Annotated in this window: 45 protein-coding genes and 2 pseudogenes (1 of these 47 running past the window's edge); 25 read left to right on the plus strand and 22 right to left on the minus strand. The window is 72.7% G+C overall.

Annotated elements, in window-relative coordinates; all coding sequences use genetic code 11:
- Window positions 1-438: 438 nt before the first annotated feature.
- The 4 genes from ACIQV3_RS27140 (at window position 439) to ACIQV3_RS27155 (ending at window position 4329) form a co-directional block, all read left to right on the plus strand.
- Window positions 439-561 (plus strand): hypothetical protein, encoded by a 123-nt coding sequence (locus ACIQV3_RS27140; protein WP_403716208.1) that lies wholly within the window; start codon window positions 439-441, stop codon window positions 559-561.
- A complete protein-coding gene (locus ACIQV3_RS27145; RefSeq protein ID WP_403716210.1) occupies window positions 562-1152 on the plus strand; it encodes a GNAT family N-acetyltransferase in 591 nt (196 codons plus the stop codon).
- 175 nt (window positions 1153-1327) lie between these two features.
- Window positions 1328-1777, plus strand: a complete 450-nt coding sequence (locus ACIQV3_RS27150) for an SRPBCC family protein (RefSeq protein ID WP_403716212.1) — start codon at window positions 1328-1330, stop codon at window positions 1775-1777.
- 164 nt (window positions 1778-1941) lie between these two features.
- Entirely contained in the window at window positions 1942-4329 is a 2388-nt protein-coding gene (locus ACIQV3_RS27155) for an ABC transporter substrate-binding protein (protein ID WP_403716214.1), read from the plus strand.
- A 115-nt stretch (window positions 4330-4444) separates the two neighbouring features.
- Here the strand turns inward: ACIQV3_RS27155 and ACIQV3_RS27160 are convergent, their stop codons facing one another.
- Both ACIQV3_RS27160 and ACIQV3_RS27165 read right to left on the minus strand, forming a co-directional pair.
- On the minus strand, window positions 4445-5809 hold the full coding sequence (locus ACIQV3_RS27160; protein WP_403716216.1) for a carbohydrate-binding protein: 1365 nt from the start codon (window positions 5807-5809) through the stop codon (window positions 4445-4447).
- A 419-nt stretch (window positions 5810-6228) separates the two neighbouring features.
- Complete coding sequence (locus ACIQV3_RS27165; protein WP_403716219.1) at window positions 6229-7170, minus strand: LysR family transcriptional regulator; 942 nt, start codon at window positions 7168-7170, stop codon at window positions 6229-6231.
- Between the two features lie 153 nt (window positions 7171-7323).
- Between ACIQV3_RS27165 and ACIQV3_RS27170 the strand changes: the two genes are divergently transcribed.
- Together ACIQV3_RS27170 and ACIQV3_RS27175 are read left to right on the plus strand one after the other, a co-directional pair.
- On the plus strand, window positions 7324-7485 hold the full coding sequence (locus ACIQV3_RS27170; protein ID WP_403716221.1) for a carbohydrate-binding protein: 162 nt from the start codon (window positions 7324-7326) through the stop codon (window positions 7483-7485).
- 193 nt (window positions 7486-7678) lie between these two features.
- Complete coding sequence (locus ACIQV3_RS27175) at window positions 7679-8716, plus strand: LacI family DNA-binding transcriptional regulator (protein WP_403716223.1); 1038 nt, start codon at window positions 7679-7681, stop codon at window positions 8714-8716.
- 99 nt (window positions 8717-8815) lie between these two features.
- Here ACIQV3_RS27175 and ACIQV3_RS27180 read toward each other — a convergent pair whose 3' ends face one another.
- Window positions 8816-11596 (minus strand): glycosyl hydrolase, encoded by a 2781-nt coding sequence (locus tag ACIQV3_RS27180; protein WP_403716225.1) that lies wholly within the window; start codon window positions 11594-11596, stop codon window positions 8816-8818.
- 268 nt (window positions 11597-11864) lie between these two features.
- On the opposite strand from ACIQV3_RS27180, the gene ACIQV3_RS27185 reads away from it, so the two are divergent.
- The 6 genes from ACIQV3_RS27185 to ACIQV3_RS27210 all read left to right on the plus strand — a co-directional run bounded on the left by ACIQV3_RS27185 (window position 11865) and on the right by ACIQV3_RS27210 (window position 18341).
- Window positions 11865-13169, plus strand: coding sequence for an ABC transporter substrate-binding protein (locus ACIQV3_RS27185; protein WP_403716227.1), 1305 nt, complete (start codon window positions 11865-11867; stop codon window positions 13167-13169).
- Between the two features lie 75 nt (window positions 13170-13244).
- Window positions 13245-14234 (plus strand): carbohydrate ABC transporter permease, encoded by a 990-nt coding sequence (locus ACIQV3_RS27190; protein WP_403716229.1) that lies wholly within the window; start codon window positions 13245-13247, stop codon window positions 14232-14234.
- Entirely contained in the window at window positions 14231-15151 is a 921-nt protein-coding gene (locus ACIQV3_RS27195; RefSeq protein ID WP_403716231.1) for a carbohydrate ABC transporter permease, read from the plus strand. The genes ACIQV3_RS27190 and ACIQV3_RS27195 overlap by 4 nt, the downstream gene beginning before the upstream one ends.
- A gap of 112 nt (window positions 15152-15263) precedes the next feature.
- On the plus strand, window positions 15264-16691 hold the full coding sequence (locus tag ACIQV3_RS27200; RefSeq protein WP_403716234.1) for a GH1 family beta-glucosidase: 1428 nt from the start codon (window positions 15264-15266) through the stop codon (window positions 16689-16691).
- Between the two features lie 56 nt (window positions 16692-16747).
- Window positions 16748-17074 carry a hypothetical protein gene (locus tag ACIQV3_RS27205; protein WP_403716236.1) on the plus strand — a complete coding sequence of 109 codons (327 nt, stop codon included), beginning with the start codon at window positions 16748-16750 and terminating at the stop codon, window positions 17072-17074.
- Window positions 17075-17189: 115 nt separating this feature from the next.
- Entirely contained in the window at window positions 17190-18341 is a 1152-nt protein-coding gene (locus tag ACIQV3_RS27210) for a PucR family transcriptional regulator (protein ID WP_403716238.1), read from the plus strand.
- 23 nt (window positions 18342-18364) lie between these two features.
- On the opposite strand, the gene ACIQV3_RS27215 is transcribed toward ACIQV3_RS27210, so the two are convergent.
- The gene (locus ACIQV3_RS27215) at window positions 18365-19768 is read right to left on the minus strand and encodes a carboxylesterase/lipase family protein (protein ID WP_403716240.1); all 1404 of its coding nucleotides are present in this window, start codon (window positions 19766-19768) and stop codon (window positions 18365-18367) included.
- Between the two features lie 40 nt (window positions 19769-19808).
- Window positions 19809-20651: an alpha/beta hydrolase family protein gene (locus ACIQV3_RS27220; protein WP_403716242.1), complete on the minus strand. Its 843-nt coding sequence runs from the start codon at window positions 20649-20651 to the stop codon at window positions 19809-19811.
- Between the two features lie 535 nt (window positions 20652-21186).
- On the opposite strand from ACIQV3_RS27220, the gene ACIQV3_RS27225 reads away from it, so the two are divergent.
- The gene (locus tag ACIQV3_RS27225; protein WP_403716244.1) at window positions 21187-21618 is read left to right on the plus strand and encodes a VOC family protein; all 432 of its coding nucleotides are present in this window, start codon (window positions 21187-21189) and stop codon (window positions 21616-21618) included.
- A gap of 92 nt (window positions 21619-21710) precedes the next feature.
- Here ACIQV3_RS27225 and ACIQV3_RS27230 read toward each other — a convergent pair whose 3' ends face one another.
- A complete protein-coding gene (locus ACIQV3_RS27230) occupies window positions 21711-22997 on the minus strand; it encodes a saccharopine dehydrogenase C-terminal domain-containing protein (RefSeq protein ID WP_403716246.1) in 1287 nt (428 codons plus the stop codon).
- A 140-nt stretch (window positions 22998-23137) separates the two neighbouring features.
- Here ACIQV3_RS27230 and ACIQV3_RS27235 point away from each other — a divergent pair, with 140 nt between their 5' ends.
- A complete protein-coding gene (locus ACIQV3_RS27235) occupies window positions 23138-23866 on the plus strand; it encodes a TetR/AcrR family transcriptional regulator (RefSeq protein WP_403716248.1) in 729 nt (242 codons plus the stop codon).
- Window positions 23867-23942: 76 nt separating this feature from the next.
- On the opposite strand, the gene ACIQV3_RS27240 is transcribed toward ACIQV3_RS27235, so the two are convergent.
- Window positions 23943-24947 (minus strand): ArsR/SmtB family transcription factor, encoded by a 1005-nt coding sequence (locus tag ACIQV3_RS27240; protein WP_403716250.1) that lies wholly within the window; start codon window positions 24945-24947, stop codon window positions 23943-23945.
- Between the two features lie 518 nt (window positions 24948-25465).
- Here ACIQV3_RS27240 and ACIQV3_RS27245 point away from each other — a divergent pair.
- Entirely contained in the window at window positions 25466-26668 is a 1203-nt protein-coding gene (locus tag ACIQV3_RS27245; RefSeq protein WP_403716253.1) for an acyltransferase family protein, read from the plus strand.
- An 11-nt stretch (window positions 26669-26679) separates the two neighbouring features.
- On the opposite strand, the gene ACIQV3_RS27250 is transcribed toward ACIQV3_RS27245, so the two are convergent.
- Window positions 26680-30681, minus strand: coding sequence for a DNA-binding protein (locus ACIQV3_RS27250; RefSeq protein ID WP_403716255.1), 4002 nt, complete (start codon window positions 30679-30681; stop codon window positions 26680-26682).
- A 347-nt stretch (window positions 30682-31028) separates the two neighbouring features.
- On the opposite strand from ACIQV3_RS27250, the gene ACIQV3_RS27255 reads away from it, so the two are divergent.
- Window positions 31029-34415 carry a S8 family serine peptidase gene (locus ACIQV3_RS27255; RefSeq protein ID WP_403716256.1) on the plus strand — a complete coding sequence of 1129 codons (3387 nt, stop codon included), beginning with the start codon at window positions 31029-31031 and terminating at the stop codon, window positions 34413-34415.
- A 130-nt stretch (window positions 34416-34545) separates the two neighbouring features.
- Here the strand turns inward: ACIQV3_RS27255 and ACIQV3_RS27260 are convergent, their stop codons facing one another.
- The gene (locus tag ACIQV3_RS27260; RefSeq protein ID WP_403716258.1) at window positions 34546-35574 is read right to left on the minus strand and encodes a GlxA family transcriptional regulator; all 1029 of its coding nucleotides are present in this window, start codon (window positions 35572-35574) and stop codon (window positions 34546-34548) included.
- Window positions 35575-35644: 70 nt separating this feature from the next.
- Between ACIQV3_RS27260 and ACIQV3_RS27265 the strand changes: the two genes are divergently transcribed.
- The 6 genes from ACIQV3_RS27265 (at window position 35645) to ACIQV3_RS27290 (ending at window position 42774) form a co-directional block, all read left to right on the plus strand.
- Window positions 35645-36976, plus strand: coding sequence for an MFS transporter (locus ACIQV3_RS27265; protein WP_403716260.1), 1332 nt, complete (start codon window positions 35645-35647; stop codon window positions 36974-36976).
- A 264-nt stretch (window positions 36977-37240) separates the two neighbouring features.
- Window positions 37241-40186 (plus strand): discoidin domain-containing protein, encoded by a 2946-nt coding sequence (locus tag ACIQV3_RS27270; RefSeq protein WP_403716262.1) that lies wholly within the window; start codon window positions 37241-37243, stop codon window positions 40184-40186.
- A 196-nt stretch (window positions 40187-40382) separates the two neighbouring features.
- A complete protein-coding gene (locus tag ACIQV3_RS27275) occupies window positions 40383-40925 on the plus strand; it encodes a sugar O-acetyltransferase (protein ID WP_403716264.1) in 543 nt (180 codons plus the stop codon).
- 109 nt (window positions 40926-41034) lie between these two features.
- Window positions 41035-41526, plus strand: coding sequence for a LuxR C-terminal-related transcriptional regulator (locus tag ACIQV3_RS27280; RefSeq protein WP_403716266.1), 492 nt, complete (start codon window positions 41035-41037; stop codon window positions 41524-41526).
- Between the two features lie 8 nt (window positions 41527-41534).
- Window positions 41535-41879 (plus strand): hypothetical protein, encoded by a 345-nt coding sequence (locus tag ACIQV3_RS27285; RefSeq protein WP_403716269.1) that lies wholly within the window; start codon window positions 41535-41537, stop codon window positions 41877-41879.
- Between the two features lie 181 nt (window positions 41880-42060).
- A complete protein-coding gene (locus tag ACIQV3_RS27290; RefSeq protein WP_403716273.1) occupies window positions 42061-42774 on the plus strand; it encodes a hypothetical protein in 714 nt (237 codons plus the stop codon).
- On the opposite strand, the gene ACIQV3_RS27295 is transcribed toward ACIQV3_RS27290, so the two are convergent.
- From ACIQV3_RS27295 to ACIQV3_RS27330, 8 genes are all read right to left on the minus strand, one after another.
- Window positions 42771-43871: a hypothetical protein gene (locus ACIQV3_RS27295; RefSeq protein WP_403716277.1), complete on the minus strand. Its 1101-nt coding sequence runs from the start codon at window positions 43869-43871 to the stop codon at window positions 42771-42773. The genes ACIQV3_RS27290 and ACIQV3_RS27295 overlap by 4 nt on opposite strands.
- A 139-nt stretch (window positions 43872-44010) precedes the next feature.
- On the minus strand, window positions 44011-44436 hold the full coding sequence (locus tag ACIQV3_RS27300) for a hypothetical protein (RefSeq protein WP_403716279.1): 426 nt from the start codon (window positions 44434-44436) through the stop codon (window positions 44011-44013).
- Window positions 44433-44756, minus strand: coding sequence for a hypothetical protein (locus ACIQV3_RS27305; RefSeq protein WP_403716281.1), 324 nt, complete (start codon window positions 44754-44756; stop codon window positions 44433-44435). Before ACIQV3_RS27305 ends, ACIQV3_RS27300 begins: the two co-directional genes overlap by 4 nt.
- Window positions 44753-45826 carry a GTPase family protein gene (locus tag ACIQV3_RS27310; RefSeq protein WP_403716283.1) on the minus strand — a complete coding sequence of 358 codons (1074 nt, stop codon included), beginning with the start codon at window positions 45824-45826 and terminating at the stop codon, window positions 44753-44755. Before ACIQV3_RS27310 ends, ACIQV3_RS27305 begins: the two co-directional genes overlap by 4 nt.
- Before the next feature lie 142 nt (window positions 45827-45968).
- On the minus strand, window positions 45969-48224 hold the full coding sequence (locus ACIQV3_RS27315) for an ATP-binding protein (RefSeq protein ID WP_403716285.1): 2256 nt from the start codon (window positions 48222-48224) through the stop codon (window positions 45969-45971).
- The gene (locus ACIQV3_RS27320) at window positions 48221-48910 is read right to left on the minus strand and encodes a response regulator (RefSeq protein WP_403716287.1); all 690 of its coding nucleotides are present in this window, start codon (window positions 48908-48910) and stop codon (window positions 48221-48223) included. Before ACIQV3_RS27320 ends, ACIQV3_RS27315 begins: the two co-directional genes overlap by 4 nt.
- 105 nt (window positions 48911-49015) lie before the next feature.
- Window positions 49016-50116, minus strand: coding sequence for a hypothetical protein (locus tag ACIQV3_RS27325; RefSeq protein WP_403716288.1), 1101 nt, complete (start codon window positions 50114-50116; stop codon window positions 49016-49018).
- A 178-nt stretch (window positions 50117-50294) separates the two neighbouring features.
- Entirely contained in the window at window positions 50295-50735 is a 441-nt protein-coding gene (locus ACIQV3_RS27330; RefSeq protein ID WP_403716290.1) for a hypothetical protein, read from the minus strand.
- Between the two features lie 295 nt (window positions 50736-51030).
- Between ACIQV3_RS27330 and ACIQV3_RS27335 the strand changes: the two are divergent.
- Both ACIQV3_RS27335 and ACIQV3_RS27340 read left to right on the plus strand, forming a co-directional pair.
- Window positions 51031-51260 (plus strand): annotated as a pseudogene (locus tag ACIQV3_RS27335) (transcriptional regulator); the annotation flags it as partial.
- A 25-nt stretch (window positions 51261-51285) separates the two neighbouring features.
- Window positions 51286-51351, plus strand: a pseudogene (locus tag ACIQV3_RS27340) (hypothetical protein); the annotation flags it as partial.
- 135 nt (window positions 51352-51486) lie between these two features.
- Here the strand turns inward: ACIQV3_RS27340 and ACIQV3_RS27345 are convergent.
- From ACIQV3_RS27345 to ACIQV3_RS27365, 5 genes are all read right to left on the minus strand, one after another.
- Window positions 51487-51882: a hypothetical protein gene (locus ACIQV3_RS27345; RefSeq protein ID WP_403716292.1), complete on the minus strand. Its 396-nt coding sequence runs from the start codon at window positions 51880-51882 to the stop codon at window positions 51487-51489.
- 28 nt (window positions 51883-51910) lie between these two features.
- The gene (locus ACIQV3_RS27350) at window positions 51911-52813 is read right to left on the minus strand and encodes an oxygenase MpaB family protein (protein WP_403716294.1); all 903 of its coding nucleotides are present in this window, start codon (window positions 52811-52813) and stop codon (window positions 51911-51913) included.
- A 64-nt stretch (window positions 52814-52877) separates the two neighbouring features.
- On the minus strand, window positions 52878-55079 hold the full coding sequence (locus tag ACIQV3_RS27355; protein WP_403716296.1) for an MMPL family transporter: 2202 nt from the start codon (window positions 55077-55079) through the stop codon (window positions 52878-52880).
- Between the two features lie 338 nt (window positions 55080-55417).
- Window positions 55418-55972, minus strand: a complete 555-nt coding sequence (locus tag ACIQV3_RS27360) for a hypothetical protein (RefSeq protein WP_403716298.1) — start codon at window positions 55970-55972, stop codon at window positions 55418-55420.
- Window positions 55973-56369: 397 nt separating this feature from the next.
- A complete protein-coding gene (locus ACIQV3_RS27365; RefSeq protein ID WP_403716301.1) occupies window positions 56370-56747 on the minus strand; it encodes a hypothetical protein in 378 nt (125 codons plus the stop codon).
- Between the two features lie 177 nt (window positions 56748-56924).
- Here ACIQV3_RS27365 and ACIQV3_RS27370 point away from each other — a divergent pair, with 177 nt between their 5' ends.
- Window positions 56925-57671: the 5' portion of an FAD-dependent oxidoreductase gene (locus ACIQV3_RS27370; protein WP_403716303.1), read on the plus strand. The gene runs 585 nt beyond the window's last position; only the first 747 of its 1332 coding nucleotides appear in the window; its start codon is at window positions 56925-56927; the stop codon falls past the right edge of the window.

The following is a 57671-nucleotide window of genomic DNA, read 5'->3' on the forward strand; positions in this document are numbered from 1 at the left end:
ACTCATCCAGTTCTACGGGGGTCCCGGGCCCCTGGCAACGACCCCTCTTACTAGTGGCCCTCGCAGCCGGGGCGCAACGACCCCCCGAGGCGCGGACGGGTATCCGCGCAGGTGGGGGCGGGTGTGTGGGGGTGGGCATGGGACGTTCAAGGACTACTATCCCGCCTCGTATGTGACCTAGGTCCTGTGGGGCGGGTCACCGCCCAACCACCCCGAACTCACCCTCCGTGGCCGACCGTACCCCTTTCAGGGGAAGGCGAGCGGGCTTTTCAGCCCCCGGATCGAAGGCCACAGGACCAGCGAAGGCTGCCGTTCACGCGGTCCGCGCCCGCGGCCACGGGGCCGGTGGCGGGGAACGGTGGCGTCGCCGGGTGGTTCGTGCGGCGTGTCCGTCGTGCACGACCGCGGAAGCCCCGGACCGCTGCCTAGCGTGGGCCCATGAGCACCCGCACGCCACCGCCCAGCGCCGGGTACGGCATCCGGTTCGCCCGGTCCTCCGAGTCCGGGGCGGTCGCCGCCCTGCTGGCCCGCGCCTTCTCCGACGACCCGGTCATGGCTTGAATGCTCCCCGCCCCGGCCGACCGGGAACGCCGGATCGCCCGCTACTTCGAGCTCGCCCAGCGCCAGGTAAGACCCCGCGCGGGCGGGGTCCGGGTCGCCGCGACCGGCGACGGGCGGTTGCTGGCGGCCGCGCTGTGGTCGGGGCCCGGGCGCTGGAAGACCTCCGCACTGGGAGAGCTGGCGGCGCTCCCCCACTACGTACGCGTCTTCGGTCTCCGTGGGATGTCGCGAGCCGGTGAGGTCCAGAACCTCCTGCACGGTGCCCATCCGGACGCGCCCCACTGGTACCTGCCGTCCGTGGGAACGGACCCGGGGCTCCAGGGGACGGGAGTCGGAACGGCTCTGCTGCGCCAGCAGCTGGCCGACTGCGACAGGATCGGGCAACCCGCCTACCTGGAATCGAGCAAGGCCGCCCATGTCCCCTTCTACGGACGGCTGGGCTTCCGCGTCACCTCCGAACTCCGTCTCCCGCAGGACGGACCCACCCTCTGGCCCATGTGGCGCGAACCCTCGTCAGCGCCGGCCGGCTCGGCGGCAGGTGGTTCGGGTCGCGCCGGATCCCGAGGACCACGCCGCCGGAGCCTGCGGTGACGAGGGTCAGTTCCCCGGCCCCGGCCGCCGGTCCGCGGGTCTTCGGTGTGCGGGTCTTCGGTGTGCGCGGGCCGCGCATGGGCCCGTCGAGCTCGGGTAGTCGCGCCTCCAGACGTCCTGACGGACGACCCACACCTGCGGGTGCGGGCTGCTGACGACACGGAAAGGGGTGCGCATGTCGCACGTCGAGGAGTATGTCGAGGTCAACGTCCCGGTACGCACGGCCTACAACCAGTGGACGCAGTTCGAGGAGTTCCCCGCCTTCATGGAGGGGGTCGAACGGATCGTCCAGCGCACGGACACGCTCACCCACTGGGTGACGAACGTGAACGGTGTGCAGCGCGAGTTCGACGCGCAGATCACCGAGCAGCTCCCGGACCGGCGCGTCGCGTGGATGACCGTCGACGGTGAGGCCCGGCAAGCCGGGCTCGTCACCTTCCAGCCGATCGACGCGACCACCACCAAGGTCGTCCTGCACATGAACTGGGCACCGGACGGCCTGGCCGAGGCGGCCGCGGACAAGCTCGGCTTCGTCAAGCGTCAGGTGGCGGGTGATCTGAAGCGGTTCAAGCTCTTCATCGAATCGCGTGGGGTCGCGACGGGTGCCTGGCGGGGCGAGATCTGAACCGTGGCGGCCTTCCCCGTGGCGACCTTCCCGCCGGGCGGCGGGCGCTCCGGGGACCAACAGTGCGCGATGTGACGGCGGATCGGGTGGCGGACCGGGCCGGGGTACGGGATCAGGCCATGGTTCCGTCACCCGACCGGTCCAACAGGTCTTAGAGTGTGCGCGTGACCGAGCAGAAACCCGAACTCATCGCCGGCCGGTACCAACTGGTCGAACCCATCGGCCAGGGGGGCATGGGCCGGGTCTGGCGCGGCGTCGACCAGCAGCTCTTCGGACGCGAGGTCGCCATCAAGGAGATCCTCTTCCCGGCGGGGATGGACGACGGCGACCGTGCCACGCTGCTCAGGCGTTTCACCGGCGAGGCCCGCGCGGCGGTCACTCTCAGCCATCCCGGGATCATCACCATCCACGACGTCGTCGAGCACAACGGCTCCCCCGTCATCGTCATGGAGTTCATCCGGGGGCAGTCCCTCGCCGCGGCCATCCACCGGCAGGGCCGGCTGCCCGTGCGGCGTGTGGCGGAGATAGGGGCCGCCCTGCTCGGCGCGCTCACCGAAGCGCACGGCGCACGGATCATCCACCGTGACATCAAGCCGGACAACGTGCTCCTGACCAAGGACCGCGTCGTCCTCACCGACTTCGGCATCGCCCACCTCGCGGACGCCACGACCAAGCTCAGCCGGAGCGGGACCGTCATCGGCACCCCGCACTACATGCCCCCGGAACAGCTGGAGGGCAAGCGCCCGACCCCCGCGAACGACTTGTGGGCCCTTGGTGCCACCCTGTACCACGCCATCGAGGGACGCCCGCCGTTCGAGGCCGACGGGCTCCACGCCCTCGCCGTGGCCGTCTTCACCCGCCCCCACCGGCCGCCGGCCCACGCCGGCCCGCTGGCGCCCGTACTGGACGCGCTCCTCACGAAGGACCCGGCGCGACGCGTCGGCGCGGCCGAGGCCGCCGAGCTTCTGGCGTCGGCGCTGCGGTCCTCCCGGTCCCGGGCGGACACGGCCTCGCAGCCCGCCCCGCGCGAGCCGGAAGCTGCGCCCGTCCCGGAAACGAAGCCCTTCCCGGAGGCGGCGACCGAGCATGCCCCGACCCCGACCGCGCGGGAATCGGAACCGGCTTCACCGCTGCCGACGCCCACGGCCGAGGAACCGGCGCACAGGCCCGACACCTTCCCTCAGCCCCTACCGGAGCGGCCGACCACCCCGCCCGTTGCCGTCCCTCCGGCCGAGGACGTGATCTCGCTCGGCCGGCCGGACCAGCAGGGGCGGGAGGAGGGGGCTTCCGCCCGTCGGCGCGCCCTCACGCGGCGCTCCGCCGTTCTGGGAGCGGCCATGGTCACGCTCGCGGCCGGGTCCGTTCTGACCTGGAAGCTGACCGGTGACACCTCGCACGGCGGCGGGGGTTCCGGCGGCGGCTCCACAGCCTCCACCGTCACGGTGGTCATCGGGGTGGACGCGCCGCTCAGCGGCGGCCTGTCGGCCATGGGCGTCGGCATGAAGAACTCCGCCGACCTGGCGGTCAGAACGTCCAACCGGACCGGGCACGTACCCGGCGTGACATTCGAGATCAAGGCTCTGGACGACGAGGCCGCTCCCGCCAAGGGAGGTCCCAACGCCGCTCGGTTCATCGGAGACGCGAAGGTGCTCGGTGTGGTGGGGCCACTCACCTCGTCGGTCGCCAAGACCATGGCGGAGCCGCTCGGACGGGCGAACCTCGTCAACGTGTCACCGTCCAACACCGACCCCGTGCTGACGCTGGGCCCCGACTGGGCCAAGGGCTCCAAGTCCCGCCCGTACGACACCTACTTCCGGACCGTCGCCACCGACGTCGATCAGGGGCCGTTCGCCGCCCGGTACCTGCACGGCGAGGCCGGGAAGCGGAAGCTCTACGTCATCGGCGACGGCAGCGCCTACGGCACCGGTCTCGCTTCCGGGGTCGGGGCCGCGTTCACGAAGCTCGGCGGAACCGTCGTGGGTACGGACCAGATCGATCCCGCGCAGGACGACTTCTCCTACCTGGCCGCCCAGATTCGCTCCTCCGGCGCCGACGCCTTGTACTTCGGCGGCTACTACGACGCCGCCGGACCGCTCTCCCAGCAGCTCAAGCAGGCGGGCGTGACCATCCCCCTGATGGGCGGCGACGGCATCTTCGACCAGCAGTTCCTGACGAAGAACACGAAGGCCGAGGGTGACCTCGCCACGGGCATCGGCGTCCCTGCCGAGGACCTGGAAAAGGGACCGGACTTCCTCGCGCAGTACCAGGAGGCGGGGTACCAGGAGGCGGCCGGTTCCTACGGCCCCTACGCGTACGACGCGACCTGGGCCGTCATCGAGGCCGTGAAGGCCGTGGTGGAGGCCAACGGCGGAGCCCTCCCCGCTGACGCCCGGGCGAAGATGCCGCAGGCCGTGTCGGGGCTGGCGTTCGACGGCGTCACCGGTCGGGTGGCCTTCGACGAGTACGGCGACACGCTCAACCGCCGGCTGACGGTGTACGCGGTGAAGGGCGGCAGCTGGACGACCGTGAAGAGCGGCCCCGGCACCCCCTGAGCCGTCCCGGACACGCCGGAAGCCGTCCCGGACACGCCGGAAGCCGTCCCGGACGCGCCGGAGGCGCCGTGGCTCCCCCCTTGGCAGCCACGGCGCCTCCTGTCCGTCGAGCGACCTACAGCCGCTGCCAGAGCGCCGGGACCACCGGCGGCTCCCAGCCCGTCTGGGCCTGGTGCCCCTGGATACAGCGGTAGCTCGCGCCGCCGTAGGTGACGGTGGCGCCGGCCGCGTAGACGGAGCCGGCCTTCCAGGTGCCGCCCGGCTGGGGGTCACCGGGGCCGGGGCCCGGGTCGGTTCCGGTGACCTTGAGGGTCAGGCCGTAGGAGGACAGGATCGGGTTCAGCGGCTGGAAGAAGGTGGTCCCGCCGCTGGAGCAGTTGCCGGAGCCGCCCGAGGTCACGCCCTGGGCCTGGCTGCCGGAGATGTAGGAGCCGCCGGAGTCACCGGGCTCGGCGCAGACGGTCGTACGGGTGACGCCGGAAATGGTGCCCTCGGGGTAGGTGACGCTGGTGTTGTGCTGCTGGATGGTTCCGCAGTGCCAGCCGGTGGTCGATCCGGAGCGGCACACCGAAGCTCCGACGGGTTGCAGCACCGAGCCGGTGACCTGCACGTTCGCCCCGCCGCTGCCCTTGACGAAGGAGGTGGCGGTCCAGTTGGCGTTCGCCGCCACCCAGGCCATGTCGTTGCCCGGGAAGACGGAGGCCTGGAACGAGCCCTGGGCGACCTGGTTGAAGCCGCTGGTGGTGGTTCCGGCCCGCCCGCAGTGTCCGGCGGTGGCGAAGCCGTTCACCGTTCCCTTGGTGATCGGGAAGCCCACCGAGCAGCGGCCGCTGCCGTTCATGTAGTACGCGTCCCCGCCGCGCAGGTCGTACAGCAGGCGCGGGGCCTCGGCGGTACGGACCACCGTGACCAGTGCCGCGTCCGTCCCGGTGGCCGCCAGCAGGGCGGCCGCTGCCCCGGGCCGGGTCTCCTCCACGACCAGGGTGTTGCCGCGCGGGTCGACGTAGCGGACCGGGGTCCCGGCGGTGGCGGCCCGGTCCAGCGCGGCCTTCGCGGTGTCCAGGTCGGCCAGGGAGCGGCCGACCAGCTTCGCCCGGGCACCGGTGGCCCGTATGGACGCGGTGTCGGCGGCCCGGGTGGTGGCCACGGTCAGGGTCCCCGCGTCGCCGCCGTCCAGCCAGGCTCCGGCGAAGGCCGCGCCGAGCCGGTCCCGCAGTCGGGCGGCGGTGGCTCCCGCCTCGGCCTCGTGGGCCAGGCGGGCCTTGGCCTGTGTGGGGGTCAGGCCGAGGTCGCGACGCATGGCGGCGAGCAGCTCGGGAGGAGCGTCGGCGGTGTGCAGGGTGGCGGAGGCGGACTTCTGCGGGCGCCCGGTGCCGGCGGAATCCGCGGGGGCGGCCGTGGCAGCGGCGCCGGTGGCGGCGAGCAGCAGCCCGGCGGCGGCCAGGGCGGTACACGCCGCGCGGGCGTGTCGCTTGAGCATGGGGGATCTCCTCGGTTCGGTGGGGGGTCAGCGACACCGTAGGAATCCGAACGCCGCGGCGGGAGATGCCGGTTGGCCCCTACCCCGGTGCTATGGCCGCGGTACGCGGCCGGGGGGCGGAGCGTCCTGGTCGCCGGGGACGGCCCTCCGGCGGCGGTTGCGGTGCGCGCGGGCACAGCCGGAGCGTGGCCGAAGCTCAGCCGGCGTGCGGCCCTGGCACAGCCGGGGTGCCGCCGGGATGAGACCGGGGCGCGGCCGGGGCGCGGCCGGGGCGCGGCCATGGTGCGGCCGGGACGCGGCCGGGGCGCGGCCGGGATGAGACCGGGGCGCGGCCGGGGCGCGGCCATGGTGCGGCCGGGGCGCGGCCGGGGCCCCTTCGAGGCCGCGGCCCGTCGCTTCGCGCGTGGCCCCCGTCCCGCCTACGCCCGTTCGGCCAGGGTCGTGGCGACCGCGGCCGCCGACGAGCGGGCCAGCGCCTCCGTGTGCGCGGCCCGCGCGTGCTCCAGCACCGCCGCCGCGTGGGCCGCGGCCCGCCCCGCCGGATGCCAGCCGAGCAGGTGCCTCCACACCAGCGGGCTCCCGGCGAGCGGCCGGGCCACCACCCCGGGGGTCACGGGGAAGGTCGCCCGGCACAGCCCCACGGCCCGCCCGACCTGGACGAGGTGCACGCACGAAGCCGTGTCCGTCTCGTACACGCACGCCGGGGTGAAACCGGCGCGCACGCACGCCGTCGCGAAGCAGTCCCCGAAGCACCCGTCGCCCGGTACGTCGGTCCAGGCCTCGGCGGCCAGTTCCGCCAGCTCGATCCACGGCCGCTGTGCCAGGGGGTGGTCCTCGGCCAGCATCACGTGCACCGGGTCCCGTGCGACCTCCCTCCACGCGAGCCGTCCCGGCCCCGGCGGGGCGCTCTCCCCGCACACCCCGACCAGGGCGAAGTCCAGCCTGCCGGCGGCCACGCCCCCGGCCACCTCGCGTTCCGACCACGAGGTGTACGTGGTCACCGGCACGCCGGGCTCCTGCCGGACGATCCGGTCGACGAGCCCGCCCAGGAGCGGCCCGTGCGTCCCCCCGAGCCGGTAGCCGACCGCGCCCTGCCGGGCGAAGCGCACCGCCTCCTCCTGAAGCTCGCACACGGCCGGCAGCACCACGCGGGCCCGTTCCAGCACCAGCTCCCCGAGCGCGGTGGCCCGTACGCCCTCCCGCCCCCGGAAGAAGAGCGGCCCGTCCAGCGCCCGCTCGATCCGCTTGAGCTGGGTGCTCAGCGCGGGCTGGGTGAGCCCCAGGGCGGTGGCCGCGCGGGTCAGGCTCCCGGCGTCGGCGACCGCTCTGACGATCTTGAGGTGCCTCAACTCCAGATCCATGCACTGAGCTTGGTCCAGACCTGTGCACATGCGCTACGGGTCTACCGCATCCGGAATCGGGCCGGCCGAGGACATCGGGTGTCCGCCCTGCTCAGGAGGGTGCGATGCTTCATGCACGCCGGCAAAGCGCCGGCTCGATGAAAGGTGACTCCCATGGCGGCAGGATTCTCGGAGTGGAAGGTCAACCGGCAGTACTCGGAGAACGACCGTGTCGTTCATTTCGGCAGGCAGTACCGGTGCCTGGTGACGCACAAGTCCAATTCCGCGAGCAATCCGGCGACGACCGTCAAGATGTGGCAGCCCTACGCCGGTTGAGCGGCCCCGCTTTCAGGCCGCACTGCCGGATCGGCGCCGGCGGCGACCACCCCGCGGCACATCGGGCGACGAGCAATTGGAAGCGCTCTCATTCCTCCGTCCGCCCCGGCGCTAGGCTGTAGCCGATCCGGCGACGGCGCAGGTCCGCACCACCTCGCGCGTCGCCGCCCCCCGTCGACGAGGAGCGAGCGCCTTGCCCGAGCAGTCCCCGGGGTCCCGCCCCACCCTGGAAGCCGTCGCGGCGCGTGCCGGGGTCTCCCGGGCCACCGCCTCCCGGGTCGTCAACGGGGGCGACGGGGTCCGCAAACCGCTGGTGGACAAGGTGCTCCGGGCGGTCGACGAGCTCGGCTACGTCCCCAACCACGCGGCCCGGACTCTGGTGACACGGCGGACGGGCGCGGTGGCCGTCGTCATCGCGGAGCCGGAGGTGCGGATCTTCTCGGACCCCTTCTTCTCCCAGCAGATCCGGGGCATCAGCAAGGAGCTGACCGCCCATGACACCCAGCTCGTACTGCTGCTGGTGGAGGGGCCCGGCGACTTCGACCGGATCACCCGATACCTGTCCGGCGGGCACGTGGACGGCGCGCTCGCCTTCTCGCTGCACACGGACGACCCGCTGCCCGCGATCACCCGGCGGGCGGGGATTCCGACCGTGTTCGGGGGTCGGCCCGGCTGGACCGCCGGACCCGGCGAACGGACCGTTCCCTACGTCGACGCCGACAACCGGGGTGGGGCCCGGGTCGCCGTGCAGTACCTGCGGGACCTCGGGCGCGAGCGCATCGCGCACATCGCCGGGCCGCCCGACCAGACCTCGGCGACGGACCGCCTCGACGGCTACCGGGACGTGCTGCTGGACCTGGATCCGACACTCGTCGCTGAGGGCGCCTTCACCGTCGAGAGCGGGGCGCGGGCGATGGCGGAGCTGCTGGACCGGCGGCCCGACCTGGACGCGGTGTTCGTCGCGAACGATCTGATGGCCTCGGGGGCGCTACGGGTCCTGCGCGAGCGCGGGATCGCGGTGCCCGGGCAGGTGGCCGTCGTCGGGTTCGACGACATGGATCCGGTGGCCAAGGAGACCGACCCGCCGCTGACCACCGTCCGGCAGGACATCGAGGGCCAGGGGCGGCTGATGGCACGGCTGCTGCTGCGCGGCCTCGACCGTACGGGGAACGGCGCGGGACCGGACTCGGTGATCACGCCGACCATGCTGGTCCGGCGGGACTCCGCCTGAACCCCGGCGCACGCCGCGTACGGCGGGTCTCCGCCCCGAGGAGCCGGAGACCCGCCGCACGGGATCGTGCCCGTAGGTCTGGTTCATCCACGCGGTGGACTACGCGTACGGGATCCTCAGCACCGCCGCGTCCGTGCCCGTCTGCACCTGCGACGTGCCGTTGCCCAGCGCACTCCAGATCTCCAGGCGGACGGTGCCGTTCTTGAGTTCGCCCAGGCTCCCGGTGACGGACTGCGCGCCGACCGCCTGCGTGTACTCCTCCCAGCCCGCGACCGGGTCGGTCGCGAAGTAGCGGAAGGTTTCGGTGCGGTCGAAGGTGCCGTCACCGGTCAGGTCGTAGCTGACCCGGACCTGCGGGGCGAGCCCGACCTTGGCGCCGGCGTCCACCCGGAGGCGGAACGCGGTGGCGGCCCCGGCGGAGACCTTGCCGGTGACCTGCTTCGCCTCGTAGACGGTCGGCCGGTACGGGGTACCGTCCCGGTTCACGCCGTCGGCGGAGGCCAGGGTGTCCGCGCCGGCCGGGTCGGTGGTGGCGGTGGTGAGGACGCCGCCGCTCTTGAGGCGGAAGGTGTTGCCGGTGGACGGGCCGGGCTCCTCCGGGTCCGGGTCTCCGCCGCCGGGGCCGGTGCCGACGGCCGACGCACGGGCCGGCACGGAAAGGGTTTTGCCGTCCGAGAAGGTCACCGTACGGGCGGTGGAACCGTGGTTGTGCGCGGCGTAGGTGCGGATGCCGTTCTTGGTGAAGACCGCGGAGGTGGGCAGGTCCGCGCTCACCGTCATGTCCGGTGCGCCGAGTGCGCCGAGGGTGTTGATCCAGTGGTAGGTGTGCGCCTTGGACTCGCCTTGCTCGGGTGTGTAATTGCCGTTCGCCCCGTCCCACTTGGCCTTCGCCGACGCCGGATCGGTCAGCGCCTCGAACTCCCAGAGCAGGTCGCGCCACTCCTGGGCCGGGCCGCCGTTCTCGCGCTCCATCTCGGCGATGTTCCGCGTGATGGCGGCCTTCTCACGGGCCAGGTGCAGTGAACCTCCGGTCACGGGAAGGACGTTGATTCCGTGGATCTCCTCCGGGTTGGCGGTCCACCAGGTGGAGTAGGCGGCGCCGCTCCCCCAGACCATGCCGACCGTGCCGTACTTGTAGGAGGCGGGGAAGACCTGCTCGTTCGCGTCGAACCAGTACTGGGTGATCGCCTCGGACTCCGTCGTCAGCAGGTAGCTGCCGAGGTCGCGGAGCGAGGTGTCGCCGGTCGCCGCGCCCCAGAGCACCAGACCGGCGCTGAGGTTGATCGACTCCGACGAGGACTCCTGGTTGTTGCCCGCCGCGAAGCCCTGGTGGCCGGAGGCCCAGCTGTGGCCCGCGTACACGTCGAAGCCGCGCAGGAAGGGGTACGCCGCGTCGGTGCGGCTCGGGTTGGCGGTGTCGCGGATCAGGTGCTTGGTCATCGCGCCCCAGGCCGAGTCCGCCGCCCAGGCCGGGTCGTACTGGGCGATGATCGCCGCGGCGTAGACGTAGTAGCTGTAGTGGAAGTGGTGGTCGTTGAGTTCGGTGTCGCTGCCGTACGAGGCCGGGTAGCCGGTGAGGGTCTTCCAGTCCTTGTCGTAGCTGAACTCGCCCGCCCCGCCCGCCGTGAACCACTCCTGGAGCCGGCCCTTCATCAGGCCGAGGAGTTTGTCGCGGATCGCGGTCTGGCCGATCTGGTCCGCCACGGGCACCAGTTGGGCGAGCCGGCCGAGCGCCTTGCCGGTCCAGTAGGTGTCGGTGGCCCCGGAGAACGGGTCGGAGGCGTTGGCGACCTCACTCAGGTAGCCGGTCAGCCGGGCCCGGTCGACGCCGCCGGAGGCGGGCAGGGCGGGCAGCACGCCGCTGTTCTTCTGGCTGGTGGTGAAGGAGGCGGACTCGCGCACCTTCATGGTGCCGCGCGGTGAGACGTACGTGTACGGGGTCAGCGCGTCGGTGGTGTGCAGCCACTGGTGCCGGTAGAGGGCCTGGAGCGCGCCGCGCTCGGTGCCCTCCTTCGCCTCCGTGGTCAGGGTGTAGGTCGCCCGGACGTCGCCGCCTGCGCTCTGCCAGGCCACCTGGGAGCCGGTGACGAAGCTGAAGGCGTACTTGCGGTAGGTCGCGAGCGCGTCCGTGGAGGGCAGGACGGCGAGCGAGAAGTAGTCCTTGCCCGCGAGTCCGGCGGTGATCGTGGTGCCGGAGACGCTCCAGTCGGCGCCGGTCGGGGCGAAGAGGGCGTAGTGGTGACCGGCGACCGTGATGCCCAGGACGTTGCCGTTGTCCGCGAAGACGGTGGGCGTGGAGGCGGTCGTGACGCGGGCGTCGCCGCCGGAGCCCTTGGCGTACACGAAGGGCATGCCGTGGCCGATGGTGGCCCGGAAGGTGCGGGAGCCGTCCGCCCAGTACGGGGTGACCGTCCAGTCCGACCAGGCGTCGGCCTTGGTGTCGGGAGAGTTGAGACCGGTGAGGCCGACGGTGAGGTCGGCCTTGTGGGCGTATTCGTACTGGCGGCCGTCACCGACGATCGCGGGCGCGGTCGGGTAACCGACCTCCAGGCCGGAGGCCTTGGCCTGGTAGGTGAGGGGGTGACCGTACATGGGGGTGGAGTACGGGTTGTCGCCGTAGCGCTGGTAGGCGAGCGAGGTCCACCAGTCGTTGGTCGGGACCGGCTTGTCCCGGGCGGCCGGAGTGAGTTTGGGGATGACGGGGGCGCCGGTGTTCGTCGTGGGTCCTGACGTGCCGGCGGGCCGCGCGTCGGTGTAACTGCCGGACCCCGCCGGGATGCTGGCGGCGACCGCGGGGGAGGCGGCGGGGCCCAGGCCGACGGCAGCCAGGCCGATGGCCAGGAGCGTCGCCGCTGCGGGTCTGGAGAGGGAGGCTCGCACGAAACTGCACCTCGATCACGTGGGGGGAAGAGCGCTTTCGAGAGCGCTCTCAAGTGCCATGGAACGTAAATCTCCTGAAACCTAGGTGTCAAGAGAGCATGCTTGAAGAGCAGTTGGGCGCAACGCCAAGCCGTTATGTGTTCGAGTCTTGACGGGGAGGGGGTGGTGGGGGACGCTCCAGACGCACGAACTGAGAGCGCTCTCAATCGATGCTCTCAACCAGTGCTCTCAAGCGTTCCGTTCATCCCGAAGTCAAGGGAGGCTTCCCATGCCCATCGCCCGAGCCGCCAAGAGAGCCACGGCCCGCCTCGGCGCCGTCGTCCTCGCAGGGGCCCTCCTCGCCGCCTGTGGATCCGGCGCCTCGCCTGACTCCTCCGACGGCGCGGGCGAAGAGGTCACCCTCACGGTCGACCTCTTCGGATCCTTCGGGTTCAAGGAGGCGGGGCTCTACGAGGAGTACCAGAAACTGCACCCCGGGGTGACGATCAAGCAGAGCGACACCCAGGACGAGGCGGACTACTGGAAGTCGTTCCAGACCCGCCTCGCGGGTGGCGGCGGTCTCGCGGACGTGCAGGGCGTCGAGGTGGGCCGGATCGCGTCGGTCACCCAGCAGCAGTCCGACAAGTTCCAGGACCTGAAGGCGTTCGGGGCCGACAAGCTCAAGGATCAGTTCGCCGAGGCCAAGTGGTCGGCGGCGACCACGAAGGACGGCAAGGTCCTCGGCCTCGGCACGGACGTGGGCCCCGAGGCCATGTGCTTCCGCACCGACCTCTTCCAGCAGGCCGGTCTCCCCACCGACCGCGAGGAGCTCGCGAAGAAGTGGTCCACCTGGGACGGCTACCTGGAGCTGGGCAAGGAGTACAAAAAGAAGGCCCCCGCCCAGAGCGCCTGGCTGGACAGCGTCGGATCCCTCTACGGGGTCATGATCGGCCAGGAGAAGGAGCGGTACTACAACGCCGCCGGCGAGATGATCTACGAGACGAACCCGGCGGTCAAGACGGCCTGGGACACCTCCGTGAAGGCGGCCGAGGCCGGCCTGAGCGCCAAGCTCGACCAGTGGTCCCCGCAGTGGAACCAGGCCTTCGCGGCCGGTTCGTTCGCCACCATCCCGTGCCCGGCCTGGATGCTCGGCTACGTCAAGGGCCAGGCCGGTGCCGCGGGCCAGGGCAAGTGGGACGTCGCCAAGCTCCCCGGCGGCGCGGGCAACTGGGGCGGCTCGTACCTCTCCATCCCCCGTGCGGCCAAGCACAAGGAGGAGGCGTACAAACTGATCGAGTGGCTCACCGCGCCCGAGCAGCAGGCGAAGGTCTTCCAGAAGCAGGGCAACTTCCCCTCCTCGACGGGAGCGATCGCGAAGATCGCGGATGCCAAGGACCCGTACTTCTCGGGCGCCCCGATCGGCCGGATCTTCGGTGAAGCGGCCAAGGAGTCCCCGGTCCAGGTCCTGGGCGTGCACGACCAGAACGTGATGCAGCAGCTCACGAACGCGCTGAGCGAGGTCGAGCGCAAGGGAGTCTCGTCGGACAAGGCCTGGGAGACGGCGAAGAAGGGCGTGGCGAACGTGACCGGCTGACGCCGGCCCTCCTGCCCTCGTACCCCCTCCTGCCCTCGTACCCAATCCTGCCCCGATCCACCGAAGGGCCGCTTCGTGTCCCCCACCTCCACGGCGAAGGCCGGACCCCGCCCGGCCGGGGCCGGATCCGGCCCCGGATCCGGCCCGGACCACGGTCCGGCCGCCGCTCTCCGGCGCAGCTGGCGCAAGGCCTCCCCGTACGCCTACATCGCCCCCTTCTTCACCCTGTTCCTCGCCTTCGGCCTCTTCCCGCTCCTCTACACGGCGTTCGTCTCCCTCTACCGCGTCGAGCTCCAGACGAGCGGCGCGATGGAGTGGCGGGGCATCGCCAACTACACCGCGCTCTTCACCGACACGTACTTCTGGACCGCGCTGCGCAACACGTTCACCATCGGCGTGCTGTCCACCGTGCCGCAGCTCGCGATGGCCCTGGGCCTGGCCCACTTGCTCAACTACAAGCTGCGCGCGCGGACGTTCATCAGGACCGCGGTCCTGCTCCCCTACGCGACGTCCGTCGCCGCCGCCACGCTCGTCTTCGCGCAGCTCTTCGGCCGCGACTTCGGGCTGATCAACTACGTGATCGGGCTCATCGGTGTCGGCCCGGTGGACTGGCAGACGGGCACGGTCGCCTCGCAGATCGCCGTGTCGACGATCGTGATCTGGCGCTGGACCGGCTACAACGCGCTGATCTACCTGGCGGGCATGCAGTCGATCCCGCACGAGCTGTACGAGGCCGCGGCGATCGACGGGGCCTCCCGCTGGCGCCAGTTCATCCACGTGACCCTTCCCGGACTGCGGCCGACCATCGTCTTCACGGTGATCGTTTCCACGATCGGAGCGACCCAGCTCTTCGGTGAGCCCCTGCTGTTCGAGGGGTCGATCTCCGGCGGCATCTCGCACCAGTACCAGACCCTGGGCCTGTACATGTACGAGCAGGGCTGGGGCTTCTTCCACCTGGGGCGGGCCGCGGCCATCGCCTGGGTGATGTTCGTCCTGATCGTGGTGCTCGTCGGGGCCAACGCCCTGATCGCGCGCCGCCGCGCACGCAAGGAGGCCGGCCGATGACCGCGCTCGCCCCACCGCCGGCCGCGCCCGGGAAGCCCCGCCCGCCGCTGGAGCGGCCCGGCAGGCCCCCCTGGTTCCGCAAGGGCGGTGGAGCCGGGAAGACGATGACGGGCGGCTGGATCGCTTACCTCATCCTCGGATTCGCACTGCTGGTCTCGGCGTTCCCCTTCTACTGGACGATCGTCGCGGCCAGCCGGTCCAACGCGGACCTGGCACGGGTGCCGCCGAGCCTGCTGCCCGGCCCGAACCTGATGAAGAACTTCGAGGCGGTCCTCGAAGAGGCCGACATCGGCAAGGCGCTGCTGAACTCGCTGATCGTCTCCGGGTCCGTCACCGTGGGCACGGTGCTCTCCTGCACGCTCGCCGGCTTCGCCTTCGCCAAGCTGAGGTTCCGGGGCCGGGGCGCACTGCTGACGCTGACGATCGGGACGATGATGATCCCGCCGCAGCTCGGTGTGATTCCGCTGTTCATGCTGATCGCCGAACTCCAGTGGGTGAACCAGCTCCAGGCGGTGATCCTGCCGGGTCTGGTGTCGGCCTTCGGGGTGTTCTTCATGCGCCAGTACCTGATCCAGTCGTTGCCGGACGAACTGATCGAGGCGGCGCGCGTGGACGGGGCCTCCACGGCACGCGTCTTCTGGTCGATCGTCATCCCGATCGCGCGGCCGGGGATGGCGGTGCTCGGGATGCTCACGTTCATGGCGTCGTGGAACGACTTCTTCTGGCCGGTCGTCGCGCTGTCCTCACAGGAGCCGACCGTGCAGGTCGCGCTGCGGCAGCTCGGCGGCGGCTACGTCAACGACCAGTCGGTCATCATGGCCGGCACCCTGCTCGGCACCCTGCCGGTGCTGCTCGTCTTCGGCCTGCTGGGCCGGCAGATCGTCGGCGGCATCATGCAGGGAGCGGTGAAGGGCTGACGCGTCCCTGCGTTCCGGTGCCCGGTGCCCGGTGAGAGCCCGGCCCCAGCACGGCCCCCAGCACGGCCCATCCGATCGTCCCCCGCCTCCTACTTCCTGGAGTGTCCGTCTCATGACCGCTGTCGATGCCCGCCCGGCGACCTCCACGGGCACCCGCCCCGGGCCCGGGACGGGGCTCCGTTTCCCCACCGGATTCCGTTGGGGCACGGCCACCGCCGCCTACCAGATCGAGGGAGCCGCGACCGAGGACGGCCGGACGCCCTCCATCTGGGACACCTTCAGCCGCACGCCCGGCAAGGTCCGCAACGGTGACACTGGTGACATCGCCGCCGACCACCTGCACCGGATGCCCGACGACGTGAAACTGATGAAGGAGCTGGGCGTCACGGACTACCGCTTCTCCGTCTCCTGGCCCCGGGTCCAGCCGACGGGGCGCGGCCCGGCCGTGGAGCGCGGCCTGGATTTCTACCGCCGCTTGGTGGACGAACTGCTGGCGAACGGGATCAGGCCGGTCGCGACGCTCTACCACTGGGACCTTCCGCAGGAGCTGGAGGACGCGGGCGGCTGGCCGGAGCGGGACACCGCACACCGGTTCGCCCAGTACGCGGATCTGGTGGCCCGGGCGCTGGGCGACCGGGTGACGACGTGGACCACGCTGAACGAGCCCTGGTGCGGGGCGTTCCTCGGGTACGGAAACGGGGTCCATGCCCCCGGCCGCAGCAGCAACCTCGCCGCGCTGCGAGCCGCCCACCACTTCAACCTGGCGCACGGCGGCGCGGCCCGCGTCCTGCGGGACCGCCTCCCGTCCACCGCCGAGATCTCCCTGACGCTGAACCTCCATGCCCTGCGCCCGTTGACGGACACCCCGGCGGATCGTGACGCGGTGCGCCGGATTGACGCGGTGGCGAACCGGATCTTCATGGACCCGGTCTTCCACGGGCGCCTGCCCCGGGACCTGGTGGAGGATACGGCGGGGGTGACGGACTGGTCGTTCGTCCGGGACGGTGACCTGGAGGTCACGTCCACGCCGATCGACTCGCTGGGCATCAACTACTACTCCCCCAGCGTGGTTTCGGCGGGCTCATCGGCTTCCCCCGCTCCCTGGGCGGGCGCCGAGGAGCACGTGGCGTTCACCCCGGCGGCGGGCCCGCGCACGGCGATGGACTGGCCGGTGGACGCGAACGGCCTGTACGAGTTGCTGACCCGGCTGCGGGACGAACTCCCGCACCTGCCCCTGCTGGTGACGGAGAACGGGGCGGCGTACGACGACTACGCGGACCCGGAGGGGCAGGTCCACGACCCGGAGCGGGTGGAGTACCTGGACGCGCACCTGACGGCCGTGCACCGGGCGATCCAGGACGGCGTGGACGTACGCGGCTACTTCCTGTGGAGCCTGCTCGACAACTTCGAGTGGGCGTACGGGTACAGCAAGCGCTTCGGCATCGTCCACGTGGACTTCGCGTCCCAGCGCCGGACGGTGAAGGACAGTGCGCGATGGTACGCGGAGGTGATCGCGCGGGGTGGGCTGGCGCGGGGCTGAGTGTGGTCTCTCCTGCTCGCGGCCCTGGGCGGATCCCGGGGCCGTAGGCTCGGGCGGTGCACGAAAACGAGATCAAACTCAAGGCCATCGCCGCACTCACCGCTCTGCGCGCGGACGTCGGCGAAGGCATCGCCTCCGACCTGCTCGCGGAAGTGACCCCCGGTCACTTCCTGGTGCCGGAGGGGGCCGGCCCCGAGGAGGTCGGCGGCGCCGTACTCGACCAGCTCTCGGCGCCGCTGAGCGCTCTGGTCAACGGTTTCATCGCCGCCTTCGCGGCGGTCGCCTACGCGTACGACGAAACCGGGGCGGAGCCCGGTACCGACGCGATCCTGCAGGAACTCGCGCTGCGCCTCGCCCGCGAGGACGGCCCCCGGTCGCCCTGACCGGGTGGGGCCGTCTTCGTCAGCGGAGCCCGGTTCTGTGCGGCCGACCGGGAAGACCACGGCTGACCTCGCACGCCGGTTGACGCCGCGGTCGGGGCGGTGTGACGATGCGCCGATGTCGGAGCTGCACGCACGGATGGCCGCCCGGGTCGGTGACCTCACCGGCGTCGTGGTCGCGCGCTGCGTGGCCGAAGCCCCGTTCTACGGGGGACTCCCCCGCCGTACCCTCGAGGGCGAGGTGGCCCGGTCCATCGCGGCCGTGCACGCGCTGTTGCTGAGGGCGCTGCGCGACCGCGCCGCGGGGGCTCCCCTGAGTCCGGGTGACCTGACCCAGCTCATCGAGTGGTCGGCGCGCCGGGCCGAGGAGCGCGTCCCCCTCGAGGCGGTGATCGCCGCGTACCTGATCGGCGCCGAGGTCTGGTGGCAGACGCTGACCGAGGTCGCGGAGCCCGGTGAGCTGGCCGGAGCGGGCGGCAAGCTGCTCGCCTGCCTGCACGCGGCTCTGCCCGCGGTCGTCCTCGCCCACCAGAATGCCCAGGAGGACATCCACAGCGAGGACAAGCGCGTACGGAGGGCCCTGCTCGGCGCTCTGCTCGCCGGACGTCCGTACGAGGAACTGGCGGACCTGGCACGGGTGCCCGTGGAGGGTGAGCACGAGGTGGTCGCCTTCTCCTTCGGGTCCGACCCGCCTACGAGGCTGGTGCAGTCCTCGCTCGACGCCTTCACCGGGATTCCCGTGCTGATGGACCACGTCGCCCGCATCGCCTTGTTGCCGGGCAGGCCCGACGTTCCCGGCCTGGTGGCCCGGCTGGAGGGGGACGTGGGACGGACCGTGCTCGCAGCCGCCGCTCGCTCCTGCGCACCGACGGCCGTCCCGGCGGCGGCGCAGGAGGCCGGCCGCGTGCTGGATCTCGTACGGCGCCTGGGACGCCCGCCCGGCTGCTACCGCCTCGACGACGTGCTGCTCGAGCACCAGATCGCGCGCCCCGGGGACGGCCTCATGCTGCTCGCGGCCAAACTCGACCCCCTGGAAGACCATCCTTTCCTGCTCGAGACGCTGCGCGTGTTCGTGGAGCGGGGGCTCAACCGCCGCCGGACGGCACTGGAGCTGTGCGTGCACCGCAACACCCTGGACTACCGCCTGCAGCGGGTGAGCGCGCTGACCGGACTCGACCTCGCGGTTCCCGCGCAGGCGCGGCTGATCCAGGCGGCGCTCGTCGCCAGGGACCTGGCGGGGCCCGCGGATCACCGCGGTTCCACCGGATGACGGGCGTTCGGCCCGTCATCCGGTCAGAGCCAGAGGCGCAGTTCCTCGTGCCGGGGCGCGAGGACCGGGCCGACGCCGGGGTGGCCGAAGACCATCACGGGCCGATCCGTGTTCCAGCCGGGCCAGCCCGGGTGACCCGTAGCGGCGAAGGCGACCCAGGCCCGGTGCATGGCGTCGGCCAGTGGCTGGGGCGCGCCGGGCCCGGTCAGGTCCTCGGCGGCGCGCAGGTTGTCGAAGACGAAGCCGATTTCCAGCGCATGGCACGCGCCGAGCCCCATCACGGGCGAGCGCCAGGCGAACTCGTAGACGAAGGTGCGGGCGGGCCGGGAGTCGGCGAGGCGGTTGAGCGGTCCCCGTAGCAGCAGGTCGGTGGCGACCTCTCCGAGGATCTCGCCGGGTTTGGCGTGCGGCCGGGTGGCTCGGTACAGCCGCACCACCCTTTGCGGGACACGGAACTTCAGCAGTGCCAGCCGCAGGGTGAACCGGCTGACGCGGTCCACGGCCCCGCCCGGTACGAACCACAGGCGGTACTCCTCCCGGTTGCAGCCCAGCAACAGGTCGGCCTCGGGAAGGGGCGGGGCGGCGGGCACCACGTCTCCGTCGGCCACGATGTGGAATCCGGGACCGCCGCCCATGGGGTCGGACCGGTCGACCACGGCGGCCTGCGTGTCCAGCAGCAGGTCCCGGTCCACCGCCGCGAACGCCTCCGCGGTGGCCGGGATCCGCAGCCTCTTCGCCATCGACCGCACGACCCTCGCGCCCTCGCGGCGGGACACCGTGTGCGGTGGGCCGCTCTGCAGGATCGCCCGGTGGAACAGCCCGGCCGCGCCGGGGCTGGTCATCAGGGCCGCGATGCTGATCGCGCCGGCGGACTCCCCGCACAAGGTGACGTTCGCCGGATCTCCGCCGAAGGCGGCGATGTTGTCGCGGATCCAGGTCAGGGCCGCGATCTGGTCGAGGAGGCCCCGGTTGACGGGGGCGTCGGGGAAGACCCCGAAACCCTCCACGCCGAGGCGGTAGTTGACGGAGACGAAGACCAGACCGTCGCGCGCGAAGGCCGCCCCGTCGTAGAGCGGCAGGCTTGCCGAGCCGTTGCGCAGGGATCCTCCGTGGATCCAGACCATGACGGGCCGCCGGCCGCCCTCGCCGGCGGCCGCGGTCCAGATGTTGAGGTTGAGGCAGTCGTCCCCCGGGATGCTCGGGTCGGGTATCAGCCGGTCGAGGGGCGGACGGTAGGGGCGCTTGGGGGCGGTCGGCCCGTGTTCCAGCGCGTCCCGCACCCCTTCCCAGGGCTCGGCCGCGGCGGGAGCGCGAAAGCGCCGGGTACCGAAGGGCGGGGCGGCGTACGGGATGCCGAGGAAGGTGGCGATGCCGTGGTGGAACCGGCCTCGGACCCTGCCCTGGCCGGTGGTCGCGATGACGTCCATGGCGGTCCTTTCGGGTGCGGACGAGGGCTTGCGGAACGGTTCACCGCGTGGCGAGGCCGTTGCGGCGGATGTCGGACCACGTACCGCTGTCGGCACAGATCCCGCATTCGGCCCCGAAGAACTGGGCGCGCGAGACCTGATCTTCCATCAAGTGGGCCTTGAACCAGGCGGTGGTGGGCGCGGCGAACGGGCCCGGGTCGCCCACGACCGTGAAGTGGTCGGCGCCGCGCAGCTCCCCGTAAAGGGCCGGGATGTGGTCGGCGTCGTCGTAGAAGCCCTTGACCAGGAAGGGGAAGACGATGCTGTCCTTCTGTCCGGCCAGGAGGAGCGCGGGCACGCGCACGTCGTCGATGTCGGCGAGCGGCCCGGGCTGGATGGGCAGGATGGTGTCGATGCGGGAGTCCGCGCCGACGACGATGGCGGCGGCTCCGCCCTGCGAGTGACCGGACGCCCCGATGTGCTCCAGGTCGACACGCCCGTGGAAGGCGCTGCCGGGGTCCGTGTTCCGCTGGGCGAGCAGGTCGATGCCCGCACGCATGGAAATGCCGAGGTTCGACTGGGGGGTGTTGGCGGCGGCGACGATGAAGCCCTGGCTGGCCCAGTGCAGCAACAGTTCGCGGTAGACGACCGGGAAGGCGAAGGTGCCGTTTCCCCACACGATCACGGGATGCCGCCGGTCGCTGGTCGCGATGTCGCGCGGGTAGTAGAGGGTGGTCACCACCCCGACCTCCACCGCTGCGGCGTAGGGGCCGGCAGCGCCGTAGCCGGCGGCGCCGGTACTGGTAGCGGCGGTGGTGGGCGCGGCCGTCGCGCCCGCGCCGGTGGGCACCGCCAGTACGAGCAGGAGCGAGGTCAGAGGTACGAGCAGTCTTCTCCAGAGCACGGCGGACTCCTGATGTCGTCACGGTGAACCGGATGTCCCATCCGGCTCACACCCTTGTCTGATCGCTCATCCTGAAGGACCGTCCGGACCCCGTCTCTGCGCATGCGCGGCAATGAGCGAGAGCGGAGTTTGTGCAACATGCCGAGAGGCGTGACCTCTCACCCCCGCTCCACCAAAGGCGACTTGGCGGTTCCGCGCCATGGCGGTGATCCGCCCGTTCCGGAGGGGGCGCACAGTCCGGCGGACCCGCACGGCCCCGCAGACCCGCGCCCGCGGCGGGCGGGCCCGGTGCCCGGACGGTGACGCTGGTGACCGGGGACCGGGTCTCCCTCACCGGCAGTGGCGCCGCCACGCAGGTCAGCGGGATCACCCCGGCCGGATCCCGACCACCCGGCCGCCCCCCAGGGACACCACGCGCGCCGCCAATTCTTCGCCGCGTGCCGCGTTTCGGCTCGCACACGGGCAGCCTTTGGGCGACGGTGGACCTTCCCCGCACCATTCGCCATTCACCACTCGCCCTTCAAGGAGACCCGTCATGAACTGGACGCTCGAAGTGGTTCTGGTCCCGGTCACCGACATGGACCGGTCGAAGGAGTTCTACGCGGACAAGGTCGGCTTCACCGTCGACCTCGACAGCGAGGTCGCACCGGGCATCCGCATCATCCAGCTGACCCCGCCCGGCTCACGCTGTTCGATCGCGCTGGAGCACGGGATGCCCCCGGCGCCCGGTGCGCGCCAGATGACACCGGGCGCCCTGCAGGGCCTGCAGCTCTGCGTCACCGACATCGAGGCCGCGCGGGAGGAGCTGACGGTGCGCGGTGTGGAGGTGTCGCCGGTGCGGCACGTCGGCGAGAAGGGCTGGGAGGACGGCAAGGGCGACACCTGGAACTCCTTCCTGACCTTCACGGACCCGGACGGCAACGGCTGGGTGGTCCAGGAAGCGCCCTCGGAGCTGTCCGAACGCTGACGGGCTTCAACGCGTTCACGCCTTCTGCCTCTACCTGCTGATCGCCCTCGCCCTCACGGCCGCCCCGGACGCGCTCCTCTGCTTCGGGTGCGTCAGTGGCCCGGTGCCGGAGCCGGCGCGGCCGGGGCCGTGGCCTGGGACGGGGTCTGGGCCGGGCCCTGTTCCCGGATCGCCCAGGGGGATCCGTACGCGGTGAGCAGGTCGAGGAAGGGGCGGGGCGGCAGGGCTTCCGGGCCGAGGATTCCGGACCCGGACCACACGCCGGCGGCGAGCAGTTCGAGTGCCACCACCGGGTTGACGGCGGTCTGCCAGACCACGGCCTGGGAGCCGTACTCGCGCATGGACCACTGGTTGTCGACCACGTGGTAGAGGTACACCTCGCGGGGCAGGTCGTCCTTGGTGCCCTTGACCCAGGTCCCGGCGCAGGTACGGCCGGTCATCCGGTCCCCGAGGGTCGCCGGGTCCGGCAGGCAGGCCGCCACCACGTCGCGCGGTGAGACGCGGACCGGGCTGCCGTCCTCACCGCGGACGGTGACCGGCTCGGTGGAGTCCAGGCCGAGCGCGTGGAGGGTCTTGAGCTTGCCGATGAAGTCGTCGCCGAGGCCGTACTTGAAGGTGACCCGGCGCGCTCCGACCCAGCGCGGGACGAGGAGGACCTCCTCGTGCTCGACGTTGACGCACTCCACGGGGCCGATGCCCTCGGGGAAGTCGAAGACCTCGGGCTCGCTGAAGGGTTCGGTGGTGAACCAGCCGCGCTCGCGCTCGTACACCACGGGAGGGTTCAGGCACTCCTCGATCGTGGTCCAGATGTTGAAGGAGGGAGCGAAGTCGTAGCCCTCGACGGTCAGATCGGCCCCGTCCCGGATGCCGATCTCCTCGATGTCGTCGAAGAGTTCGTCGGCAGCGTAGCGGGCGAAGACGTCCGAGAGGCCGGGCTCCACACCCATGCCGACGAGCGCGAGCCGGCCGGACTTCTCCCACTCCGCGGCCCGTTCGAACTGCTCGTCGCCGAGCTTCACCCCGCAGGTGCCGTAGGGGTCTTCGGGGTGCGGGCGGGACAGGGACATGGCCATGTCCACGTAGTGCGCGCCGGCCGCGAGCGCGGCGTTGAACAGGGGCATGACGAACCGCGGGTCGGTGGCGTTCATCAGGACGTCGCACCCGTGCTCGGTGAGCAGCCGGGCGACTTCCTCCTCGTCGGAGGCGTCCGCGCGGCAGGCGGTGAAACGCCCTTCCGCCGCCCCCAGGGCGGCGACCGCGGCCTCGGCCCGGGCCGGGTCGTAGTCGGCGACGACGAATCGGTCGAAGAAACCGCGGCGGGCGGCGATCTTGACGATCGCGCTCCCGACACCGCCGGCACCCACAAGCAGAACACGCATGACGAGGTCCTCTCTCATTGGGGCGTGCGCCCCAGGGGGCTGATGGAACCGCCTGCGAGGAGTTAAGGTCAATGCTGTTGGCATAAGGCTGGTAAGGCTCGGACACGAGCGCGCCGAAGGGTCCGGGAGGAGAGTGCGCGATGCCGAAGGACGTGGTTCCGGAGGAGGCCCGCCGACGGCGGCGTCCGACCCGGCAGGGCACGGTGCTCACCGAGCGGCTGATCGTCGAGACGGCGCTGCGGATGGTGCGGGAGCACGGGAGCGCGGGCCTGACGGCCCGGCGGCTCGGCGCCGCGCTGGGCGCGGACCCCAGCACCCTCTACCGCTACTTCGACGGTATGGACGGGCTCACTCTGGCCATCGGCGAGGAGCTCATCGGCCGGGCTCTCGCCGGCTGGACCCCTACGGGGCGCTGGCGCGAGGACCTGCGCTCCCTGGGCCTGCGCATCCACGGCGCCTACCTCGCCCATCCCCAGGCCGCCCTGCTGACGGCGAGCCGGGTGACCGGGCGGCCCCGGGAGATCGCGGCCGACGAGGCCATCCTCGGCAGCCTGCGCGGCGCGGGGTTCGGCGACGAGGACGCTGTCCGGATCTACCACGCCTACATCGACCAGTGCCTGGCCTTCGCGGCGCTCGACGCCGGTTCCCTGGCCTTGACGGAGCAGGCTCGGGAGTCCGATGAGGAGCGGTGGGAGTCGACGTACGCCCGCCTGCCGGCCGGGACGTACCCGAACATCGCGGCCACCGCCGGACTCCTCGCGGCCCGGATGCCGCACAGCGCCTATCCGGTCGCGCTGGACATGCTGCTCGACAGCGCCGGGCGCGAGCTGGCCGACGCGGGCGGGGGCGGCGGGACCGGCGGGCCCTGAGGGCGGTCTCTGAGGGCATCCGCCTTCCATCGCCTTCCACCGCCGTCCAGCGCCTTCCAGCGCCTTCGGAGCCGGGTCATCCGTGGTCGGTCGGTGGGCTTCCCAGGAGTTCGGCGCCCAGCGGGGTGACGGTGTGCACCACGGATTTGCCGCGCCGGCTGGTCGTGATCAGATGGGCGTTGCGCAGTACCGTCGCGTGCTCGCTCGCCGCCGCGATCGACACGTTCAGGCGCCGCGCCAGCTCCGTGGTACTGCACCCTTCGGCGGCCACTTTCAGTGCGGCGGCCCGCGTGCGCCCCAGCAATGCGCCCAGCGACCGGTCGGCGGTACGCGCCGTACCCCACAGCGTGGCGGCCGCCGCCGCGTCGCCGACGGTGGGTAGGGCGAGCGTGGGCGCCGCGGTGTCGTCCTGCGAGTCCCACAGGAGCCTCGGCTCCCGCCAGAGGAAGACCGTCGGAGCGATGACGAGACCGCGCCCCCCGAGGTGGACGTCGACGTTCCGGTGGTACCCCATCTCCAGTACGGGCGCCCGCCACCGCACCATCGGGGCGCACATGCCCTCCAGCAGGCGTTCGATCCCGCCGTCGAGCAGGGTCCGGGCGAAGGTCGACCGGACGCCCTCCAGGTGGGCTCTCGCGCTGCTCCAGTAGGGGGCCACGATCGCCTCGTTGCAGGCGGTGAGCCCCGCGGCGAAGTCCCTGAGGGCTTCGAGGTCGCCCTCCGCCAGCTTCCGGGCCCACGGCAACTGCGAAGGGTGGAAGTCGATGTGTTCGAACTCGGTCCGCAATCGGGCGGGCGATGCCCGGAGCAGGTTGTCGATTCCCTCCTCGACGGACGGCGTGTCACCCATCAGTACCGTCAGGTCGACATCCGGGCCGTCCAGGGCCAGCAGGCTCGTGACCGGGCGGGCCCGCTCGCCCAGCCGCCCGCGGACCGCCGCCCGCCAGGGGCGGAAGGGCAGGGCCCTTGCGGCACAGTCGCGCAGCAGCCTCAGGCCGTACATCGTCTCCGTGGCCGCTCCGATGGTCACGGCCACGCGGGTCCGAGCCAGATCCTCGGCGGTGAAATGAATGCGCAGCACCGAGCATCCCCCAACGCAGTCCGCTTCAGAGCCACTTGATCGTCCAGCGCAGTCTGTGCCCTGTCCGGGGCTCCGTCCAGGACCTATTCCGGCCAAGACGGCGGGAGCGGTGGCGCGGATCCGCACACGGAACCGGGGAAGGCGTCAGTTCAACGCCCGGCGGGTGAGCTCGGCGCTGAGCGAAGGAAACTCGGGGTCGGGTCGACCGCGCCACAGGGCGAGCACGGAAGTGACCGGGGACGGCTCCGCCCCGCCGAGGTCGACGGCGTACGACGTCCCCCTGCCGGCCTCACCCACTGGTGGGACCCCGGGGACCAGGCTCCGGGGGATACAATCCCTGCGACCGATGTCCGCGCCAGGTGACCGTGTGGTCTCACTCGACGGCATCGGTCTCCCGCGGGGGGACCTGCCGTTGGCGCCGGGGAGCAGACGCCTCACCTCTTCGTGTGCCTGGGACGCGGCTCAATCCCGGGCAATACACCACAGTGTAGAAACCATCAGAAGAATGAGACGGACTCATGGCCCATGCCGCAATAACACCGACGGAAGGGCATGTTCCGCCCGCGCCCGCAGCCTCCGGCCCGGCGCCCGCGGAGACGGCCGGGCGGAGGTCCGCGCCCCGCCTGTACGCGCTCGACGGTCTGCGCCTGCTCGCCGCCCTCGCCGTCCTGTCGTTCCACTGGACCGCCTTCGCGGGTGTACCCGAGGTCTGGGGCGGCAAGGTCCCGTCCGACTTCATGCCGGACATCGCCCGGTTCACCTCGTACGGCTGGCTCGGCGTGCAGCTGTTCTTCATCATCAGCGGCTTCGTGATCTGCATGAGCTGCTGGGGGCGCAAGCCGGGCGACTTCTTCGTCTCCCGGGTCATCCGTCTCTTCCCCGGCTACTGGGCGGCCGTCCTGCTGACCGCGGGCGTGCTCCTGCTGGTGCCCCACCTCGGCCGGCCCGGGGCTCGCAACGGTCTGGACCTCCAGACCGTGCTCGCGAACTTCACCATGTTCGTCAGCCCGCTCGGCTACCACTACGTCGACGGCGTCTACTGGACGCTCTGGATGGAGCTGCAGTTCTACCTGCTCTTCGCCATCGTCGTGACGATGGGCCTCACCTACCGCCGGGTCGTCGCGTTCTGCGGCATCTGGGCCGCCGCCGCGCTCCTTGCCCCGCAGACGAAGATCCCGCTCCTGGAGAGCTTCGCCATGCCCCAGGAGTCGCCGTTCTTCATAGCCGGCGTGGCCATGTTCCTGATGCACCGGTTCGGGCCGAACCTGCTCCTGTGGGGAATCGTCGGATTCTCCTGGCTCGTCGCGATGAGCCGCATAGGCGGGATGAAGCACACGTACGAGAACGCCACCGGGCACCCGCTGTCCTGGACGGTCGTCGCCGCGATCATCACCCTCTGCTACCTGGTGATCATCATGGTCGCCCTGGGCCACCTCGACCGGATCCAGTGGAAGTGGCTGACCGTCGCCGGCGCCCTCACCTATCCGCTCTACCTCATCCACCAGGAAGCCGGCTGGACCCTGATCCACTGGCTGCGCACCCTGGGCATCGGATCGGGCGCCGCGCTCGCCATCGCTCTGGCCGTGGCGCTCCTCACGGCCTGGCTGATCCACCGAGTCGTGGAACGACCGCTCAGCGGTCTGATGAAGCGGGGGCTGAACAAGTCCCTCCGCACGATGCGCGCGGCCTCCGACGCCCACGAGCACAAGCAGTCGCAGTAGCAGTAGCGCTGTCAGCAGGTCTTTCGGTAGGGGAGATCCGGGAGGTAGGTGCGCCAGTCGGACCGGGACAAGCCCGCTCCGGCCCGGGTGCAGACGGACTCCGCGAGTCGGACCGGGGCGACCTGGTGGGTGCGCACGGTGCTGTGTTCGCCCGCACTGTGCAGGGTGTGGCCGTCGGGAGAGAAGGCGATGGCTACGATCCCGTCGCCGGGGGTCGGCAGCGGCGATCCCAGAGGCCGGCCCGAGTCCGCGTCCCAGAGCCGGAGCGTGCCGGAGGCGGCCGCCACGGCCAGGGTCCGGCCGTCTGGGGAGAAGGCCAGCGCGGTGACGGCCTTGACGGAGTCGGAGCCGACCGCGTCGGATCCGGCCGGGAGGGTCGCCAGTCGCCGCTCGGCCCGTCCGTCCCACAGGGTGACCGCGCCGGTCGTGTCGCCGACCGCCAGGCGCGAGCCGTCGGGGCTGTAGGCCAGTACCCCGCCCGGTTCCACGGCGTGGCCCCGTTCGGTGCGCCGGCCGGTGGGGATGTCGTAGGTGGTCGAGGAGGTCGCGAGCAGTCGGCCGTCGGGGCGGACCGTGACCGGGGCGGACCGGGCGCTCCGGGAGGCTGCCGCCGAGGAGCTCCGGTCCTTCGTGAGGTCCTCCGTGAGGTCCTCCGTGAGGTCCTGCGGCCGGGTCCGGCGGCCGCTCGCCAGGTCCCGGACGTCCAGGGTGTCGACGCCGGCGCGCGTCGTGAGCAGGGACCGGCCGTCGGGTGAGACGGCCAATCCCGTGATGGGCATCCGGGCGGCGAGGGACGGTTTCGGGTCCGTGGGGAGGGGGCGAGCCGTGTTCGCCGGTATGTCCCACAGCGCCGGCTCCTCGGCGCTCTCGCGCCGTCCGTCTCCGGCCTCCGCGCCTTCGGCGAAGTCGGTCCGGGCATGGGCCAGGGTGCGCCCGTCGGGGGTGAGTGCCAGGAGGACACGGCAGTCGGGTGCGGCGGGCGATCCGGCGGGCATTCCGGCGGGCGATTCCGCGGGCGTTTCCGTGGATGCCGGTGTGGCCTTCGGGCAGTCGGCCGGCGGGGTGCGGGCGGTGCGCCGGCCGTCGGCGACGTCGTAGGCCTCGGACCAGGTGCTGTCGCCCCGCCGGCGGTCGACCGCGACGGTCGTGGCGTCCGTGCTGAAGGTGCCCGTCGATGCCGGTTCGGGGTTCCAGTCCGGTGTCGTGGCCGGTCCGTAGGAGATCGTACGCACCGTGGTGTCCCCGAGCCGGCGTTCGGTCAGGTACCTGAGGACGCCGTCCTTCGGGTCGATGCGGAGCTGGGAGGCGGCCCCGTTGGCGAGGGAGTACCGGAAGACCGGCCGGCCCGGCGCGGCGATGCGCCACATCAGGATCTCCCGGCCGTCGACGGCCGCGGCGAACCGGCCGTCGGGGCTGGTGGTCGCTTCGGTGAGGCCGTTGTGGTCGATCCCGGCCGGTTCCCGGCCCGTGACCGGGTCCCACAGGCTCAGGCCGCCCGACTCGTGGCTCATGAGGACGGCGCCGTCGCCGGTGAAACGGAAGGACTCTACGCCGCACCCGCCGGGTCGGGCGGCGGGCAGCTCGGTGCCCCGGGCCACGTCCCAGACCCTCAGGGGCACCCCGCTCCGTTCGAAGGGGCTCACCGCGTCCCCTCCCCTGGCGCACAGGGCCAGGTGGCGTCCGTCGGGGCTCAGTGCCCACAGGGGATGCCGCCCGGTCGGCACCTCCAGCAGGGTCCGGCCGCTTCGTGCGTCCCGGAGCGAGAGCCGGCCGGTGGCACCGTCCATGTCCATGTCGGCGACGATCTGCCCGGCGGCGGTCCAGACGATCGAAGCGCCCGCCGCGCGGGGCGCGGCGTCCAGCGCCGTCCCGGACACAAGGTCCAGTCGGCGGGCCCCGTTCCCGGCTCCGGGCCCCGCCTTCTCCCGGCCCCCCTGCACCAGGGCGGTCCGGCCGTCCGGGGAGATCCCCCGGAACAGGCCGTCGTGGTCGAGGGCCGTCGCCGGTCCGATCGCCGTCCTCTTCGTGACGTCCCAGGCGCGTACGGAGTCGGCGTCGACGGTGACCGCGATGCGGCCGTCCGCACTCAACCGGACCGGGAGCGCCGGGTGGGAGGTCCAGGGGCCCGCCTCGTCCGGCACGTCGTAGGCGTCGGACTCGGCCTGGACGGACGCCGCCAGCAGCGCCGACCGGGTCTCGGCGGTCTCGGCGACCCGCCAGGCGGCCACGCTCAGCCGCATCGCCAGGGCAGGGTCGGAGCTCCGTAGCCCTTGGGCCACGGCCGCCAGCTGACCGGCGGCCACCTCCTCCCCCTTGGCCCGCCGGATCTCGGCGTCGAGCCGCTGGCGGACGTTGTCGCGGCCCTGCTGCCAGGCGTTCGTGCTCGCCACCGTGAGGAGGACGAGCAGGAGGGTGAAGACGGAGGTCACGCCGCGCCGGATCCGGCGGGTACGGGCCCGGGACGCGAGGCCCGCGCGCAGGAACTCCTTCTCGACCGGCACCAGTTCGACGGAGCGCCCCGCTTCGTCCGCGAACGTGCTCTCGGCCTCGGCCAGTTCCCCTCCGCGCAGCAGCGCCCCGGCGTCGCGTCGGCGGGTCAGCCAGTTCTCGGTGGCCTGGGTCAACCGGCGGTGGCGTCGCAACCGTTCGCGGTCGGTGTCGATCCAGCCGCTCAGCCGCGGCCACGCGGTGATCAGGGCCTCGTGCGCCAGGTCCACGACGTCCCGGTCGAGGGTGACGAGCCGGGCCCGGGCCAGCCGGTCCAACACGGCCCCCGCCTCGCCGGCCTCCGGCGAGTCCGGGGGCACGAGGGTGTCGCGGGGTACGGGGCGCCGGGTGTCGGGGGCTCCGTCGCCCGAGGCTCCGTCGCCGGGGGTGATCAGGTTCAGCAGGAGGCGGCGCGCCACGGGGGCGCGGTCGGGCCCCAGTTCCGCGTACACCTCCTCGGCGGTCTGGGCCAGGGCGCCGCGCAGACCACCGGCCGCCTCGTGTCCGGCCAGGGTCAGCGTGCGTCCGCGACGGCGCCGCCAGGTCTCCAGCAGGGCGTGGGAGAGGAGCGGCAGGCTGCCGGGTTCGCGGGTGACCTCTTCCACGAGGCGGGCCGTGAGGGCGCGTTCGACGGTGAGACCGGCCGCTGCCGCGGGGCGCACGATGGCGCCGCGCATCTCTTCGGCGGTCAGCGGGCCCACGGGGAGGGTCGCGGCTCGGGCGGCCTCGGCGAGGGCGGGGTGGGCCAGGCAGTTCGCGTAGAAGTCGGCGCGCACGCCGAGCACGACGCGGATCCGGCTTCCGGGGCGGCGGGCGGCGAGGAGGGCCGCGAGGAAGTCCTCGCGTTCCCCGGGGTCCGCGCAGAGCGTGAAGACCTCTTCGAACTGGTCGACGATCAGCCAGGTCTCGCCGTCTCCGGCGGCCGGGGCGAGGACCGGCGCGTGGGTCCGCATCGGGTGTTCGCCGGGGGTGAGGACGCGCAGGGCCGCGGCGGGCGGCAGGGGCGGCGCGGAGCGGCGCAGCCTCGGGATGAGGCCGGCCCTGAGCAGGGAGGACTTGCCGCTGCCGGAGGGGCCGAGGACGACGGCGAAGCGGTGTTCGGCGACCAGGGCCGTCAGGTGGTCGGTCAGGCGTTCCCGGCCGAAGAACACCGGCTCGTCCTCGGGTTCGAAGCGGGTCAGACCGCGGTAGGGCGGAGTTCCGCCGCCGTCGGCGCCGAGCGCGAGGGAGGCGGCTTCGGTCTCGGCCTCGGTCTCGGCTTCGGCCTCGCGCCAGCGTCGTTCCCATTGGGTCCGGGCGCCGCCGCAGGCCTCGGCGTAGGCCAGCGTCACGGGCAGGCTCGGGAGCCGGTTCCCGGCGGCGGCCTGGGAGAGCGCCGTCACCGAATAGCCGGCCCTCGCGGACAGTTCCCGGTAGGGGACGGAGCCGGCGGCGCGGCGCAGGGCACGGAGCTCAGCGGCGAACCGGGCGGTGGGGCCGGCCTGTGGATCGAGCGCCTTCTCCGGCCTTCCCGCACCGCTTCCCATGCCGCTCCGCTCCCCGAAATCAAGATCTTTTCCACCGTAGGCAGGGAACCCGGCAGCCACAAGGGCCTCTTCGGCCACGGAAAACAATTGTTCAGCCGCCCGGATCGAGGCTGCTGAACAATCCGCGAGCCGGTGGACTGCTGCCGTACGCCGGTCGCCGCACGGCCCGAACGGCTCGTCCCGCCCACCCCCGCCGCTCCCCCTGGTGGCCGGTGGGACACGGCCGAGGGGGCCCGGCGCCCGGCGTCACCACAACACCACCCCACGCACCGCGTACGCCACGTACGCCACACGACGGGGCGCGCACCAGGGCTCCGGCCGCCGTGCGCGCCTTCACAGGAGCAGAGTTGTTCATACGGACGCACCGGGCTCGACGCGCCGCCGGGGCCCTTGCCCTCGCCACCGCCGTCGTCGCCCTCAGCACGGGGCTGACCGGCCCCGCGGGAGCGGCTTCCGCCGCCTCCCCCACGAGTGACACCCCGCCCATCGCCACCACGGGCTCCCCCGTGACCGTCACGCTGATCACCGGCGACCGGGTGACCGTGAACGGCAGCGGGGCCCTCGCACGCTTCGAACCCGCCAAGGGCCGTGAACGCGTACCGGTCGAGATCGAACGCGCCGACGGCCGCACCCTGGTGCTGCCCGCCGACGCCCGGGCCCTGCTGGCCTCCGGCACGCTGGACCGGCGCCTCTTCGACGTCACCGCGCTCGCCGACCCGACCCTGCGCACCCTGCACCGCGGCGGCCTCGGCCTGATCGTCCAGTACGAGGGGGCCGCCGGGGCCGCCCGCGATGAGCTGCGGTCCGCCGCGGGCAAGGGAGCGAGGCGTGCCCTCCAGACCGTCAACGCCGAAGCCGTCCAGGCGTCGCCCGCTGACGCCACGAAAGTCTGGGAGGCCCTGACGAACCCGACGACGCGCGGCGCCCGGACCGCCGGCGCCGGGATCGGCAAGGTCTGGCTGGACGGCGTGCGCAAGGCGAGCCTGGACAAGAGCACGAAGCAGATCGGCGCCGACCGGGCCTGGCAGGCCGGATTCGACGGCAAGGGCGTGAAGATCGCCGTCCTGGACACGGGTGTCGACAAGACCCACGCGGATCTGAAGACCCAGGTCGTCGGGGAGAAGAACTTCTCCGACTCCCCCGACACCGCGGACCGCGTCGGCCACGGCACCCACGTGGCCTCCATCGCGGTCGGCACCGGGGCCGCGTCCGGCGGAGTCCTCAAGGGCGTCGCGCCCGGCGCCAAGGTGATCAGCGGCAAGGTCCTCGACGACAGCGGCTACGGCAGTGACTCCGCGGTGATCGCGGGCATGGAGTGGGCCGTCGCCGAGGGGGCGGACATCGTCAACCTCAGCCTCGGCAGCCGGGACTTCCCCGGCGTCGACCCGGTCGAGGCCACCGTCGACCGGCTGTCGGCGGAGAAGGGCGTCCTGTTCGCCGTCGCCGCGGGCAACGACGGCGCCGGCGCGTCCACGGTCGGCTCGCCCGGCACCGCCGACGCCGCCCTGACCGTCGGCGCCGTCGACTCCCGGGACGTCCTCGCGGACTTCTCCAGCAGGGGCCCGCGCGTCGGTGACGGCGCGGTCAAGCCCGACCTCACCGCGCCCGGCGTCGGCATCACCGCCGCGGCGGCCGCGGGGAGCAAGCTCGACACCGCCCCCGGAGCCCAGCACCCCGTCCCGGGCTATCTGCTGCTCAACGGCACCTCCATGGCCACGCCGCACGTGGCCGGCGCGGCAGCGCTGCTCAAGCAGAAGAACCCCGGCTGGACCGGTGCCGAGCTCAAGGGCGCGCTGACCGCCTCCACGAAGGACGGCGCGACCGGCGTCCAGCAGCAGGGCACCGGCCGTGTGCAAGTGGACAAGGCCCTCACCCAGACGGTGATCACCGAGCAGCCCTCGGTGTCCCTCGGCACCGCCAAGTGGCCGCACGCCGACGACAAGCCGCTCACCAAGAAGATCGCCTACCGCAACCTCGGCAAGACCGACATCACCCTCGACCTCGCGGTGACGGGCACCGACTCCCGGGGCAAGCCCGCCCCGGCCGGGTTCTTCGCGCTCGGCGCCAAGAAGGTGACCGTGCCCGCAGGAGGCCGGGCCGAGGTCGCCCTGACCGCCGACACCCGGCTCGGCGATGTCGACGGCGCCTTCTCCGCCTACGTCACCGCCACCGGCGGCGGCCAGTCGGTGCGCACGGGCGCGGCAGCCGTCCGTGAGGCCGAGGCGTACGACGTCACCATCACGACGGTCGACCGCGACGGCCGCCCCGCCCGCGAGTTCTCCCACTCCCTGTTCGGAATCGGCGGGGCCGCCGACGGCATATGGGAGGGCATCAGCAACGAGACCGGCGCCCGCACCCTGCGCCTGCCCAAGGGCACCTACGCCCTCCACGGCGCCGTCTACCAGGACGGCTCGGACCTCACCAAGGGCGTGGACTGGCTGGTCCAGCCGCGGCTGGAGGTCACCGGAACCACCAAGGTCAAGGTCGACGCGCGCACCGCGAAGCCGGTGGACATCACCGTTCCCGGTCTGGCCACGGCCGACTTCGCCCTGCCGTACTACCAGCAGCAGGTCGGCGAAGGCCACCTCGGCAACGGCTGGGTCCTGCCCAGGGGGTACACCGGGTTCCGCTCCGCCCACATGGGGCCGGCCGTGACCGACGGCTCGCTCACGCAGAGCTGGCTCGCCACCTTCATCAAGGCGCCGGCCTCCCAGTACAACGTCGCCCTCGGCGGTGTGACGAACCGTCTCGCCACCGGGTACAAGCGGCACCTGAAGGCGACGGAGCTGGCGAAGCTCTCCGTGGAGATGGGCGCGCCCGCCCGCGGCAAGTCCGGCTACGCCTACGCCGCCCCCACCCTGCCCGGCATGTCCCAGGGCGACTTCTACGGGGCCGTCCAGCCCGCTCCCGGCACCCGTACGCTCCTGCTCTCCGCCCTCGACGGTGCCACCTGGCGCAGCGGATTCTGGCAGCTGGGCGCCCCGAACGCCGACGGCGACCAGCGCCTCGAGGCGGACCAGGCCTCCCTGAAGCCGAAGCGCTACAAGGCCGGCTCCTCGTACCGCGAGACCTTCAACACCGGGGTCTTCGGACCGGTCCTGGGCAAGGGCCTGGGCGTGTTCCGCACCGCACCCGACCCGGAGACAGGGAAGCAGACCATCACCGGCGCGGTGCCCCTGTTCGGCGACGGCGCCGGCCACACGGGCTCGTCGGCGCTCACCAAGACCACCACCACCCTGTACCGCAACGGCGTCAAGGTCGCCCAGAACGAGGACCCGCTGAGCGGCTGGGAGCCCTTCACGGTCGACGGCGCCGACGCCAAGTACCGACTGACCGCCTCCGTCGAGCGGTCCACGGACGTCTCCGCCGTCTCCACCCGCATCGACACGAGCTTCACCTTCCGCTCCGGACAGGTCTCCGCCCACACCGCGCTCCCGGTCTCCACGGTGCGCTTCGACGCGCCGCTCGACAGCGCCTCCCGCGCTCCGGCGGGCAAGGTCACCCGGATCCCCGTGACCGTGCAGGGCGCGGCCTCCGGAAAGAACCTGAAGTCGCTGACGATCTCCGTGAGCCTCGACGGCGGCGCGACCTGGAAGCAGGTCAAGGTCACCGACGGCGCGTTCTCCGTCCGGAACCCCGCCAAGAACCAGGGGATCTCATTCCGGGCCCGGGTCACCGACGAGCAGGGCAACGTCTCCGAGGTCACGATCGTCAACGCCTACCTGGGCAAGTGACCTCACTTCGCTGAGCCGACGGCTGTACGCGGCGCCGGCCGACCGCTCGACCGCCCGCCCGCCACGATTCGTGGCGGGCGGGCGGTTACGCGTTTTCGCGCCGGGTCGTGCCGGGTCGTGCCGGATCGTGTCAGCCCGGGCCCTGCGGGCCTTGAGCGGACAGGACGCTCCCCGCCCCCTCCGCCGCCCGGAAGGCTCTCCGGTAGGCGGCGGGTGTGGTGCGCAGGGCCTCGTGGAAGCGTCGGCGCAGGTTGACGGCCGAGGAGAGGCCGACGCGGTGCGCGATGGTTTCCACGGGCAGGTCGGTCTCTTCCAGCAGGGCCCGGGTGGCGGCGATCCGCCGGTCCAGCAGCCAGCGTCCGGGGCTGATCCCCAACTGGTCGGTGAAGCGCCGGGTGAGCGTGCGGGCCGAGACCTGGGCGCGGACCGCCATCTCGGCGACGCTGACCGGCTGGTCCAGCCTCCCCGCCAGCCACTCCAGCAGTGGGGCCAGGGAGTCCGCCACCGGTCCGGAGGTGGGTAGTTCGGCGTACTGCAGCTGGCAGCCCTCGCGGTGCGGGGGCATCACCATCTGGCGGGCGATCCGCATCGCGTACGCGGCGCCCTGGTCGGTGCGTACCAGGTGCAGGCAGAGGTCGACGCCGGCGGCCGATCCGGCGCTGGTCGCGACGTCGCCGTGGTCCACGTACAGCACGGCGGGGTCGACCCGGACCTGCGGGAACCGGGAGGCCAGTTCCGGCGCCTGGGCCCAGTGGGTGGCGGCCCGCCGGTCGTCGAGCAGTCCGGCGGCGGCGAGGACGAAGGCGCCCGAGCAGATGCCGACGACCCTCGCGCCGCGGCCGTGTGCCCGCTGGATCGCCGCGATCAGCGTGGTCGACACCTCGGTTCCGGCGGGCTGTTGCCAGCCCGGGATCAGTACGGTGTCCGCGCGCTCCAGGGCGTCCAGGCCCGTCGTGACCAGGAGGTCGTATCCGGCCCGGGTCCGTACCGGGCCGGGGTGCTCGGTGCAGACCTCGAACGCGTAGCGGGAGGGGATGGCGGGACTGTGGTCGGCGAACACCTCGGTCGCGCAGGCCAGCGGGAAGGTCGACTGCGGGGGCTGCAGCACGGCCACGACCCGGTGGAGCGCCGGGGCCTTCGGCAGCGGACGAGAGGTCATGGCGCGAAAGTACTCCATCGTGTCGTTCGGGACACTGGAGCGAGAGATTGGTCTAGTCCAGCATCATGCTGTGACGAACGTACAGGCACAGACACAGACACAGGCGCAGACAGCGCAGACAGCGCAGACCGATCCGCCGACCGCCGGGTCCTCCTTGTGGGACCGCCGGTTCACGCTCTACTTCACCGCCCGTGCGGTCTCCTTGGTCGGCGACGCGATGATGCCGGTGGCCGCCGCGCTCGCGGTCGGCCCGCTGTACGGGATTTCCGGGGTCGGCTTGGTGCTCGGCACCTGGACCGGGACGTTCGTCCTCCTGGTCCTGTTCGGCGGGGTGTTCGCCGACCGGGTGGGGGCGCGCCGGATGATGGTGGGGGCGGACCTCGTCCGGGTGCTCACCCAAGGCGTGCTGGCGGCCGCGTTCTTCGCCGGGACGCCACCGTTCTGGCTGCTGGTGAGCATGGCGGCGGTGGCCGGCGCGGCGGTCGCGATGTTCCAGCCTGGCGTGAACGGCATGGTTCCGCTGGTCGCCCGGGAACCGCAGCGGGCCAACGCCACGCTCAAGGTCGCCGACGCGCTCGCCCAACTGCTCGGCCCGGCTCTGGCGGGACTGCTCATCGTGCTCACCGGCGCCGGGACCGTCTACGCGATCGACGCCGGCACCTTCGTGCTCAGCGCCCTGTGCCTGGCACTCATCCGATTCTCCCCCGCCGCCGCGTCCGCAGAGGCCCCGACCGGCGCCGACTCGGCCGCCGCCAAGCTGGTTTCGCTCCGCCGCGACCTGCGCCAAGGCTGGCGGGAGTTCCGCTCCCGCACCTGGATGTGGGCGGTGATCCTGATCTGGGTGGCGTTCGGCGTACTGCTCTTCGGCCCGATGGTGCCGCTCAGCTCGGCGGTGATCGGAGCCCGGCTCGGCCCGAACGCCTATGGCCTGGCCGTCTCCTTCCTCGGTGTCGGAACGGTGCTCGGCGGCCTGCTGGCCCTGCGGCTGCGTCCGGCCCGGCCGCTGGCCGCCGGCGCGCTGGCCATGGTCCTGTTCGCGGTGCTGCCGCTCTGCGTGGCGCTGGGCGCCGGACTGCCCGTGCTGCTTGCGGGCCACGTGCTCGGTGGTGGGGCCTGGGCGTTCTGGTCGGTGATGTGGGCGACCAGTGTGCAGACCCACACGCCACCGGAAGTCCTCAACCGGGTCACCGCGTACGAGCTGGCCGGCTCGGTGTCCGGCATCGCGCTCGGCCAGATCCTGGCGGGCCCGGCCACCGAGCTGGCCTCCCCGCACACACTGCTGCTGGTCTCGGCGGGCACCTGCCTGGCCGGCTGTGTGGCACTGCTGTCGACCCCGGCCATCCGCACCCTGCGCCGCGCCACTCGCGCCGACGGCGCCGATCCGGCCCGACCGGCGGGCTGACCGAAGGCGGCCGGTCGACGGCCCCGGACGCCGAGAGCCCGGTCGCGCCCGGAGTCTCGCCCGGCTCCACCCACCGGCCGCGACGGCTCCGTCACCACCTTCTGAGGGCCGAAGCCCGCAGAGAGAACCCCTCCGGCAGACATTTATTGCGGACTCGAGTCTGTTTTTTGCGCAGGATCATAGACTTCCTCCATGTGGAGTCGTAGCGTCCCGGGTTGAGCCACTTCCGCTCCCGCCGATCGAGCCGCAAGGACGTGCGTGCCCGTGTCCCAGCCCCCACAGAACAGTCCCCCGACGCCCGAGCAAGTCCGCTCCCTCAGACGGCGGGCCAGCGCCGTCTTCCTGGCCCTCTCCCTGACCGGGACCGCCGCCCTGACCGCCGTGACCTTCGGCGCGGCCCCCGCGGCACACGCCGCCGGGGTGCCCGCGCCGTCTCCGATCGGCATAGCCGGGCGGGGCGCGAGCGTCCCGTTCACCGAACTGGAGGCCGAGTACGCGGCCACCAACGGCACGCTCGTCGGCCCCGACCGGCTCTACGGGAATCTCCCCTCGGAGGCATCCGGCCGGCAGGCCGTGACACTGAACGCCGTGGGCCAGTACGTCGAGTTCACTTTGACCAAGCCCGCCAACGCGATGTCCCTGCGTTACAGCCTCCCGGACACCGGCGACGGGAAGGGGCGCGACGCGACACTGGACGTACGGGCGAACGGACAGTCGGTGAAGACCCTGCCCGTCACCTCCAAGTACAGCTGGTACTACGGCGGTTACCCTTTCAACAACAACCCGGGCGACACCAACCCGCACCACTTTTACGACGAGTCGCGCACGCTGCTGGGCTCCACCTATCCGGCGGGCACCAAGATCCGCGTACAGGTCACCTCGACGGCGCAGTCGCCCACCTTCACCATCGACCTCGCCGACTTCGAGCAGGTCGGCCCCGCGACCGGTAAGCCGGCCGGGGCGCTCGACGCCGTCGCCGACTTCGGCGCGGACCCGAGCGGCGCCACCGATTCCACGGCCCGCGTGCAGGCAGCCGTGGACGCGGGACAGGCCCAGGGCAAGACGGTCTACATCCCCCCGGGCAGCTACACCCTCTACGACCACGTCGTCGTCGACGGAGTCACGGTCCAGGGGGCGGGCCCCTGGTACTCCGTCTTCGGCGGCCGCGACCCGGTGAACCGCAACCGCGCCGCCGGCTTCTACGGCAAGTACGTCCCCGGCGGCGGCTACACGGGGCCGGTCCGGTCGCACGAGGCGAACGGGCCGAGCAAGAACGTCACCCTCAAGGACTTCGCGATCATCGGCGACATCCGCGAGCGGATCGACGACGACCAGGTCAACGCCCTGGGCGGCGCGATGTCCAACTCCACGGTGGACAACCTCTGGATCCAGCACGTGAAGGTCGCCGCCTGGATGGACGGTCCGATGGACCGCTTCACCATCCAGAACAGCCGCTTCCTCGACATGACGGCAGACGGCGTGAATTTCCACACGGGTGTCACGAATTCCCGTGTCACCAACACTTTCGTGCGCAACGCGGGTGACGACGGCCTGGCCTCCTGGCCCCAGGACAAGCCCAACACCAACATCAGCTTCGACCACAACACGGTCGTCCTGCCGATCCTCGCCAACAACATCGTCACGTACGGCGGCAAGGACTTCACCATCTCGGACAACGTCATGTCCGACACCATCAGCAACGGCGGCGGCCTGCACATCGCCAACCGCTACCCGGGGGTCAACTCCGGCAAGGGCACCGCGGTGGCCGGCACCATCACCGCCGCGCGCAACACCCTCATCCGCACCGGGAACAGCGACTTCAACTGGAACTTCGGCGTCGGCGCGATCTGGTTCTCCGGCCTGAACGAGGCCGTGCAGGGCGCCAGCATCAAGATCTCCGACACGGACATCCTGGACTCCTCCTACGCGGCGATCCACTCGATCGAAGGACCGATCAGCGGGGTGGAGTTCACCAACGTCAACATCGACGGGGCCGGGACCTACGCCATCCAGGCGCAGTCCAACCTCTCCGCGAAGTTCACCCAGGTCACCGCCAAGAACATCGCCCAGTCGGCGACCCCGATCCACAACTGCATCGGTGCGGGCCTCCAGATCACCGACGGCGGCGGCAACTCCGGCTGGAACACGGGGCAAACCTGCTCCGGCCTGTGGCCCGCCCCGGTGTGGACCAACGGCGGTGTTCCCAGCAACCCGACCACGCCTCCCACCACTCCCCCGACCACGCCTCCCACGACGCCCCCGACGACCCCGCCGACGACGCCTCCCACCCCGCCGCCGACGACCCCGCCGAACGGCAACCTCGCCCAGGGCAGGCCCGCCACCGCCTCCTCGGCCGTCCAGTCGTACACGGCGTCCAATGCCGTCGACGGCAACGCCTCCTCGTACTGGGAGAGCAACGGGAACTCCTTCCCGCAGACCCTGACGGTGGATCTCGGTGAGACCAAGCGGATCGGCAAGGTCACGCTCAAGCTCCCGCCCTCCTCCGACTGGGCCACGCGGACCGAGAACCTCGCGGTGCTCGGCTCCACCGACAACTCCGCCTGGTCCACGCTGCGCGCCTCCGCGGGCGTCACCTTCAACCCCGCCTCCGGCAACACCGCGACGCTCACCCTGGTCCCGGCCGACGTCCGCTACGTACGGCTGAACGTCACCGGCAACACCGGCTGGGCGGCGGGACAGATCTCCGAATTCGAGGTCTACGCACCGGCCGACGGCACCCCGACCACACCGCCGACGACTCCGCCGCCGACCACTCCCCCGCCGACCAGCCCGCCGGCCGGCACCAACCTCGCGCAGGGCAAGAGCGCGACCGACACGACCCACACCCAGGGCTACGTGGCCGCCAACGTCACGGACGGGAACGCCGGCAGCTACTGGGAGAGCAACAACAACGCCTTCCCCCAGTCGCTCACCGTCGACCTCGGCTCCACCCAGACCGTCGGCCGCCTGGTGCTGAAGCTCCCCGCCGCCTGGGGCACCCGCAGCCAGACCCTCTCGGTGCTCGGATCCACCGACAACGCGGCCTGGTCGACGCTCAGGGCTTCCGCCGCCCACACCTTCACCGAGGGGTCCAACACGGTCACCGTCACGCTTCCCCCGTCCGGCGTCCGCCACCTGCGCCTGACCTTCACCGGCAACACCGGCTGGCCCGCGGGCCAGCTGTCGGAATTGGAGGCGTACACCTCGTAGCGCGTCCGCGCACCGCACACCGACGGCCGGCCCGGCTCCCTCCGGGCCGGCCGTCCCTTCGTGGGCCCTCCCCTTCGGGAGCGTGCGGGTCAGAGCTGGACGGGCATCGACCAGCAGTGGGAGGCGGCGGCCGCTCGGGAGGCTGGGCCGGTCAGTCGGTTTGGCCCGTCACCGTTCCGTCGGCAAGGATCGCGGCATGTCCAGCGACCGTCTGATGCGTATCCACAGCGCCGAGTTCCGGGCCATGTCCGAGAGGGTCCTGCGGGTCACCGAACTGACCTCGCGCCTGAACGTCCTGCCGTTCGAGGACGAAGCGGGCAAGGCGCGACTGTTCGAACAGATCCTCGGCAGGCCGCTGCCACCGAGGGTCACGATCTATCCGCCCTTCTACACGGACCACGGCCTGCGCCTCGAACTCGCCGAGCGCGTGTTCATCAACCAGAACTGCACGTTCCTGGACTACGCCGGCATCCGGCTCGGCGAGCGCGTGATGGTCGGGCCGAAGGTCACGTTCATCACCGGCGGTCACCCCGTGGATCCAGAGGAGCGACGGCTCTACCTCACGGGCGCGCCCATCGACGTGGCGGAGAACGTGTGGATCGGGGCCGGTGCCACGATCCTTCCCGGCGTCACCATCGGCCGGGACTCCGTGATCGCCGCCGGCGCCGTCGTGGCCGATGACGTTCCAGCGGCGAGCCTGGTCACCGGCGGCAAGGCCACCGTGAACCGACGCTGGTGACGGCCGGGGGGACATCCGTGCGCCCGCGCATGCATGGCCGCCTTCGCTTTCGCCCGTCCACCAGGTACTTTCGGCACAATTAATGCCAGGTCCGGTCTCAGAAGGTTCGGTGTCGGCGCCCGACGAAGGTCCGGGTGCACGCGAGCAGGAACCGTCCCGGCTGCGCGTGCTGATCGCGGACGTCCTGCTGAGCCAGGAGCGGCACGTCGGCCTCGCGGCCCGGCTGCTGGAGTCGGGAGCCTCGGGCCGCGGCTACCTCCTCAAGGACCGCGTCCACGACCTCGACCTGCTCGTCTCCGCCGTGCGATCGGCGGCCAGGGGCGAGTGCCACATCGACTCCGCACTCGTCGAGGACCTCGTGCGCCGGCGCCGGACCGAGGCCTCGGCCCTCGACGCCCTCACCCCGCGCTTGCGCCAGCTCCACGCGGACATCGCCGAGGGCAGGAGCAACGCCGCCATCGCCCGCGACCGGTTCCTGTCCGTGCGGGCCGTCGAGAAGCACGTCAGCGAGATCTTCGGCCGCCTTGGTCTCACCGGTGACGCCGGCATCAGCAGGCGGGTACGGGCCACGCTCCTGTACCTCGACGCGCACCGGCGATGACCGTGGGCATGCTCACGACGGTCGGCGTGGTCCTGGTGCTCCTGGCCGCGGTACTGCTGGGGCGGCGCCCGCAGGACCGGCGGCTCGCGTGCCTGCTGGTCCTGCTGTGCGTGGCGTACGCCGTGCGCGGGCTCGGAGCCTCGGAAGACCCGTGGGCCTTCGGCCTGGGCAGGGCCCTGGGGCAGCTCGCCGAGTTCGTCCTCGTCTGGGTGATGCTGAGCTTCCCCACCGGACGGCTCCGGTCGTGGGGCGACCGCGGCCCGTCACCCGCGGCCCGGCCGGATCCGGTGGGGCGCACGGCATGGGGCTGGCCGGCATGCGTGCCCGCATGGCGGCCTGCGGTGGAGAGGTGAGCGTCGCCGGGCGCCCGGGGGAAGGCACCGAGGTGTGCGGTCACGTCCCGCTGCGGCCGGCGGGCGTCTGACCCGCCGGCGAAGACACCAGAAAACCGAACCCCCTGGTACGGGCCACTGCCTTGGGCGGCCCCGCGGCTTCGGCGAAGCTTCGGCCGACGACGAGGTCAGGAGACCTCCCATGCGCAACCGCGTGCACAAGCGATGGCTCGTCCGCGACTGTTTCTGGTACTACGGCGGGGTCGGTGCGGATCCCCTGTTCAACATCGCCTATCCCGATGCCGGCGCCGTCTACTGGGCCGCGTACTACCGCCGCCCCGCGGGATCGAAGCTGACGCTGGAGGGCACCTACCCTCACGCGCGCTACTTCTCCTTCATCTCGTACGACCGCCTCGGCCAGCCGGTGGACGGCATCGCGGACTACCAGATCGCACCGGACCAGGGCTCCGCGAACCCGTACGCCCCCGGTGCCCGCCGCAACACCCCCGAGAAGAAGCGCGGCTACACCGTGTCGTTCGACCATGCGGCCAACTACGACGCGGCCACCGGGAAGCCCGAGTTCACCATCCGCGACCCGCGCAACGACGAACCGCGGCGCAACGCCCTGCGCACCATCCCCACGGCCTCCCTCGGCCAGACACCCCTGGGCGTCGAGACCGGTTCGGACGGCGTCCGGTACGAGACCGACCTCGTCCTCATGCGGGTGTACGTCCCGGACCGCGGCAAGGACCTCACCGGCGGCGTCGGCATGCCCCGGCCGGCCCTGCATGAGCACGGACCAGTTCGAGGCGAAGGGCTGCGCCGGCCGCTGACGCGTACCGCGGGACAGTGCTCCCCGGCCCGGCGCCGGGGGGGGCCTTCGAGGTACGGATCAGGTATCGGCGACGCCCGCTAGGACCGCGTCGCCCTTCCGCATTCGTCCACGGAGGACCCGCCCGTTGCGACCGGTCCGCTGCGGTCGTAGGGGTCGACCTCCGGGCCCGGTCCGGTCGCTCGGCCGTCCGTGCCGAAGGGCGGGGTGAGGTACCCGGTGGGGGCGCCGCAGCCGCCGTTGGTCATGTTGTATTTGTAGGAGATGACCGAGAAGGTGCCGGGCGCGGTGATCACCTTGTCGGGGTTGTCCCAGCTCAGGACCAGTTCGCGCCGCACGATCGTGCGCACGATGTCGCCGTCGCCGCCCTCGCCCGCGCGGGTGACCGGGTAGACGAAGGTGACGTCGGCGGTGACCTGGAGTCCGCCGTGCTCGCCCTCTTGGTAGGCGAGCCGGCCCCGTGTCTTCACGACGTCGCCGACCAACTGGGCGTGGGAGGGCCGGAATCGGCTGAAGAGGAGGAGGGGGTCGCTCTTCTCGCTCGGGCTGCGGAAGGCGGTTGCCAGAACGTCCTGGACGTCCTTCTGGTGCGGGTTGATCAGTGCGATCGCCCTCTCGGGGCGCTCGCCCCGCAGCACCCCGGGGTCCAGGTTGGACGCGACGAGGAAGTCCCGGCTCCGGGTCAGGGCCCGTTCGACCTCGGCGGCAGTCATCCGGCCGACGGCGGCTGCCCCCGGCACGGTGATCCCGGCCTCCCCGCTCGCCCAGCCCTCCGCCGGTGAACCGCGGAACGGCTCGTCCCTGGTGGGGCGTTCGGCGGCCGAGGCCGGGGGCACCCCCGTGGGGCGGGCGGTCTCGCCCGCCAGCGGTGCGGAGCCGGAAGCCTCACCGTCGAACAGGTCCACGACCCGCCCCGGCGCGAGGGCCACCACCAGCAGCACCACCGAGAGCAGCAGCCCGGCCACGTACCGGCCCGTGCGTCGCTTGGGCCGCGCGGGCGTGTAGCTGCGCCAGCCCTCGGGGCCCGCCGCGGGTTCCGAGCGCAGCCGCCTCGCCACGATCCGGGCCCGCGCCGAGGGTTCCTTGGGAGCGTCGGCCGTACCGGCCACCGACTCGCGCAGGAACGTCTCCCACTCCTCGTCGGATCTGGAAGAACCGTCCGGTTCCGTACCCGCGCCCATCCCCAAGCCCCCATTGATCAGCAGTCGGTCGAACGTGGTCCATTCCTTGATCGAACCACGTTCGAATCATGACACGGGCGATCCGGCTGCGATCTCTTGGCCCCGGGCAGGAGTGCGCCGCGCGCGGGTCCTCGGGCCCTCAGAGCAGGTTCCGCACCAGGCTCCCCACGACGCGTCCCGCCGCCGCTCCGAGCGTGCCCGCCAGCGCGTCGGTGAGGTGGCCGAGCCACGAGCGGAAGGACGCCTCGCCCGCCCGGCGGATCTCGGCGAGGTCCCGGCCCTGCTGGACCAGGATCTCGACCAGCAGGGAGGCGACCCGGATGATCTCCCGCAGGGCGGCCTCCACCTCGGCCGCCTCGAAGCGGCGCCCGCAGGCGCAGTGGAAGCGCGTCTCCCACACGCTCCAGGTCCCCCGGCAGGCCGCGCACCGCACCCGCGCCGCGTTCGGGTCGACGTCCAGCGTCTTGTCGCCGCGGCCTCCGGCCGGGCAGTCCCGGTGCCTGCTCGCGCTCCACGCGCGGGAGCAGACCGGACAGGCCGGGAAGGGGAACTCCACCCACGTCATGCGCGTGCCCCTCGGGGCCGATCGCCGGGCGGCGGTATCCGGCGCCCCCTGCGGTACCCGTCGTGGTAGGCGTCGGCGAAGGTGTGGCCCGCGCGCCGCGCGATCGAGCCGACGTCGTCGAAGAACGCATGGACCCGGGCCAGGGAGAGGCCCAGGGCCGCCGCGAGGCGCTGGGCCAGGCTGTCGACCCACAGGCGGAAGGAGACGTCCGAGAGCCGGACGATCTCGCTCATGTTCTCCTCGTCCTTCCTCATGGCGTCCCACACGCGTTCGAGCAGTTCGTCGACGTCCACTTCGGCGCCCGCGGGTTCCGTGTTCATCGGCCGCTCTCCTGCTCCACGCGCCGCGTGAACTCCAGGAACAGGGCCCGGTCCTGGCACAGCTCGCGCCACTTCGCCTCCGGCAGCGCGGCGAACGCCTCGGAGAGGCGGGCGCCGGTGGCGGGGGCGGGGGCGGGGGCCGGGGTGGCTGCGTGGCGGGGCCCGGTGTCGGCGGCGGCGGCACGTACGGCCTGTGCGGCCTGTGCGGCCTGTGCGGCCTGTGCGGCCTGTGCGGCCTCCACCGCGGCCTGGGGCCGGACTTCGGCGAGCATCCGCGCAGAGGCGGCCTGCAACAGTTTCCGGTCCACCTTGGCCGTGAAGTCCGCGAGGTCCATCCGCCGCTCCAGCACCCAGCGGCGCTGCTGCGGGACCGCCCGCATCATCTCCTTGAAGAGCGCCGTCAGGTTGTAGTGCTGGCGCGCCGAGTAGGTCACGGCCCCGCCCTGCCAGGCGGGCAGGACCCGCACGATCTTCTCGGTGAAGTCGGCGGCCCGTTCCCGCAGGGCCTCCAGCTGGCGTGCGGAGGGCAGGTTGGCGCTCCGGTTCCAGTCGTGCGGATCTACCTCGTCGGCCTTGCTCAGGGCGAGCACGAGCCGCTCGGACAGGTCCGGGGCGCTCTGCGCGAGGAGGTCCGTGAGCGTCTGCTGGACGAGGTGGACGCTGCGGTCCTCGGCCGGGTGGACCCAGACGACCGCGTCGGCCGTCGGCAGGACCCGCAGGTAAAGGTCGAGATAGCGGCGGTAGTTGGCCACGTCGTCACCGATGCCCGGCATGTCGACCACCTCCAGCACGCCGCGCCGTCCGCTGACCTCCTCGACCTGGATGGCGTAGGCGTGGTCGGTGGTCGCCCTGGTGTGTCCGACCGGCTGGCCGGCGTTGAAGAGGGCGTTGACGGTGGTCGACTTGCCGACGCCGGATTCCCCGATGAGGACCAGGCGGGGCGGGCGCTCCCCGTCGAGGGCCGCGTCGTACCCCCGTACCAGCGCCTCCTGTTCGGCCGGCGTGAGGGCGTCGGACCGACCCGACGCCGCTTGCAGTTCCTTGCGGAAGGTGTGGACAAGCCTCTTCACGGTGTCTCCCTGGTGAGGTGCGCCGGGAAACGGGCTCCGGGGCGGTTCCCCGGACCTCTCGGCACCCCTCGATGCTCCCGGCCCGGACCCCCTCCTGGCTGTCCCCGACAATGGGGACAACAGCCCTCGGCGCGGGCCCGGTTCAGGCCGTACGGACACGGGCCTCGACCCAGGTGGACTCCGCGGCGTCCTCCACGACCGCGCTGAGCCCGGCGACCGCCTCGTGCAGGGCGCCGGCCCTGCGCCGGTCCCCCGGCAGCACGACCAGCGCCGCGTCCACGGTGTCGGCCGAGGCCGTCACGCTGAGGACCAGCTCCCGGGGGGTGGGCCCGGTACCCAGGGCCGTGGTCAGCAACAGGCGCAGCAGGGCCGGCGGGTGCGGGTCGTCCGCGTCCGACTGGATCGTGACGACGCAGCCCGCGGTGCGCGCCGCGATCAGCAGGTCGCGTGCCGGCCGGTCGAGGACCCCGGGGATGTGGATCTCGTCCCGGACGGCGTAGCCGAGGAGACGGGCCGTGTCGCCGACCTCGGGGTCGCGTGGCGAGCGGTGTCCGGTGGCGACGGCGTCGAGGAAGGGCAGGATCTCCTCCCCCAGGTCGGCGAGACGCCCGCGGTGCAGGGCCTCGCGGGCGTCGCGTACGGCCCGGCCCGCGAGGGCGGCGGCCCGGTCCGCGTTGGCGCGCGTGGTGACCCCGCCGAGGCGGGCGACCGTACGGCCGATCGCCAGGCCCATGAACACGCCGAGGGCCGGGGCGGACAGGGCCGGGAGGATCAGGGCGACCGTCCCGCCGAAGGTGGGGGCGATCGGCGGGCCGGTGAGCACGAGGACGACGACGCCCGCCTGTTCGAGCGCCATGGCCGTCAGCGCCTCCCGCGCGGGCCGCACGATCACCAGCAGCGTCAGCAGCGGCGTCACCGCGCCGATCGGCCAGGAGGTGTAGTCGGCGAGGCCGGACAGGGGCAGCACGAGGAAACTCCCGAGCGCTCCCGCGACGGCGAACGCGCAGGCCGCCCAGGCGGCGGCGGGGCCGATCCCGTTCCGGGCCCGCAGCAGCAGCGCAACGGTGATCACGGACAGGGCCGCGTACCAGGCCGTCAGCCAGAGCGCTCCGGGGACGTGCCGGGTGTGGATCACCGCGATGACGCCCATGACCAGGAGGAAGGGCAGGCAAACGGCGGCCAAAGGGCGCCGGACGTCGCCGATGGCGGCGTTCATCCGATCCACCTTCGTGTCCCGGGCCCGGACCCGGCGCCGTTCCGCGCCGGCGGGCGCCGGCCACTCCAGGCGTACGGCCGTCCCGCGTCCCGGTGTACTGAGGACCTCCGCGCGCCCGCCCACGGCCTCCATGCGCCGCAGCATCGAGCGGCGGACGCCCACGGACGACGCACTCAGCTCCTCCGTGACGAAGCCGGCGCCGTCGTCGGTGACGCACAGGACGAAGCCCGGGCCGGGCTCCCGGACCCTCAGGTCCACCCGTACGGTCCGGGCACGGGCGTGGTCGGCCACGTTGCGCAGGGCCTCCCGGGCCGCGCCGATCGTGGCCGTCGCCACCTCGTACGGGACGGTGGCGACCTCGCCGGCCAGGATGCTCGCCCCGATCCCCTGCGGGGGCGCGAGGCCGCGGACCAGGGCCGCCAGGTCGGTGCGGCCCCGGTCCCCCTCGCCGAGCGGGTTCCGGGCCCCGGCGATGGCGGCCGCGGCGCCGCGCGCGGCTTCCCGCACCCGGTCCACCGCGATCCCCGGTTGGCCGAAGGCGCGCAGGGCGGCACTGACCTCGTCGTGCAGCATCCCCTGGAAGTCCCGGTGGGCTTCGCGCCGGGCGGCGGCCCGCGCGGCCTCGGCGCGGGCCGCCGCGGCCCGGCGCTCGGACCGGTCGGCGCCGTCGCCGGCGGCGCGCATGAGCGGGGCGAGTACCGCTCCGGCGGCCCCCGTCGCCAGGGGCGGCCAGATGCCCTCCACCGCCGCGGCCGGACCGTCGGTGGGCCAACTGGTGCCCAGTTGGGCGCCGAGGGCGGCGAGGGCGGCGAGCCAGGACCATCGTCCGGCGGTCCGGGGCAGGAACCCGGCGGCGAGGAGCACCGCGGGCACGGTCAGCATGCAGCGCTGCCCGATCACGACGTACGGCGAGCCTCCGGCGAGGACGAGGACGGGGTGCGCGACCACGGCGAAGGCCAGGGCCGCCAGTGCGTCGGTCCCGTTCAGCCGGACCCTTACCCCCCGGACCACGAGGTGGATGGTGAGCGCGACGAAGGCGATCGCCACCGCCGTGACGCCGGCCGGCGGCCGGTCGCCCGAGAGCGGGACCGTGGCCCAGTTGAGGCCGAAGAGGACCGAGACGGCGGCGACGGACCGGGAGAGCCCGGCCTCGACGCCGTCCCGGTAGGAGGTCCCGGTCATCGCCCCGGGGTGCCGGGCCGCTCCGGGCCGATGTCGATGTGCCCGTCGGCGACGGCCCGCCAGACGATCGCGCTGTTCGTCCCGAGGAGCCCGTCACCGGCGTCCGTGTAAGCCTCGATGGCCCGCTTGCGGTGGGTTCGGACGGTGTCCTCGGTGATGTGGAGGAGCTTGGCTATCTGTCCGTGTGGCAGGCCCCGCGCTATCAGTTCCAGCACCCGGTGCTGTTGCGGGGAGAGCCGGATGCCCCCGCGCGGGTCGCTGACGATCTGGTGGGCGAGCCGGCTGGACACGTACGCCTCCCCGGTGTGCGCGGCGCGGACGGCCGCGGCGAGCCTGGTCTGCGGATCCTCCTTGAGGACCAGCCCCAGCGCGCCGGCGTCGAGCGCCCTGCGGATCAGGGCGGGCCGCTGCTCGGTGGTGTAGGCGAGCACGCGGGCTCCGGTGGCCCGTATCCGGCGCACGTTCTCGCCGATGTCGCTGTCGTCGCGCAGCCGCAGGTCGAGCAGGACGACCGACGCGGTGGCCCCGTCCTCCTGGGCGAGGAGGGAGTCCACGTCCTCCGCGATCGCCACCAGCGCGATGTCGGGCGTGGTGTCGGCCAGCGAGGCGCGCAGCCCGATCAGGACGATGGGATGGTCGTCGACCGCGGCCACCCTGATGGGGGTGGTCGCGTCCGGCACGTCCATTGGATCCACGGTTTCCCCCACGGCGCGGCTCGTGCCGGAATCGTATGCCCGGTCGGTCCGGCACGTGGGGTGTTCGCCCGTACCGGCTCCGGACCGGTCCGCCGGCTACCGCTCGGCGCCGGGGTGGGCGATCTCGAAGAGGAGCGTGGAGAGCTCCTGCGTGACCGACTCCACGGCGAGGATCTGCTCGCGCACCGGTGGAGGAAGGTGCGCTCGCTCCCACAGGCTCACCGGCTGGTCCGCCGGGCGGGCCGTCCACAGTTGCTCCAGGTCGGCTGCCGGCTTTGCCAGCGAGTGCGCCGCGTGGTGCGCGACGGCGCCGACGGCGTCGCCCAGCGGGTCTCCGGTGTCCCCCTTGGGGCCGAACATCGCGAACTCGGGCAGGTCGGTGAGGGTGAGGACGGTGGAGGTGATGTGGGGCATCCTCAGTACCCGCTGTACCCAGAGGGGACCGGGCAGCGTTTCGGGCGGGCTCGGATAGTCGGGGGCGGCGGCCAGCGTGCCGTGCAGGATCCCGGCGAACGCCCGGTGCGGGCGGCCGGGCCTCCAGAGGCCGCCGCTCAGGGCCGCCGCGAGCCGGTCGGTCCGTGCGCGGGCGAAGGCCACGTCTCCGGCCCATTCCGGTTCGAGATCCGCGATCCCCGAAGCCCGGACCGCACGGGCCCGGTCCCCGATCGTCAACGGAACCGGGTCCGTTCCGTCGCGAGGGTCCCGCGGCTCCGCGTCGTGCGCGTCGTGGGCCTCGATGTGGGACTCGATGTGGGACTCGATGTGGGCGTCGAGGACGTCGCGGGCCCGGCGTCGGCGGTTCTCGTCCCCGACCAGGTCCAGCCATCCCTCCGCGGTGCGCCCCCGCGGCTCGCCGGTCTCCAGCGGTCCCTGGTGCAGGCGCCCGGTGTGCGCGCCGTCGACCCAGCCGGCCAGCGCCGGCAGCTCGACGTCGTCGACCAGGACGTCCGCCTCGCGGGCGGCGCGGCAGGCCGCGAGAGCCAGCAGCGCGACCACGGGCATCCACCGCGACGTGAACCGGGCGCCGTCGGGTGCGTCGGGGCGGCCGGGGCGGGGTCCGGGCGGGCCGGGCGCGGTCCGGTTGTCGTAGCCGGTGTGCCACACCACCAGCGCGCCGCAGGTCAGCACGGCCCGCCGCCACGCCACCGTCCCGTACGCGGCCCGGTTCCGCTGCTCCCAGTCCTGCCCGTCAGCCATGATCCGTCCCTCCCGGGAACCGGCGTGCTGCCGATCCCCTGGGAGGCTAACCGCCCCTGTGTCAGGCGCGGGTCATCCGGTGGGGAACGTCCGGCGCGGGTCATCCGGTGGGGAACGTCAGGCGCGGGTCATCCGGTGGGGAACGTCAGGCGCGGGTCATCCGGTGGGGAACCTCCGGTCAGCGGCGGCCGGCGGACAGGACGACGAGGAACTGGCCGCCGCCGGCCTGGATGTCCGCGGTCACCGGCAGGCCCGGTACCAGCCGGGAGAACCGGTCCACCAGCCAGTCGGCCGTCTCCTGGGCGTCCTTCTTGGTCGGACAGCGCCCCACCATCTCGCGGCCGCCCTTGCGCTCCAGCCTCTCGGCAACGGTGATGAGCGGCGCGGGCTCGACCACGTACAGCCGCTCCGGCCAGGCGATGACCACCTTGACCGCGCCCTTGCGGGTGTTGCACCCGCGGTGCGCGAGCCGCTCGGCGACCTTGGCCTTCTTGTCGGTGGTCCGGCTGTCGACGCTGGGCCCCCGCGGGTCGTTCACCGACTCGTGGGGGTCGACGGCTTCGTCACACACCCAGCACTGCCAGTTGTCGCGCTCGGCCACATCATCAAGGAGACTCATCCGAGCAAAGTACCTGCCCGGCCGCCACCCCGTGCACCAGGGCCCGCCGGGAGAGCGGGCGGCGCGTGCTCGACGCGTGCGGACCGTGTGGTCAGTCCGGCAGGGCGGGTGGCTGACTCGATCGGCCGATAGAACGAGTTTCCCCGCGGATTTTCCCGCGAGGAGCCGGAGCACGGCGGGCTCGGCGGCCGAGTCCAAGCCGTTCCCCGGCCTGCGCGGACCGCGTGGCGGCCGGCCCGATGGGCGGTGCAGCCGTCGAGGCAGGCGAGCCAGGCGCGGGCCGGCGGCCGTCGCGGCGGCCGGACCGCGCAGGCCCGTACCGTGGCGGCCCGGCGACGACGACAAGGCGGTGTTGCCGCTGACCCGGTACGTGGGGGTCTGCACGCCCACAAGCACGTCCTGCCCGCCGTCGGCGCGCCGCCGGAGCGGCCGCGGCAGGTCTCCCACGACGGGTACGAATGGCTGTGCGTCCTCTACGGACGGCTGTGGCTGGCCCTCGGGGACCAGGACCTCGTCCTGAGCGCACGCGTCCGCGAACGGCCACGCGTACCTGGCCCGTTGTTGCGCGGCGTTCCTCGACGCCTATCTGGCCGGCGGCCTCACATCGCGCACCGCCCACCCGATCACCGCCCCGGACGCACTGCGGGCCGGGCTCACCCGCGTCCGGGAGCGCGGGCCCTCTGAGGCTCCGGTCGGCCCCGTCACGGGAGGGCGGTGGGACCGGAGGCCGGTCCGGTGCCGCGCACGGCTTTCAGCTGAAGATGTCCAGGGTGTCCGGCCAGGAGCCCGCTTCGTCGGACGAGTGGCGGGGGCGCGGCGGGCGGGGGTCCGGGTAGGTCTCCGCCGCGGCCCTCGCGCGGACGATGTGCGGCCCGCCGCACGCCGCGACCGCGAAGGCGCCGAAGACCTTGGCGAACGCGGCCGGGGCACGGAACTCGACGCCGAACGCCCGGCCGTCCCGCAGCGGTACCCGCACCAGCCGGTCGGACCGCGTCCACTCCGGCACCGGCTCGCCGTCCGCGGTCGACCGCCCCGCCCGCCACAGCCGCGCCACGTGCGGCAAGTTCACCTTCTCCATCGCCAACCGCTTGCGCCGTAGCCGCAGTTCACGCACCGTCAGCTCGACGCGCTGGTCCGTCATCGCCACGCCCGAACGCCATCCGCCGCCGCGGAGCTCACCGTGGGCGCCCTTCGCCACCGGCCGGGGACAGCGGCTGGGGCGGCGGGGCCATCGCCCACCGGATCGCCCGTGTCAGGGCCTTCCCGGAGAGGAGTACGCAGGTGTCCACCGGGGCGGTCGCGCGGCGCAGGCCCAGCATCCCCGGTGCCCACGGGGGCAGCAGGGCGATCGCGTTCGCCGCGAGCAGCGCGTACGGAGCCCGGGCCGGCCGGGGTAGCGGCGGGTCGCGGAGGATGAACCGCGCGGCGTCCAGCGCCTCGGGCGTGGCCCGCAACTCCGGCCGGTACTGAGCCAGGAGGGCCCGTAGCGCGGCCCGGTCGCGGGGTGGGTCCACCACGCCGAGGGCCGTTGCCACCCTCGCGGTGTCCGCGACGTAGGCGTCGTATCCGGCCGCGTCCAACGGGTGCGCGCCGAAACGCTCGTGTGCGCGCAGGAAGCTGTCGACCTCGGCGGCGTGCACCCAGCCCAGCAGGTGGGGATCCGCTGCCCGGTAGGGCTCGCCCGCCGCCGTGGTGCCTTCCACCCGTTCGTGGACCGCCCGGACCCTGTCGACGGCGAGCTGTGCGTCCTGGGCCGTGCCGTAGGTGGTGACCGCGAGGAAGGTGCTGGTGCGCTGGAGCCTGCCCCAGGGGTCGCCGCGGAAGCCGGAGTGCGCTGCCACGGCGGTCATGGCGAGCGGGTGCAGGGACTGGAGCAGGAGGGCGCTGAGGCCTCCGATGAACATCGAGGCGTCACCGTGGACCGTCCGGATGGGGCGATCGGGGTCGAACCAGCGGGGGCCGGGTGCCGTGTGGATCCGTGCGCGGTTGGCGGGGCCCGAGGGTCCCGCCACGCGGCTGAAAAGCACCGAACCGAGCCGCCCCCGTAGGCTCCGGTCCGCGGCGGAGGACGTGTCCATGGTGGTGTCCTGCCCTCCTGGAGCCCGGTTCAATGCTCCGCCCGGGTCCGGGCGGAGGCTCGCGTCAGCACTGGTCCTCCCCGCCGGGGTCGCGGCTGAGCCGGCCGGGCCACCACGCGGCCGGGCCGATGTCCCGGACGAGGGCCGGTACCAGGAGGGACCGGACGAGGAGCGTGTCGAGGAGCACCCCGAAGGCGACGATGAAGGCGATCTGGAGCATGAACGCCAGCGGGATGACGCCGAGCGCGGCGAACGTGGCGGCGAGGACGACTCCGGCGGAGGTGATCACGCCGCCGGTGGCCACCAGTCCTCGCAGCACTCCCTCGCGGGTGCCGTGCAGAAGGGACTCCTCCCGGACTCGGGTCATCAGGAAGATGTTGTAGTCGACCCCGAGGGCGACGAGGAAGACGAAGCCGTAGAGCGGTACGGAGGAATCGGTCCCGCTGAACCCGAGGAACTGCTGGAACACGATCGCGGAGACGCCCAGGGTCGCGACGAAGCTGAGGGCCACGGTCGCCACCAGGAGGACGGGCATCAGCACCGAGCGCAGCAGCCCGACGAGAATGATCAGGATGATCATCAGGACGACGGGGATGATGAGCATGCGGTCCTGCTCGGCGGTGCGCTGGGTGTCGTACTGCTGCGCACTGCGGCCGCCGACGATGGCGTCCGCATCCGGTACGGCGTGGACCGCCTGACGCAGCCGGACCACGGTCTGCTGCGCCGCCCTGCTGTCCGCGGGTGCTTCGAGCGTGGCGTCGAGGCGGACCCTCCCGTCCGCCACGAGCGGTGCGCCGCCCGGCGGCCCGGGTGCGGTGAAGGGGGTGACGGCGGCGACACCCTCGGTACGCTCCGCAGCCCGCGCCACCTCGTCGAGTCGGCCGGCGTCCGCGATCACCACGGCCGGACTGCCCGATCCCCCGGGGAAGTGCGCGCTCAGGGTCCGCTGGGCGGCCACCGACGGGGCGTCGTTCACGAAGGTCTCGTCCAGCGGCACGCCCTTGGCGTTGAGCGTGGGGGCGAAGGCCGCACAGGCGAGGAGGACGGCGAGGCTGAGGGCCCAGACCTTGCGCGGGGCACGGTCGACCACGGCCGCCACGGTCCTCCAGATCCCGTGGCCGGCGCCGTCCCCGACGGTGGGGCCGGCGGTGTGGCCGGCGCCGTCCCCGGCGGTGGGGCCGGCGGTGTGGCCGGCGCCGTCCCCGACGGTGTGGCCGGCGGTGTGGCCGGTCTTGGCGGGCCAGTAGGCGGCCCGGCCGAGCAGGACGAGGACGGCGGGAAGGAAGGTGAGGGTGCTCAGCACCGCGCACACGATGCCGATCGCCCCCACCGGGCCGAGGGCGCGGTTGTTGGTGAGGTCGCTCAGCAGCAGGGCGAGCAGGCCGAGCGCGACGGTGCCCGCGCTCGCGGTGACGGGGCCGACCGACCGGCGCAGGGCCGAACGGACTGCGGCGAAGCGGTCCTGGCCGGCCTGGAGCTCCTCGCGGAAGCGTGCCGTGAGGAGGAGCGCGTAGTCGGTGGCGGCGCCGATCACGAGGATCGAGAGGATGCCCTGCACCTGTCCGTCGACGCGGACGGTGCCCCGGTCGGCCAGTACGTAGACGATCGCGCAGGCGAGTCCCAGGGCGAACACCGCCCCCACGATGATCACCACCGGGAGCAGCAGGCTGCGGTAGACCAGCAGGAGGATCAGCAGGACGGCGGTGAGGGCGACGGCCAGCAGGAGTCCGTCGATTCCGGCGAAGGCATCGGCGAGATCCGCCTGGCTCGCCGCCGGGCCGGCCACCTGCGCGACGGTGCCCGGGACCTGCCCCGCGGTCGCCTCGATCTCCTCCAGGGTGCGGGGCAGCTCCTCCCCGAGATCGGGCTTGAGCGGTACGACGCCCCGCAGCGCCAGGCCGTCGGCGGAAAGAACGGCGGCGGAGGCGGGGCCGGTGGAGAAGGAGTCGCCAGACGGCAGCCCGGCTCCGCCCAGACCGGCCAGGGCCCGTGCGGCGGCGGCTTGTTGCTCAGGACCCAGCTTCGCGCCGGGCGTCTTCGCCGTCCAGACGACGATCGCCGGCAGGCTCTCACCCTGCCGGAAGGCCTTCTGCGCCTCGACGACCCTGGTGGACTCGGAGCTGCGGGGCAGGAAGGCGGTCTGGTCGTTGGTGGCCACCTCGCCGAGCTTCCCCGCGTACGGGCCCAGCCCGCCTCCGACGAGCAGCCACGCGACGAGCAGGACGGCGGGGACCAGCCATCGGGTGAACCGTGATGAGGCAGACATGACGCTCCGGGAATCCATCGATCCGTCGATCCCTCTCGACAGGTGACCGTCTCGTGACGGAGACGGGTCGGACGACCGGCGTCGCGCCGGCGACGACCGGCGGTGCGTCGGCCGCGAGGGCCGGCGCTGTTCGCCCGTATCCCCGTCTTCTCCGGGAAGGGCCGCTACGGATGCGGACCGGCCCTTCCCGGAAGCCGGTGCCCGAGGGCGAGCAGGTGCATGCTGGTTACGGTGAGTTCCGGATGGTCGTCGGCGAAGCGTGCGGCGGCTTGGCCGTCTCCTTCGGATCTTGCCGGGCCCGTGGCAGCTCCGGGGGCCGGAGCAGCTCAGGGGTCCCGTTATCGACCCCCCGCGGCCGGGCCCCGCGCGTTGCGCCGGAGGGCGTCGCGGAGGCGGGCGGCCTGGGTGACCAGGCGGGAGCGGCCGGGCCGGACGGCGACCTCGGCGAGGCCCGGGGGTTCGGGCGACGCCGCTCCCGACTGCTCCACGCAGCCGGCGGCCGTCGCGAGGAGGTCCCCGGCGCCCCTCGGGTCGACCGTGCCGGTGAGCAGCGCGGGGAGCACCGAGGCCAGAACGGCCCAGGTGGTCGCGCAGGCGCCGGTCGCGGCGGCCGTGCGCAGCGAGTCGGCGAGCCGGTTGGCCCGCAGCACGGTGGTGCGTTCCCCCGTGTCGAGCACGAGGCGCGCCGGGGTCTCCCCGTACGCGTACGGTACGGCCGACGCGGTGCGGCGGGTGAGGGCCGCGGGCTCTCCGGCCTCGCCGAGCCAGGCGGCCAGCCTGTCCCCCTCCGGTGTGCCGAGTGCGGCCGCGGCGGGAACGGCGGCGGCGTCACGGCGTACCCGCAGCAGAGCCTGCCCGAAGAGGGAGGCGCGCAGGGTACGTGAACGGGACATTAGGCGGGGCCACTGACGACGCCGCGGAGCATCCACAGGGGTGCCTGACAGCCGCGGCAACCGGCTCGATCCGGTGCGGCTCGCCCGCCTCGCCACATCTGACGGCGCGTCCCGGACCTGTTCGGCCCGCCGGCCCGCAGGACTTCCCGGACACCGTCGGGGAAGGAACGGCCTCGAGCCTGCTGCGCAACGGGCCGTTCGTCCGCCTCCGGACCCGGGGCCCCGGCCTCCTCCTGCCCGGACTGCTCCCGCTCGTCTCCCGGCCGTACCGCACGGACCCCGCGCCCGCCCCGCGGCCAAGGCTCGGCCATCGCGGCATGAACCGCGCCGAAGTGCCGTACGGGTTTTAGGGCTGGGCGGGTTGCAGGAACGGCCCGGGGGCTCGTCGGCTCCCGGGCTAGGAAGACCTGCGGCGCAGGAGCATGCGGACGCCGAACACGATGACGAGCACCACGATGACGAGGAGCACGACGATGAAGAGGCTCTTGAACAGCCCGCCCTTCTTCTTGCTCTTCTTTTTCTTCTTGTTGCCGGTGGCGGCCTGAGCCCGGGAGGACTCCGGCGCCCGGAGTACCGTCACCGCACCGGCGCCGGCCAGGAGGGGGCCCCGCGGGAGGGCCGCGGCCGCGGGAGCCTGACGGGCGGCCGACGGGGCCGACGCGGCCGCCGTGGCGCTCGCCGCCGGGCCCAGCAGCAGGCCCGCGAGCACGAAGAGCGGTACCAGCGCGGCCACCGCCGCACGGGAACGCTTCCTCGGAATGCTCTGGTTCGTCACTGTATCCCCCTATGATTTGGTGCCCCGCCAAGGGCCCGGTGGAACCGGGCCCGAAGGGGCCCTGCAGCATCGTCGGCGAGTCCGACCGCCCCGGCAAGAGGACGAGCGGCGACGGGCCGGGATGGGCGGGGAACGCCTCGGCGGGCCGGGCCGAGACCTGCGAAGGGACGCGTTGCCGTGGAGCGTACGACCTGCTGTGTGGTGGGAGGCGGGCCCGCCGGGATGGTGCTGGCCCTGCTGCTGGCCCGGGCCGGGGTGGAGGTCACCGTACTGGAGAAGCACGGCGACTTCCTGCGGGATTTCCGCGGCGACACCGTGCACCCGTCCACCCTGTCGCTGCTGGACGACATCGGCCTCGCCGAGCGGTTCGCGCGGCTGCCCCAGCGGCGGGTGACCTCCGTGCAGTTGCCCATCGGGCCGGACCGCTCGCTCGTCACGATCGGGAACATCGGGGCGCTGCCCGGCAAGTACAACTACATCGCGATGGTGCCGCAGTGGGACCTGCTCGACCTGCTCGCCGACGAGGCGGGGAAGGAACCCTCCTTCCGGCTGCGCATGAACACCGAGGCGACGTCCTTCCTGAAGGAACACGGCCGGGTCACCGGTGTGCGGTACCGCACCGCGGACGGCGCCACCGGTGAGCTCAGGGCCACGCTGACCGTGGCCTGCGACGGCCGCGGATCCTTCGCCAGGGCGCTGCCCGAGCTCGGCCTGGAGAGCTTCCCCTGCCCGATGGACGCCTGGTGGTTCCGGATGCCGCGCCACGAGGGCGATCCCAGCGGGCTCGTCGGAGGCCTGGGCGAACGGTTCTTCAGCGCGCTCACCGACCGCGGGGACTACTGGCAGATCGCCGGGCTCATCCCCAAGGGAACCGACGCCGAGCTCCGCGCGGAAGGCCTGGACCGGTTCATGGCCCGGTTCGCG

It is taken from the genome of Streptomyces sp. NPDC099050 (genome assembly GCF_044759865.1).
Classification (GTDB): Bacteria; Actinomycetota; Actinomycetes; order Streptomycetales; family Streptomycetaceae; genus Streptomyces.

Coding starts and splice junctions, on each gene's coding strand:
- ACIQV3_RS27185 (WP_403716227.1), top strand. CDS start 11,865: ATGCCCATCGCCCGAGCCGCCAAGAGAGCCACGGCCCGCCTCGGCGCC.
- ACIQV3_RS27230 (WP_403716246.1), bottom strand. CDS start 22,997: ATGCGTGTTCTGCTTGTGGGTGCCGGCGGTGTCGGGAGCGCGATCGTC.
- ACIQV3_RS27295 (WP_403716277.1), bottom strand. CDS start 43,871: ATGGGCGCGGGTACGGAACCGGACGGTTCTTCCAGATCCGACGAGGAG.
- ACIQV3_RS27260 (WP_403716258.1), bottom strand. CDS start 35,574: ATGACCTCTCGTCCGCTGCCGAAGGCCCCGGCGCTCCACCGGGTCGTG.
- ACIQV3_RS27150 (WP_403716212.1), top strand. CDS start 1,328: ATGTCGCACGTCGAGGAGTATGTCGAGGTCAACGTCCCGGTACGCACG.
- ACIQV3_RS27145 (WP_403716210.1), top strand. CDS start 562: ATGCTCCCCGCCCCGGCCGACCGGGAACGCCGGATCGCCCGCTACTTC.
- ACIQV3_RS27305 (WP_403716281.1), bottom strand. CDS start 44,756: ATGAACACGGAACCCGCGGGCGCCGAAGTGGACGTCGACGAACTGCTC.
- ACIQV3_RS27350 (WP_403716294.1), bottom strand. CDS start 52,813: ATGGACACGTCCTCCGCCGCGGACCGGAGCCTACGGGGGCGGCTCGGT.
- ACIQV3_RS27165 (WP_403716219.1), bottom strand. CDS start 7,170: ATGGATCTGGAGTTGAGGCACCTCAAGATCGTCAGAGCGGTCGCCGAC.
- ACIQV3_RS27245 (WP_403716253.1), top strand. CDS start 25,466: ATGGCCCATGCCGCAATAACACCGACGGAAGGGCATGTTCCGCCCGCG.
- ACIQV3_RS27200 (WP_403716234.1), top strand. CDS start 15,264: ATGACCGCTGTCGATGCCCGCCCGGCGACCTCCACGGGCACCCGCCCC.
- ACIQV3_RS27300 (WP_403716279.1), bottom strand. CDS start 44,436: ATGACGTGGGTGGAGTTCCCCTTCCCGGCCTGTCCGGTCTGCTCCCGC.
- ACIQV3_RS27160 (WP_403716216.1), bottom strand. CDS start 5,809: ATGCTCAAGCGACACGCCCGCGCGGCGTGTACCGCCCTGGCCGCCGCC.
- ACIQV3_RS27210 (WP_403716238.1), top strand. CDS start 17,190: ATGTCGGAGCTGCACGCACGGATGGCCGCCCGGGTCGGTGACCTCACC.
- ACIQV3_RS27315 (WP_403716285.1), bottom strand. CDS start 48,224: ATGACCGGGACCTCCTACCGGGACGGCGTCGAGGCCGGGCTCTCCCGG.
- ACIQV3_RS27290 (WP_403716273.1), top strand. CDS start 42,061: ATGCGCAACCGCGTGCACAAGCGATGGCTCGTCCGCGACTGTTTCTGG.
- ACIQV3_RS27330 (WP_403716290.1), bottom strand. CDS start 50,735: ATGAGTCTCCTTGATGATGTGGCCGAGCGCGACAACTGGCAGTGCTGG.
- ACIQV3_RS27320 (WP_403716287.1), bottom strand. CDS start 48,910: ATGGACGTGCCGGACGCGACCACCCCCATCAGGGTGGCCGCGGTCGAC.
- ACIQV3_RS27275 (WP_403716264.1), top strand. CDS start 40,383: ATGTCCAGCGACCGTCTGATGCGTATCCACAGCGCCGAGTTCCGGGCC.
- ACIQV3_RS27325 (WP_403716288.1), bottom strand. CDS start 50,116: ATGGCTGACGGGCAGGACTGGGAGCAGCGGAACCGGGCCGCGTACGGG.
- ACIQV3_RS27195 (WP_403716231.1), top strand. CDS start 14,231: ATGACCGCGCTCGCCCCACCGCCGGCCGCGCCCGGGAAGCCCCGCCCG.
- ACIQV3_RS27355 (WP_403716296.1), bottom strand. CDS start 55,079: ATGTCTGCCTCATCACGGTTCACCCGATGGCTGGTCCCCGCCGTCCTG.
- ACIQV3_RS27235 (WP_403716248.1), top strand. CDS start 23,138: ATGCCGAAGGACGTGGTTCCGGAGGAGGCCCGCCGACGGCGGCGTCCG.
- ACIQV3_RS27285 (WP_403716269.1), top strand. CDS start 41,535: ATGCTCACGACGGTCGGCGTGGTCCTGGTGCTCCTGGCCGCGGTACTG.
- ACIQV3_RS27250 (WP_403716255.1), bottom strand. CDS start 30,681: ATGGGAAGCGGTGCGGGAAGGCCGGAGAAGGCGCTCGATCCACAGGCC.
- ACIQV3_RS27170 (WP_403716221.1), top strand. CDS start 7,324: ATGGCGGCAGGATTCTCGGAGTGGAAGGTCAACCGGCAGTACTCGGAG.
- ACIQV3_RS27140 (WP_403716208.1), top strand. CDS start 439: ATGAGCACCCGCACGCCACCGCCCAGCGCCGGGTACGGCATCCGGTTC.
- ACIQV3_RS27360 (WP_403716298.1), bottom strand. CDS start 55,972: ATGTCCCGTTCACGTACCCTGCGCGCCTCCCTCTTCGGGCAGGCTCTG.
- ACIQV3_RS27215 (WP_403716240.1), bottom strand. CDS start 19,768: ATGGACGTCATCGCGACCACCGGCCAGGGCAGGGTCCGAGGCCGGTTC.
- ACIQV3_RS27225 (WP_403716244.1), top strand. CDS start 21,187: ATGAACTGGACGCTCGAAGTGGTTCTGGTCCCGGTCACCGACATGGAC.